The sequence below is a fragment of the Ruegeria sp. HKCCA4008 genome (genome assembly GCF_013033125.1).
GTDB lineage: Bacteria > Pseudomonadota > Alphaproteobacteria > Rhodobacterales > Rhodobacteraceae > Ruegeria.
Genome location: NZ_WQDM01000007.1, coordinates 1 through 55,102, shown reverse-complemented (window position 1 = coordinate 55,102; position 55,102 = coordinate 1). Strand labels below are relative to the sequence as shown.

Sequence of the window (55,102 nt, the reverse complement as noted above, 5' to 3'; positions counted from 1 at the left end):
GGTCGACACGATCCATTCGCGGTTCGGCGATCTGCCTTCGACCCTGCCGGCGCCGCAGCTGCCCGATCTGTCGCTGTCGCGCTTTGTCGAGCTGTTCCCCTCGGCCGTCACCATCGCCTTTCTGGCGGGGGTTGAATCGCTGCTGTCGGCCATGGTTGCTGACCGCATGATCGGCGGACAGCACCGGCCCAACGCAGAACTGACGGCGCAGGGCGCGGCCAACATCGCCTCGGCCCTGTTCGGAGGGCTGCCGGCCACCGGCGCCATCGCGCGCACGGCGACGAACATCAAGGCGGGCGGCAAGACGCCGGTGGCCGGCATCATCCACGCGCTGGCCATCCTGCTGATCATGCTTGTTGCGGCCCCGGCGGCGGGCTATCTGGCCATGCCGGCATTGGCCGCACTGCTGATGATCACCGCCTGGAACATGAGCGAGCCGCACAAATGGGGCGAATACGCCCGCGCGCGACCCAGCGACCGGGCGCTGCTGGTGCTGACCATGCTGCTGACCGTTTTCATCGACCTGACCGTTGCCATCGGTGTGGGCGTTGCCATCGGGCTGGCCTTGCGGCTCAGCCTTCGCGAGTCGGTTCAGACGGACTGGACCCCGCCCGACCGGTGAGTAACAGGCGTGCCGTCGGGCTCATAGCCGATGACCCCCGGTTCCCACCACCAGATCGGGTTTGCCTTGAAACTGTCGCGCGCATCCAGCCGGTCGAGCAGCGCCGAAACCTTGCCGAATTGGTCCAGTTTCAGGTCGACACCAAGCGGCCTTGCCTGCACGAAACGCACATGGGCGGCCAGAAAGATATCCTGCATTGACAGGTAGCCCGGCACGAAGCCACCCTCGCCGGTCAGCAGGTCCTCCAGCCAGCCCAAGATGTGCGCCAGCTTCTCGGCCGACCGCTGAAGATGCGTGTTCTGGCCCACGCTCACGCCGGACCATCTCATTTGCGAGATGGTCGTGGCCGCGTTTCCGAAGGTCTGGATGGTCGAGAACACCAGCTTGTCCTGCCACTGCGCGTCCCCGGGCCGAAAGGCAAAGGGCGCCAGCTTGGGCGCGGCCTGCGGCCTGTCCGGATAGGTCGACAGCAGGTATTCGACGATGGTGCCGCTTTCCCACAGCACAAGATCGCCGTCCCAGAATGTAGGCACCTGCAATGTTGGAGTAGCCTGCGCGCGTTGCTCGGCGCTGGGCGTGGTGATTTCCTCTCGCCTTTCGTAATCCAGCGAAAGTTCGTCCAGAACGATCCTGACCGACCTTGCAAATGGCGATCCAGTCGTGAACAGCAGTGCTCTCATGACAGCCCCCCTTTTTGATGCGAAAAGCATAACGCTGTCAGAGCCAGCCTTGCCAGCAAAAACGGGGGTGTTGCGGCCCGGTGTTCAGGCCGCGCTCGCAGGGTCAAGCCGCATTTTTTTCCGAAGAATGACGCGGGAAACCCGCGTCCTCAAACCAACCCTTCTTCCCTCAGCAGCTCCAGCATGTTCGCCTCGGGGCGGGGGCCGATATGGCTGATCACCTCGCGGGCGCAGACATTGCCGATACGGGCGCAGGTCTCGTAATCGCGGCCCGTTGCCATGCCGAACAGGAACCCGGCGGCAAACTGGTCGCCGGCACCTGTTGCGTCAACGGGGACGACCTTCTCGACCGGTACGTCAATGCGAGCATCGCCGTTCATAACCGTCACCCCGTCACCCGAACGGGTGCAGACCACCAGCGGGCAGATCGCCGACGTGCGCCGCAGCGCCTCTTCCAGGTCGTCGGTCTCGAACAGGGATTTGATCTCGGCCTCGTTGCCGATCACGAAATCCAGCTCGTTTTCAATCAGCAGCAGGAAATCCACACGATGCCGTTCCACGCAGAACGGGTCGGAAATGGCAATCCCGGCCTTGCCGCCGCCCTTGTGACAGGCACGTGCGGCCTCAAGGAATGCCGCCTTGCCTTTTTCCTTGTCGAACAGATACCCCTCGAGAAACATGATCTGGCTGTTTCCTGCTACCTCATCCGGAACGTCCTGAGACGACAGTTCCGAGGAAATGCCCAGATAGGTGTTCATCGACCGCTCGCCATCAGGCGACACAAAGATCATCGAGCGTGACGTGGGCAATTCGCCACCCGGAACAGGCGGGTTCACGAAGTCGACGCCATCTTCGTTCATCGCATCTGCATAGAACCGGCCCAGAGCGTCATCGTGTACCCGGCCGATAAACGCTGCATCCAGACCAAGCGCGCCTGCGCCCGCAATGGTATTGGCCACCGAGCCACCCGGCGTTTGAACGCGGCTTTCCATCGAGGCGTACAGCACCTCGCCGCGTTCCTGTTCGATCAACTGCATGATGCCTTTTTCGATGCCCATCAGCTCCAGAAAGCTGTCATCGGCCTGGGAAATCACGTCCACAACGGCATTTCCGATGCCGGTCAGTTGATAAGTCTTCATAGGGTTTTGTCCTCGAATTGGCAGAGATCACGGATGATGCAGGTCGGGCATTGCGGCTTGCGCGCCTTGCAGTGGTACCGGCCATGCAGGATCAGCCAGTGATGCGCATGAAGTTGAAAGTCAGCGGGAATATTGTCTTCGATGGCGCGTTCGACCGTGTCCACATCCTTGCCGGGGCAAATACCGGTGCGGTTGCCGACGCGAAAGATATGGGTGTCCACCGCCTGCGCCGGTTGCCGCCACCACATGTTCAGAACCACGTTGGCCGTCTTGCGGCCCACACCCGGAAGGGATTGCAGGGCAGCCCGGGAATTGGGAACCTCGCCACCATATTCGTCAACCAGGATACGGCTCAGCTTGATGACGTTCTTGGCCTTCTGGCGGAACAAGCCAATGGTCTTGATGTGCTCGATCAGGCCGTCCTCGCCCAGATCCAGCATCTTTTGCGGCGTGTCGGCGATCTTGAACAGGTCGCGCGTCGCTTTGTTGACACCCGCATCCGTGGCCTGCGCCGAAAGGGCCACGGCGACGACCAGAGTATAGACGTTCACATGCTCCAGCTCGCCCTTGGGTTCCGGGTCGGCCTCTTGAAAGCGCGTGAAAATCTCGCGGATCGTATGATAGTCGAGTTGCTTTGCCATCCGGGCCTTAATGCCGTCCACCGCGCCCTGACACAAGCACAAAGCCAATGCGCAAGTTCCGGGTCGCGACAGCGTGGCCGGCGCGCTATGGTTTTGTCAGATGATGAGGTGGAACCATGAACGTCCAGACCCCAGAAAGCGGTTATCATTACAACGTCATGCGCCGGGCAATCGAGTTGATCGATCAGGGCGGTGAAGGCCTGAGCCTTGATGAACTGGCGCGCCAGATGGATATGAGCCCGGCCCATTTCCAGCGTTTGTTCTCGCGTTGGACCGGAGTGTCACCGAAACGGTATCAACAATACCTGACGCTGGGCCATGCGAAGGCATTGTTGCGTGAACGGTTCACGACATTGGAAACGGCCCACAATGTGGGCCTGTCCGGCAGCGGGCGTCTGCATGATCTGTTCCTGAAGTGGGAATCCATGAGCCCTGGCGAATATGCCCGCAAGGGCGAAGGCCTGACGATCTATTGGGGGTGGTTCGAATGCCCCTTTGGCCCTGCGTTGGTCATGGGGACCGACAAGGGTATCTGCGGCATCGCCTTCGGTGCCGAGACCGGCGAAGAGGCCGCGATGGAAGACATGATCTCGCGCTGGCCCAAGGCAACGTTTGTCGAAGATCCGATGCGCCTGCGTCCTTGGGCGCTGAGTGCTTTTGGCGCTGCCAGCGACCGGTTGGAGCCGACACCGGTTTTCCTGATCGGATCACCTTTGCAAATCAAGGTGTGGGAAGCGCTGATGCATATCCCGTCCGGGCAGGTCACGACCTATTCCGAGATCGCCCAGCGAATCGGCTCGCCGCAAGCCGTTCGCGCCGTGGGAACGGCAGTTGGCCGCAACCCGGTCAGTTGGTTGATCCCCTGCCATCGGGCATTGCGCAAATCAGGTGGTCTGGGGGGCTATCACTGGGGCTTGCCTGTCAAGCGTGCCATGCTGGCCTATGAGGCGGCGCAGGCAGACGCCTGATTGACATACGGCCCGGCCGCTGCCAAAAGGCACCTCAGGTTCGGGTCCCCTGCCGTTCGCGGCCATTGGCTTTGGTGAAACCCGGTTTGAAAAGCATCTGTTGCCCTTTCCCGGCGCGCGGATGGAAATGCGAGCCCCGTCCTGACTTCGCGCCCGTTCAAGGACACGAGGCACATGATGACACGACCCCGAACCGTTGCTCCGGTTGAAGAGCTGAAAGCGCAGGCGAAACGCCTGCGGGAAGAACTGAAAACGAAGAGCGTTTCGCTGTCGCACAGTGCGGCATTGGAACTGCTGGCCCATCAGCATGGCGTTCGAGACTGGAACACCTTGCACGCAATGGCCGGAAACCGGATGCATCTGCGCGTGGGTGATCGGGTCGAAGGGCGCTATCTGGGTCAGGCGTTCACGGCCGAAATTCGCGGTCTGACCATGCTTGGCGATGGCGCGCGTCGCCGAGTGACCCTGCATTTCGATACGCCGGTCGATGTGGTGCGCTTTGACAGCTTTTCCGCATTTCGACAGCGCGTCACCGGCGAGATTGGGTGGGACGGTCGATCCCGGCGCCGCACGTCCGATGGCGTACCCCAGCTTGTAGTGCGGCCGCTATAGGGGGTTACGGGCGGGGCCAACCGCGTTGCCCCGCCCGATCTGTCTGCTTTGCAGGTATAGTTACTCTGCCGCCCAACCACCGACAGCTTTGATCTCGAGGAAGTCCTCAAGCCCAAAGACGCCGCCTTCACGCCCGTTGCCGGATTGCTTCATGCCGCCGAACGGTGAGCCCGCGCTGCGCGATTGTCCGTTCATTTCGACCATGCCCGACCGCAGCGCCCGCGCCATGCGATTGGCACGCGCGCCGTCCTGCGTCTGAACATAGTTGGTCAGGCCATAGGGTGTATCATTGGCGATTTCGACAGCCTCTTTTTCGGTGTCGAAGGGGATCATGGTCAGAACCGGGCCAAAGATTTCTTCGCGTGCGATGGTCATCTGGTTGTTTGCATCGACAAAGACCGTGGGGCGGACATAGTAGCCCTTGTTCAGCCCCTCTGGCCGTCCGGTGCCACCTGCGACCAGCCGCGCCCCTTCATCGATGCCCTTCTGGATCAGGTCCTGAATCTTGGTCCACTGAACTTCATTCACCACCGGTCCGATATGGCGGCCTTCCTCTGAGGCAGGGCCAACCTTGACCATATCTGCGACCTCGGCCGCGGTTTCCACAGCCTTGTCATAGATCGGGCGTTGCACCAGCATCCGGCTGGGGGCGTTGCAGCTTTGGCCGGTGTTTTGCATCATGTGCAGCACCCCACGCTTGACCGCCTTATCGTCTGCGTCCTCAAAGATGACGTTGGCCCCTTTGCCTCCAAGCTCAAGATGCACTTTCTTGAGGGTATCTGCCGCATTTTTGGAAATCGCGGTGCCTGCGCGGGTCGAGCCGGTGAAGCTGACCATGTCCACATCCGGATGGCCCGAAAGTTGCGAACCAACACCCGCGCCGTCGCCGTTGACCAGATTGAACACACCGGGCGGGAAGCCTGCCTCGTCCATCATCTCGGCAAAGATCATCGCGTTCAGCGGGCTTTGTTCCGACGGTTTCAGCACCATCGTGCAGCCCGCAATCGCAGCAGCCCCAACCTTGAGCGTGATCTGGTTCATCGGCCAGTTCCACGGCGTGATCAAAGCGGCAACGCCAACCGCCTCGTAAATGATGCGATCATTCGGTGCATGATCCCCCAGTGGGCGCTCGAATTCAAACGACCTGGCGGCGCGGATGAAGTTCTTCAGGTGATAGATGCCGGCACCCGCCTGCGCCGAGCGCGCCAGATCAATCGGGGCGCCCATTTCCAGCGACATCGCCTGCGCCAGATCCTCTGCCCGGGCTGCATAGAGTTCGACCAGTTTTTCCACCAGCGCGACGCGGGTTTCCACTGGCGTGGCCATCCAGCCCGGCAGGGCGGCCTTGGCCGCGGCAACGGCCGCATTCGTGTCGGCTTCGGCGCCAAGCGAGATCACGGCGCAGGGGTCTTCGGTTGACGGGTTGATGACCTCGAAGTCATCGGGCTGCGATGGGGCCACCCACTGACCATTAATATAGAAATCCCGCTTTTCGATCATCCTGAGCCCTCCTGAAGGTCTGCCTGAAACCGGCTGTTCGGGGCCACTCTGTCACCCATGTACAGGCTGAGCAATAGTGAATTTGATCAAATTATTTTCTGGCAATGCCCACGAATTCCGTATCCCCAAGCGTGATGGACGGTTTAACCTGCACACAAAGTGATTAGGTTCCAAACAACCGATTCAGGTTTTTCACAGAGAAGGAGATGCCCCATGGGTTTGCGTATCAACGACACCGTTCCGAATTTCACGGCAGAAACGGATCAGGGCACCATTCAGTTTCACGACTGGATTGGCGACAGCTGGGCCATTCTGTTCTCGCACCCAAAGGATTTCACGCCTGTTTGCACCACCGAGTTTTCGGCCGTTGCGCAGTTGAATGACGAATGGGCCGCGCGCAACACCAAGGTGATCGGCGTATCGGTCGATGGCGTCGAAGACCACAAGAAGTGGAAGAAGGACATCGAGGAATACGGCAAGGCCAACCCCGGCTTTCCGATCATCGCCGATGACGGTCTGGCTGTGTCCAAGGCTTTCGACATGCTGCCCGCCGAAGCATATCTGCCCGATGGCCGCACACCGGCTGACAGTGCCACGGTGCGTTCGGTCTTTATCATCGGACCGGACAAGCAGCTGAAGCTGTCGATGACCTACCCGATGACCGTGGGCCGGAACTTTGCCGAAATTCTGCGCGCGCTTGACGGTTTGCAGATGTCGGCCAAGGGTGTTGCAACACCTGCCAACTGGGTGCCGGGTGAAGACGTGATCATCCCGCCAACCGTGTCGAACGAAGACGCCAAGGCCAAGTTTGGCGAGTTCGAAACGATCTTCCCCTATCTGCGCAAGACCAAAGCGCCGTCGTAAGCCGGTTGCCGGGTCAGGGGGGCTGTCTGCCCCCCATCGTGCCCGCAGGCACGATTCCCCCCGAGGATATTTTCGGCCAGATGAAGCAGGCGGTTGTTGCTGGTCGGGCGACCACCGGCATATCCAGCGCGTACTGCATTTTTCGGGGTTTTCCGGGTGCTCCCGCGCCTGAGGCGCGAGGGCAAAGAGGTGCAGGAAACCGGAGAGAAACCTGACACCCGAAGCAATCAGAAATTATGGCGAAGTCCGAAATTGATGCTGAAAGTATCCAGATCGTCCTCTACGTTGCCGGTCAAAGCTCCGTTGGGGGCCAGGCGCTGCGACGAAACATCAAAGGCGCGGGCGTAACGGGCGTCAATCGTGAACGCTGTCGACGCGTTGATGTCATATGCCACACCGGCGATCAGCTGGGCGGCCAAGGTGGTGTCGGTGTCGTTCAGCGCCAAACCCGGCCCGTAAGAGAATTCCAGATCCGAATAGGTGGCCCCCAGACCAAACCCGGCAAACGGTGTCAGCGCGCCGGCCTGTTTGAAATCGAACAGCAGATTGGCAAATAACGAGGTCTGCGTGACGTCGCCCGAGATATTGCCCTCGGGACCCGGACCATTGCCGGTAAAGTTCACACCATCCACGTCGCTGTCGCGATAAGACAGTTCCAGCTCGATCCGCGTTCCGATGATATCGTTGGACCATTGCGGGATTTCCTTGCCTATCGCGAGGCCCAGTCCGAAACCTGCGTCGAATTCGGTATCGACCGATTGCGTCGCGCCACCGATTGTCCCGGTGAAATCGCTGTCCTGTAGCTGGCTGTAGCCGATGAAGCCGTGAATATAGGTGCCGTCGCCCAGGCTCTGCGCGGCAAGCGCCGTTGCGCTGATCGCCAGAGCCGAAGAGGCGAGAATGAGGCGCGTGAACATAACCATCTCCAGTGTTCCAAAGTCCGCATGCCATGGATGTGGACGAGGCTGGCCCAAAAAGAAAGGCGCCGGGCCTTCACTTCGTTTCACAGGTTTTTAGGAATGTGTGAGTGAATAGACATGAGGTTCTGCCACTGTTTCAGGGCACATCCCTGATCAACGGTTCTGACAGGAGTTCGTCGACAAAAAAACTGAGCAACTGCACCCTGCTGGAAACGCCCGCCTTTCGATAGACCGCGGCGCTTTGGGCCTTGATCGTCCCTTCTTTCGTCTGTCGCATTCCGGCGATTTCCGCGATGGAAAGACCCTTGATCGTCAGCATGGCGACGTCACGCTCAGCATCACTGAGCTGCCACTCGCTGAACTGGGTTTCGATGACCTGGGCAAAAGCCCCTTGCGCCACTTGCAGTTGCCGCTGCATGTCGCGCACCCGTCTGGACTGGGAGCGGATCAGGGCGATCGTGGCGCTCAGGCCGCCGACAAGCGCCAGCGACAGAAACAGTTCGAACGAATGAAGGTGACGAAACCCTGCGTCGTCGCCGCCTGTCCAATCCAGCACCGCATCCGTCATGAAAAAGGCGGCGCAGAGGGCCTGCACCACCAGAAGGAGCCAGAGCAAAGACGTTTGAGGTACTTTCATGCGGCCCCTTGGACATTGCAGGTTCAGTCGTCGTCCTCTTCGAGCTCGATGGCCGTCACCACCCCGTCCGTGTCAGACAGAACCAGTTCAGTTTCCACGCCATCCTTGGTGAGTTCAACCTCGATCTTCCCACCTTCGAATTCGATCTCTTCGATCTGGTACCCCTGGGCTTCAAGCGCCGTGCGGATATCGGCTTCGCTTGTGCCCAGTTTGTCGCCCAGTCCGACATTGGCCAAAGCAAGAACCGGTGCGGTTGCGATCAATCCCGTCAGTGTCAGCAGTTTCAAGGTTTCCATATCGCATCTCCTTTTTTCGTTGTGGCGATGCGGTCGAACTGGGGATGGCAGCGGACACCTGCGATTGGTTTTTGGTTGAAACAGGGCGAATGGAACCAAGGTTTATGCCATTTGCGGCCGTTTGCGCGCGTCAGGTTCAGATTGCAATCAAGTTGTGATAGTTTGTTTTGCGGAAACATACGGGCATGTGACCAACGATGTCGGGCTTTCTGACTGTCCTGAACAGGAGAAAACCATGGCTTTTACAGATTGGTACGTCGAGGGAGAAAGCTTCGGAAACTGCAACTGCGGCTATGCCTGCCCCTGCCAGTTCGAGGAATTGCCGACGCATGGCGATTGCCGCGGCTTCGAGGTGCTTGAAATATCCTCCGGATATTTTGGCGAAACGGATCTGAGTGGAACCAAGGCTGCGTTGATCTATGCATGGCCCGGGCCAATATTCGAAGGTGGCGGCGAAATGCAGGTGATCGTCGACCCCGCGGCCTCACCGGCGCAGCGCGATGCGTTGGAAAAAGTCTTTCACGGCGAAGAAACCGAAGAGATGGCAACCCATTGGTACGTGTTCCGGGCCATGTGTGAGACGGTGCACGACACGCTGTACCTGCCGATCGAGCTTGAGATGGATATCGAAGGACGAACGGCCAGTGTTACTGTTGGCGACGTTCTAAAGTCGACCGGGCGCCCGATTCAGGCCCCGCATGGTGGCGGCGAACACCGTGTACGTATCGATATTCCCGGTGGGATCGAATTCACCATTGCCGAGATCGGCAGCGCCTCGACCCGAGCCGATGCGGCGATCAAACTGGATCTGAAAGACAGCTACGGCCAGTGGCACCTGTTGAAACATGGCCCCGGTGGTGTCGCGCACTGACCTGCGGTCAGGCGGCTTTCGCGGATTCATTGGGGCGGACTTTCCAGCCCGGAACCGCCAGATCCGCCGACAGCACCCGGACTTCGAAAGGTTTGAGGACCGGCAATGCGGTCGAACCGTAACTGCCTTCACCATTGGCAAGTTCCGGGAACAGTTCGAACAGCTCGCTTCGGGTGGCGGGTGCCATTGCCCCAAGGCTGGTGTCGCCGGGGTAAAAGGACTCGGACCAGAGTCCTTCGACATTCACCAACTCATGCTGATCAAAGAGGATATGAATGTACTCCACCCCATGTGCGGGCGTTTCCTGAACGATGGAATGCCCATTGATCAGCCCCTTTGCGGGGGCCAGCATCGCCGCTTCGCAATGCATAAGCTCCATCATGGTCGAGGTCACGGCAATCCGGTGCTGTGGGGAAATGACGAGATCGCGGCTTGGGCTGTTCGACCCGAAACTGCCCGCCTTGATCCGTACAGGGGACAGGTGCGTGTTTCGCCGCAACTCAGCCGCGGACAACCGGCGCTTGCCGATCCAGCGGACCGGGCGGGCATGGCCGCCGGCGGTGATGACCGGGTCGCCGGGCTCCAGCGCCTCGACCCGGCGCAGCCCAGTTGGTGTCTGGATCAGAGATCCTGAGGTGAAACACACGAAAGAAGGCAAAGTGTCATACGCGGATGGCGGCGCGGTGCCGGCAAAACTGGTATCTGAAATCGTGTCATTCAGTTCGGCCTGACCCGAAGTGACTATGATGTAACGCGGGTTTGAAAACTGGATCAGGATGAACGTGACCGGCGCGCCATCGACCGTTCCTGTGTAGTTTTCGAAAGTACTGAAATTCTGGGTCGAGCCGGAAAAGCCGGGAAGAGACCCTAGGTCAAGTTGCGAGCTGCCATCCGGGTCGGGATCTTGCAGCAGAGCGTCATTATCCGTGACGTCGACCGAATACGCAGCAGTAATATCAACACTGCGGTTGCTGAACGGGTCTGCGCTGATTTCGTAAACAGTAATCGATGCCACGGTCGAACAGCTTCCTTGAAAACGGCAATATCCCCCTTAAGGTTGAGCCAATACACGCAATAAGTGTTAATAATTGATTTACCAAAGTTGCGACGCAGTTAACCGTCCTGCTGCCGCGCAAACAAAAAGACCCCGGATGAAACCGGGGCCTTCCGCTGTCTGTCAGAGGGGCAGATTACTCTGCGTTTTCCTCTTTCTTTTCTTTCTTCTCGGGAACGATCTCTTCGCCAGTTTCCTGATCGACCACTTTCATCGACAGGCGGACCTTGCCGCGGTCGTCAAAGCCCAGCAGTTTGACCTTTACTTCCTGACCTTCCTTCAGAACATCCGACGGATGGTTCAGGCGGCGGTTTTCGATCTGCGACACGTGGACCAGACCGTCACGCTTGCCGAAGAAGTTCACGAAGGCGCCGAAATCGACGATCTTGACGACTTTGCCGGTATAGATCTGACCTTCTTCAGGCTCTGCCACGATCGAATGGATCATGTCATAGGCCTTCTTGATCGACTCACCATCGGGCGAGGCGATCTTGATCACGCCATCATCGTTGATGTCGACCTTGGCGCCCGAAACCTCGACGATCTCGCGGATGACCTTGCCGCCCGAGCCGATCACTTCGCGGATCTTGTCGGTCGGGATGTTCATGGTCTCGATGCGCGGGGCGTGGACCGAGAAATCGTTGGTCTCGGACAGGGCTTTGCCCATCTCGCCCAGAATGTGCATCCGGCCTTCCTTGGCCTGTGCCAGGGCGGTTTCCATGATCTGCGGCGTGATGCCGGCAACCTTGATGTCCATCTGGAGCGAGGTGATGCCGTTTTCGGTGCCCGCAACCTTGAAGTCCATGTCGCCCAGGTGGTCTTCGTCACCCAGGATGTCGGTCAGAACAGCGTATTCACCGTCATCTTCCAGGATCAGACCCATGGCCACACCGGCAACCGGTGCTTTCAGCGGAACACCCGCATCCATCATCGACAGCGAACCGCCGCAGACAGAGGCCATCGAGCTTGATCCGTTGGATTCTGTGATCTCCGACACCACGCGGATGGTGTAGGGGAAATCGGTCGGCGCAGGCAGAACCGCCTGAAGCGCGCGCCATGCCAGTTTGCCGTGGCCGATCTCGCGACGGCCGGGCGAACCAACGCGGCCAACTTCACCCACCGAATACGGGGGGAAGTTGTAGTGCAGCAGGAAGTTCGATTTGAAATTGCCGTGCAGCGCGTCGATGAATTGCTCATCGTCGCCGGTGCCCAGCGTGGTCACGGCCAGCGCCTGTGTTTCACCGCGGGTGAACAGGGCAGAACCGTGGGTCCGGGGCAGAATCGAGGTTTCCGCAACGATCGAGCGGACATCGGTGGTCGAACGACCGTCGATCCGCTTGCCGCCCCTGACGACGTCGCCGCGCAGAATGCCGGCTTCCAGCTTTTTCATCGCGGAACCGAGGTTGCCGTCTTCCAGCTGCTCTTCGGTCAGCGCCTCTTTGATCGCTTCGCGGGCGGCGGCAACAGCGGCGGTGCGCTCTTGCTTGTCGGTGATCGCGAAGGCGGCGCGCATCTGTTCTTCACCGGCGGCTTTAACTGCGGCATAAAGCTCGGAATAATCCGGCGCCTGGAAGTCAAACGGCTCTTTCGCGGCTTCTTCCGCCAGCGAGATGATCAGGTCGATGACCGGTTGGATCTGCTCATGCGCAAAGTTCACCGCACCCAGCATTTCCGCTTCGGACAGTTCGTACGCTTCCGATTCCACCATCATCACGGCGTCTTTGGTGCCGGCCACAACCAGGTCCAGACGCTGTTCGGGGTTCAGGCGCAGGTCCTGCATGTCGTCCACGGTTGGGTTCAGGACATATTCACCGTCGGTGTATCCCACGCGGCAGCCCGCGATCGGGCCCATGAACGGCGCGCCCGAGATGGTCAGAGCAGCCGAAGCAGCAATCATCGCAACGATGTCGGGATCGTTGACCAGATCGTGGCTCAGCACGGTACACATCACCAGGACTTCGTTTTTGAAGCCGTCAACAAACAACGGACGGATCGGACGGTCGATCAGACGCGCGGTCAGCGTCTCTTTCTCGGTCGGGCGCGCTTCGCGCTTGAAGAAGCCACCCGGAACCTTGCCGGCGGCATAGTATTTCTCTTGGTAATGCACGGTCAGCGGGAAAAAGTCCTGACCGGGCTTCTGTTCCTTGGCGAAGGTCACGTTGGCCATGACGCTGGTTTCGCCCAGGGTGGCGATCACGCTGCCGTCAGCCTGACGGGCAACCTTGCCGGTTTCCAGTGTAAGCGTTTCCTCGCCCCACTGCATCGATTTCTTCGTTACATCAAACATATGCGTATCCTAGATGGGAGCACTCCCGCCCCTGCGGGTCTCCCGTTTTGCGTGGCGGCCCCATTGCCGCCGACCCCAATTTATCTTCCATTCGAGTGCCGGGGTCAGGGCACAACGTCTCAGATACCGCGCGCATACATGAGAATGCGTTGGAAGGAAAGCGAAACTGCATCGGATGGCCGTTTCATGCCGGGACTGGCTAATGCTGCCACCGGGTGCAAAAGTTTCAAGCCCGAACAACGTTCAACTTATCAAGTCGCTGTTGGTTCTTCAGGTCCGGGGTTACGGGAACCCGGAACAGCATGTAGCGCTAACATATCCGCAATCGAATGCATTTTGTAAAAATATGAAGGCAGTATAAGCTCTTATCACTAAGCCTGCGGTCGAAATGACGGAAACGCGCCAAGGGGGTTAACTAACTCATTCCCGTCCGCCGACCGAATACCTTGGCGTTTGCAGACAGCGAACAGAAGGGCAATCGAATGGCACAAACAAAGAAGATGCTGGATCCGGACCCCCGGATTTACGACTTCGAAACGGAATATGAACTGGGGCAGGATAACGTCCGGCCGTTTGGCTTGGACATTCACAACCCGGTCTTTCTGATCTCGAGTATCATGATCTTTGCGTTCGTTCTGATCGCATTGGCCAACCAAGAGGCCGCAGCTACGTTTTTCGGCTGGCTCCGGCCTTGGCTGACCAGCACGTTCGATTGGTTTCTGGTCCTTTCGGTAGATGCAATCACCCTGTTTTGCCTCGTTCTGATCATCCTGCCCGTCGGCAGTGTGCGGATCGGCGGCAAGGACGCCAAGCCTGATTATTCCTACGCCGGATGGATCGCGATGATGTTCGCCGCCGGTATTGGTATCGGTCTTTTGTTTTTCGGTGTGATGGAGCCGGTCTACTACAACTTTGCCGAAGACGGGAATGCGCGCCCACTGGGTATCGATATCGCTGTTCCGGGCAATGAGTATATCGGCGTTGTTGGAACCATTCACCATTGGGGGCTGGAAGGCTGGGCGGTTTACGCCGCAGTCGGCCTGAGCCTGGCGATTTTCAGCTACAATCTGAACCTGCCCCTGACTTTGCGTTCGGCCTTCTATCCAATTCTGGGTGAACGGGTCTGGGGCTGGTGGGGCCATATCATCGACACGTTGGCGGTTTTTGCCACGTTGTTCGGATTGACCACATCGCTTGGCCTGGGTGCTCAGCAGGTTGCCGCTGGCCTTTACGAGGTTTTTGGCATCGAACCCAGCCCCACCGTCGTGGTTCTGCTGATCATTGGCATTACGTTGATCGCGCTGGGCTCGGTTTTGCTGGGCATGGATGCGGGCGTCAAACGGCTGAGTGAGATCAATATGATCATGGCCGTGGGGCTGTTCCTTTTCGTCATCGCTGTGACAGGAATAGGCACCGCCATCGCGCGGTATTTTAACGTGATGACTGATTACGTGCTGCACCTGCCCGCGCTGTCGAACCCGTTCGGACGAGAAGACACCAGCTATTTCCACGGTTGGACGACCTTCTACTGGGCATGGTGGATCGCATGGTCACCGTTTGTTGGCATGTTCATTGCCCGCATTTCAAAGGGCCGTACGGTGCGCGAGTTCGTAATCTGTGCGCTGCTGGCGCCAACAGCCGTCTGTGCCCTGTGGATGTCGACCTTCGGTGGCGCGGCCATCGACATGTTGAACGCAGGCGGAGCAGAAGGTGTGCGCGCGACCGTGATCGACAGCTACGCCCCCGAGGGAGCGCTGTTCGGTTTCCTGAAGGAGCTGCCGCTTTACGGCATCGTAGCCCCGATCGCCTTAGTCCTGATCGTGATCTTCTTCGTCACTTCGTCTGATTCCGGATCTTTGGTGATCGACACGATCACCGCAGGCGGCAAGATGGACGCACCCGTGGTTCAGCGCGTGTTCTGGTGCACTTTGGAAGGCTTGGTTGCCATCGCATTGCTGTTGGGAGGCGGTCTTTCCGCATTGCAAGGCGCGGCGGTTTCAACCGGCATCCCCTTTACGCTTGTGGTTCTGATAATGTGCTACTGCCTGTGGCTGGCCTTGAAATCAGAAAAGGCGAAAATGTAGAGCCGAAGATTTTCCATCAACGAGACGCCCGCCGATTGGTGGGCGTCTTCGGTTTTGTGGAGCCTGCGTATGGTGAATTGATCTGCGCGGTGTCTGGACCGGAGTCATACACCCGCCAGCGCGAAGAAAACCGCAAGGGCCGGGCGCTGCGTTTGATGCCGGATGCCGAACACCCGGGGGCAGGATGTAAGCAAAGCAGGGAAGCTGCCAACTTTACGCTGGCCGGGAAACTTGCCCGCTTTGCCGCATGTTCCGGAATATTGCTATTGCGTTGACATTGAATCCTCAGAATAGGACGTTCACGCGAAGAAAACCGCTTTGGACCACCCTTCGGAGGAATGATTGTCAATTGTTGATGTCCTGGCTGCGCGCCTGATCGAAGATGTCAAATCCAATGACCTGTCAGGTAGCTTTCTGATGCTTGGGCGGCAGGATTGGATCGGTGCGCGCCGATCTACGTCCGCCGCATTGTTCAGGGAAACCTTGCAGAAATACCTGCCCGGAGTGGCCGAAGCTGACCTTTGCAACCCGGATGATGGATATTCGGAAACGTTCTTTCGGAAACTTGGGTTCTCGGAAGTGGATTCGCTGGATTTTTCGGATTTCGAAGGTGCGAGCATCGTTCAGGATCTCGCGGGAGATTTGCCTGAAAACCTGGTTGGTCGGTTTGACGTTATCTATGATGGTGGAACATGCGAGCACGTGTTCGACTTGCCGACCGCCTACCGGAACATCGACAAGATGCTGAAGCCCGGCGGTGTGTTCATCGCACATTCGCCATCGAACAACTGGATCAATCACGGCTTCTATCAGATTTGCCCAGAGATCGTGTACGGCTTTTGGGTCAACGCCATGAACTATGAGGCTCTGAAATGTGTGTGGCAGCCATTGAGGCCATATGCCGCCCGTGACGTGGTGAAGATGACGGATCCCAACAAGACAAAGAAACGTCCGCGACCGCTGGGAACTTTTGGTCCGGGATTGCCTGTTCTTCTGGATTATGTGGTTCGAAAACCTGTTGCCGGCACCAAGACAAGTGCAAGTGTGTCGCAAAGTGACTATGCCACGCGCTGGGAAAACACGCAGAGAGCCTAAAACAAAGTGCCGCAACGGGCATTCCCTGACGGCCACGGAATGTTCAGCTGCTCTGGCAAGTTAAGGGGGATGTATCGCTTGCGGTGGGTCCAACGGAAAACGCCCGCCGGTTGGCGGGCGTTGAACCGGAAAACCCGGTTTCAGGTCATTTGCAAAAAGCGCTTAGCGGCGGATGCCCAGCTTTTTGATCAGGTCCTGATAACGTGCTTCTTCTTTGCCTTTCAGATAGTCCAGCAGCTTGCGGCGCTGGGCAACCATCTTCAGCAGACCGCGACGACCGTGGTTGTCTTTCTTGTGGGTCTTGAAGTGCTCGGTCAAAGTGGTGATGCGCGAGGTCAGGATGGCAACCTGTACTTCAGGCGAACCGGTGTCGCCCTCTTTGGTTGCGAATTCTTTCATGACGCGTGCTTTTTCTTCAGCAGTGATCGACATCGGGGTCTCCTTCAAAGGTTAGAGTTGATGGCGCAGGCCGGGATGTCGTCCAGCACAGGCCCATGGAGAAAACCGCACCGATTCCGATGCGGATGGGCGCGTATAAGCGCATTTTCACCAAATGGCAAAGGGAATTTGCGGGCTCAGACCATCTGCCCGTACTGGGCCAGTTGCGCTTCGGTGATCAATTGAATGTCGGCCACCGTCATGCCTTGGGCCCCGTATACCTGCGCCACTTCCTGACCGTTGATCATGACCCGGGTCAGGTTGGCGTTTTCAGCGTCGGGTTCCACCTCGATCTCCGGGTCGGCCTCATCCTCCCAGGTGACAAGCAGCTTGTCCTCACCGGGTTGGAATCCCATGAGGGTCACGTCTTCGTCACCCGGGCTCAGCACGATGTCATCGGCGCCCTGCCCACCGTCAACCACATCCCCGCCGCCTGCCACAATGGTGTCGTCACCGGCGCCGCCATTCAGGAAGTCCTTTTCGGCTGCGCCCTCTTCGATGCCAAAGACAAAGTCATCGCCGTCGCCGCCAAAGACCGTATCTTCACCTGCGCCACCGTTCAGGGAATCGTCTCCGAACCCGCCCTGCAACGCGTCATCATCGGCCCCGCCCGTCAGTGTATCGTCGCCCTGACCGCCATAAAGTTCGTCTTCGCCTTCGCCGCCATCCAGGGTGTCGTCCCCGAAATGGCCGAACAGGGCGTCGTCCCCCTCATTGCCGAACTGAAAGTCGTCATCCGCCTCTCCGTGCAGAGCATCATCACCGTGACCGCCCGAAATCGTGTCCGTACCTTCGCCCCCATGCAGAACGTCATCGCCCTTGCCGCCGTCGATGGTATCATCGCCGCCAAACCCGTTGATCTGGTCGACACCGTCCTGCCCGGTGATCTGGTCGGGGCCATCGCTGCCGGCAATCACGAGGTCTCCTTCGAATTCAGAGATTACGGTGCCAGTGGATTGGGTTTCGATGTCGGGATTCACCGGGTCCTCGACGTTTTCGCCAATCTCAAGAAACTCTCCGGTGTCGGGTTCCGTTTCCGGGTCCTCGTTGGGCCCGTCCTCTGAAACGTCCTCGTCTTCGATCAGCATGTCGCTCATCGCGTATGCGGCACCGCCGATGGCGGCGAGTCCGATCAATCCGGCCAGAAACATGACACCTCTCCGATCGCAGAATGCTCCGAGGGTGAACATCCCATGCAATCGGCAATCGGGTCAAAGCCAAGTTATTGAAATGGTTAATACTTTATCACCATTGCTTGGGCTGTTGGCTGTAGGCGGTATAAAGCGGGTGCTTGGGGTGACCGTCTTTGGTCAAGCCCAGATGGAACAGTGGCTGGCCGGTGTTGCGCAGCAGGGTTTCCACCGCCGGGCCCCGGTCCAGATGCGCACCATGGGTGCCCCAGGCGGCGATGACCTGATCGGCCCACCGAACACCTTCCAGAATGGCGGCGTCATTTTCCGGGCCTACCGGATCGGCAGCAGCGCGCATCTTGCGCGGATCGGTGTCGCGCCAGGCAAAGATGTTGGTCACCTGAAACGCGCCGAACCCCAGCGCCCGGGCACGACGTTCGCAGCGTTCAACCGTCGGGTCGTTCTGCACTTCGGTCGCGGTTGACGGGTTCAACATGACAAACAGCGCCTTGCGCCCTGCCGGGTCCCACACGCGGGTCAGGCTATAGCGGTATTTCTCGCAGTCGGAATAGATGGCGGTCGAGGGCGCATCGCCCTTGGTGTGCGTTCGGGTGATCATGCCTTTCGCCTAACACGTGGTTCAGGCGGCGAACACCCGGCTGGGATGCAATTCGCCCGATTTGTAAACCCCCACGGCCACGGCCTTGCCATCCAGCGAGGCCCATGCCTCGTCGCCGTATTCAACATCCGAGGCCAACACCATGCCCGGGTTGCCATTGCGCAGGCGGGTTGCGCCTTCGGGGGTGCATTTAAGCTCGGGCAGGTCGGACAGGCCGGCTTCCAGCGGGTGCAGATAGTCGTCCAGCGCCGTGGTCTTTGCCATTTCGTCGATCTGTTCGATGCTCAACAAGTCTTCGGCCTCGAACGGTCCGGACCAGATCCGGCGCAGTTCCCGGACGTGGCCGTGGCATCCCAGCGCTTCACCCAGATCGCGGGCGATCGAGCGGACATAACCGCCCTTGCCGCAGGTCATCTCCAACACCACGTGATCCGGGTCGGGGCGGTCGACAAGGATCAGTTCCTCGACCCAAAGAGGCCGGGCTGTCAGTTCCACGTCTTCGCCGTCGCGGGCCAGTTTATAGGCGCGCTGGCCGTCGATTTTCACGGCGGAAAACTTGGGCGGAACCTGCATGATGTCGCCCAGAAACGGGGTCAACGCCCGCTTGATGTCTTCGTCTGACGGGCGGGCATCGCTTTCGGCAATCACTTCGCCCTCGGCATCGTCAGTGTTGGTGGCCTGGCCCAGACGGACAGTGAAGGTGTAGGCTTTCAAAGCATCCGTGATGTAGGGAACGGTTTTGGTCGCCTCACCCAGAGCCACGGCCAGAACGCCGGTCGCTTCGGGGTCAAGCGTGCCCGCATGGCCCGCCTTTTTGGCATCCATCGCCCAGCGCACCTTGTTGACCACGGCGGTCGACGTCATGCCCGCGGGCTTGTCCACCACCAGCCAGCCGGAAATGTCGCGACCCTTGCGTTTGCGTCCCATATAGCACCTTCAATCTTGCTGAGGCGCGCGACCTAGCGGATCGCCATCGTCCTGTCAATTTCAAGGTGCATCTTCGACCACACCCACGATCGGCCCCAGCGAAAACCCGACATCGGACCGATTGTTCGCACGGTCATACATGCGAGAGATATTGCCATCGAAGAACAGCGCATTCGGAGTTTCCAGCACGTCCCGGAACAGACGGCCGAATTCGTGGAATGTGACGTAATCTTCGGAAATCGCGAACACCGCACGGGTGCCATCGGCGCTGGTACCGACCCCGTTGCGCACATAGAGCGAGGTCGAATCGGGCAGGAACCGGGGGTGCAGTTCACCATCGATCACCAGCATCGGGCCGGATTGGCTGGCAAACCGGCAGTCAGGGGACTGGTCGATGAAATCCAGCGTCTCGAACACGTCAGCGCGGCCCTCGCGGATGCAGAATACGCCGTTGGGCAGCAGGCCGAAATTGCCGGGGCCGGGGTTGGAGATCACCCGCATGACCTCTTTGCCGTTCTCGACATAATGGCCGACGGGCGACCGGTCATCGTGGTACATGCCCGCGTTCATGGCAAAGGCCAGACGCTTGCCGCCGGGGGCCAGCGCCTCGTTCACCGACGAGAAATGCCCCAGCAGATCCCCGTTTTCGTCGTTGAGAAACAGGCGCAGGTCTTCGTTTGCCGCGTCGACTTCGCAGACGGTATAGCGCTTGTCGTCATGGGTCAGCTTTTCACAAGTGACCGCAGAGGCTTGCGCGGCCCAGACAACCGCGCCCAATGTGACGAATGCCCGGATCACTCGTCCAGATCGCGGCGCACCGCGTCCTGTTCGAACATGCGGCGGGTGTCGTCCAGACGATCGAACGTGTCATCAAGGCGGAACCGAAGATCGGGCGAGAATTTCAGGCCGACCTTTTTGCCAACCATGCGCCGCAGTTCACTTTTGTTGCGGGCAAGCAGATCGATCACGTCCTCCTGCCCTTTGCCGCCCAGCGGCAGCACATAGGCGGTGGCGATTTTCAGATCAGGCGAGGTGCGCACCTCACCTACGGTGATCGACATGCGGTTCAGGTCGGGGTCGTGGACATCTCCGCGCGCCAGAACCTCGGACAGGGTGCGGCGGATCAGTTCGCCGACGCGCAGCTGTCGTTGGGACGGGCCGGGGCCATCGTGGAATTTGTTCTTTGCCATAATCCCCGATCTAAGCGCAAACCGGGGCTTTGCCAAGCGGGCGCGAACGGGGTAGGAGGCTTTGAGCAGTTTGCAGCAAGGGAATACCGCCATGACCCATATTCCGGGTATCGTCATCACAGGGGCTTCGGGCCGCATGGGGCAGATGCTGATCAAGACCGTAACCGACAGCGATCAGGCGCGACTGGTCGGCGTGGTCGAGCGCACGGGGCATGACTGGGTCGGTCAGGATGTGGGCGAAGCCATGGGTGGCCAGGCGCTGGGCGCCAAAGTTACCGATGACCCGCTGGAAGCCTTCGCGCAGGCACAGGCGGTGATCGACTTTACCGCGCCCGAGGCGACGCTGGACTTTGCCGCTTTGGCCGCGCAGGCGCGTTGCGTGCATGTGATCGGCACAACCGGCATGACGGATGAGCAGATCGCCGCGCTGGAACCGGCCTCGCGCCACGCGGTGATCGTGCGGGCAGGGAACATGAGCCTTGGCGTCAATCTGCTGGTGCAACTGACCAAGAAAGTCGCGGCTGCGCTGGATGAGGATTTTGATATCGAAATCATCGAAGGGCATCACCATCACAAGGTGGACGCACCATCCGGCACCGCGCTGATGTTGGGCGAGGCCGCTGCCAAGGGGCGTGGCGTCAAACTGTCGGATGTGGCCGATCGGGGGCGGGATGGCATCACCGGTGCGCGCAAGCGTGGTGACATTGGCTTCCACGCCATTCGCGGCGGCGACATCGTTGGTGAACATGACGTCCTGTTTGCCGCACCCGGAGAGCGCATCGTCCTGCGCCATCTGGCCAGCGACCGCGCGATTTTTGCCCGTGGTGCGCTGAAGGCGGCGCTGTGGGGGCAGGGCAAGGCGCCCGGTCAGTATGACATGGTGGATGTGCTGGGGTTGTGAGCCATAGACGAAGCGGTCGCCGACGCTAAGCTTTGATTCATGAGGATTCGGCGCTCTGGACTGGCAACCGGCATTTTGCTTGCGGTGTTTTACCTGACACTGTTGCCATTCGTTGCGCATGGCGTTGGAATGATCGGCAAAGGCCTGTCGCAGGACGCCGCCCGGCACAGCTATTTGTTCGCTGATGGTAAGAATGTCGGTAATGCCGCGATGTTGGTGCACATTCTGGCAGGTACTTTTCTGGTTGCACTCGTTCCCCTTCAACTGTTGAAGGGGCTGCGGCTCAGGTACAATCGATTTCACCGCATGATGGGAGCCTGTCTGGTGGCGCTGGCATGGATCACCGGGCTGGCGGGCATGATCTATATTCCCCTGCGCGGAACCATCGGAGGGCCGCTGATGTCTGCCTCCTTTTTGCTGTACGGGCTGTGTCTTTTCACGGCTGCGCTGATGGTGGCGCGCAGGGCTTTGGAAGGGGATCGCGCAGGCCATTGGGCATGGGGATTGCGGCTGTTCTGGCTGGCGTTGGGGTCGTGGCTTTACCGCGTGCATTACACACTTTGGTATCTGCTGACCGGCGGGTGGGGGTCAGAGCCCGATTTCTCGGGCCCTTTTGATCTGGTGCAGAATTTCGCGTTCTTTGTGCCTTATCTGCTGGCCGTGCAGATCTGGATTGCACGCCGGCGCCCGAGGCATCAGGGGGGGCGTTGGTCACAAATCCCTGACTTTGTCCGCCCGCAGCGGGCAGGCCAGATAAACGCCGAACTCTTTGCCGATATCGGCGCTGACCCGCGCGTGGACCCGGCCCTGACGATCCAGAAAACGCTGGTTGTCCTCGACCGGGAAAATCCCCTCGTGCCAGATGCCGGGATGGATATAGAGCCCCTTTGACCCGTCACACCAGAATGCCACCACCTTGTCCGGGGTCAGATTGTCGCCAGGCAGGGCCGCGGGCACGATGAAGGGCTTGTTGTCCAGCGGCCAGAACATCTGCCCGCCATCGGGGTGATAGTTCATATGCCACAGCAACACTTGATCCCGCGGCGCTGTTTGTCGGTCGGTTTGCGCTTGCTGAGGGTCGGCGGACCAACCCAGCACGTAATGGCCTTTGACTGCCTCGTTCTCACCGTAAAGCACGTCACCCTGCCAATCGCATTTGAACGTGCCTTCAACCCAGCCGCCTTCGTCACCCGTGCCGTCGTCAATCGGTCGCCAGCCCTGCTGCGGCCAGCGTACGATCTCGATTTCAAAGGTCTCGGGGTCGTCGACCAAACAGCCGTACCCCCTAACCGTGTTGTCCGTCGCCCGGATCAGGGGAACCTCGTGCCACGGCAGGGATGGCTTGGAACTGGCCTCGAAGATGTACTCGGGTGCGGTCATGATGCCCCCAGGTGCTTGTCGACCATGCGCTGCACCATCGGTGCGAAATGGGCGAAATCCGGTGTCTCCATGTCCGCCCGTTTGCCGGCCTCATCCAGGTACCGGACCTGAATGATCTCTTTCAGGTTCGGATTGGATTCGAAGGCGGCGACTTCTTCGGCGCTCATCGGGCCGCCTTGCAGTTCCAGGGTATGGACCGAGGCGGCAGAGAGGCGGTTGAAATATTCGGGCTTGGTGGCGCAGAGATACCGTTTGGCGGCCACGTGATATCGACAGCAATCTGTGATGACCAAAGGGAAGAACTGCTCCAGCACCTCAGCACCCGCATCCTCATGGTGGCGATCTTCGGTATCATCGGGGTGGTAGGTCCCGAACTCGGATGTGAAATGGCCGATATCATGCAACAAGGCGCCGACGATGATCTCTTCAGGCTGGCCGTTCTGTTCGGCGATGGTGGCGCCTTGCAGCATGTGCTGGGCCATGGTGACGGGTTCGCCAAGATATTCCTCACCGCCGCGGCGTTCGAAGATATCCCCGATGAAGGCGACGATATTGTCCCGGTTCAGGGTCGAGAAATCAGGCTTCATTCCGCTGCCTCCGGCTGCGTCATCTCCATCGCCGCCAGTGTGGACAGCAACCCGTCCTTGTCGGCATAGCATCCCTGCAACCAGCGCGAACCGGCACCGGAATAGCCCAACCGTGCATGCAGGACACGGGTGTTGTCGACGATGAAGCTTTCGCCCGGCTCCAGTTTGAACGACACGCCCATGGCCGGGTCGTCGATGATCTCGCCCAGTTGGCGGTAAGCCGCGTAATAGGCTTCCATCCTGTCGAAAGGCACGTCCACGAATGGCGCTGAGGAACGGTTGTTGAAGCGGATGCCAACCAGTTCGCCATCCGGCGACAATTCGATCATCGGACGGCGAGACCGCAGGCAGACACCGTCTGACCCCTTGTATTCAAACCGCGCCGGGTAGCCTGCCAGCAGCGCAAAACCTTCAGGGTTCTGCGCACGCAGCTTTTCGGCAGCGCGAAAGCCGTCGACTACGATCGAGTCGCCCCCTTCGGTGCTGTTTTCCAGACAATAGAGGATTTGCAGCGTCGGCACAGGGTCGCGATAGGGGTTGTCGGTGTGGGCCTGCAAGCCAAGCCCGGTATAGGCGAGGTTGGTCGGGTTCACTTCCGTCCGAACCTCGAAATAAGGGCCATAATTGGTTTCGCGGACATAGCCGAACAGGTCGGCCACTTTCAAAAGCGATTCTGGTTCGGTTGGACCGCCCGTCAGCTTGGCAAAGCCGTAACTTGCTACAGACGCCAGCCAGTTGCGTTTGGCCGCAGGGCTGGCATGAACCTCGTTCCAGTCGCCACTGGGTGCGGCGATCCCGCCTTCCCAGGTGATGATGCCGGGGCCGGTGCGGCCCAGCGTGTCGTCCCGTTCGCAGTCATAGTTGTGTTCGGCCAGCCATTCGGCCGGGAAGGTAACGGTTTTGTCTTCGGGCTGGAACGTGACCTGAAGGCCGCCCGCGACAACCTCGGCGGAACTGACCGAGATGTCAGCAGGGATATCGCCGATGGTGATCAGCCGCTGGCCGTTGCCCGGGGCGCGGGTTTCCGGGTCCAGCGCGTTGTCGCGCAACCAGACGGCGTGAAAGCGGGCTTGCGTTCCTGTGTCGAACGCGACGGTGACGACCGAAGTGTCATGGGTGGCGGTGCGCAGCATTTGGGGTCTCCTGTTCGGCGCGAGCTTTGGTTGAGCAGATACGCTGTTAATGGCATTACGACAATTAATCCTTATTTCGGCTGAGGCTTGGAAAATCTAATGGCTAAGAAAAAGATCGGGCTACCGCCACTGGACTGGCTGCGCGTGTTCGAGGCCGCGGGGCGCCTTGGTGGGTTCTCGGCAGCAGCCAAGGAGTTCGGGCTGACGCAGGCCGCTGTCAGCCAGCGGATCGGCAACCTCGAAGCCTGGCTGGGCCGATCCTTGTTCGTGCGCGAGGCGCGGGGCGTGTCACTGACGGTCGAAGGCGAAAGCTATCTGCCTTTGGTGCAGGACAGCCTTCGCGCGCTGGAGCGCAATACCGAGGACCTGTTTGGCAAATCCCCGCGTGAGCTGCGCGTGGCCGGCTTGTCGTCGAACATCCACGCACTGGTTCTGCCTGCGCTGACCCGGTTTCACGAGATGCAGCCAGAGGTTCGGGTGATGACCGACTCGGTCGCGCGCCGGTCGTCTTTGGACGAAGAACGAACCTGGCTGCAAATCCGATATGGTCGGGGCATCTGGGCCGGGCGTGATGCCGACCTGATCGCGCCTGAGGTCCTTGCCCCCATGGCGCCGCCGGGTGTCGACTGGGGCGCTCCATTGATTGACCTGCGCGGAGAACGCCCCGGCTGGAGAGAATGGAGCCAGAAAAACGGCCAGCTGGACCTGCCGCAATCAAAAATCAGCTTTGATTCGATGGAACATGCGATTTCGGCTGCGCGGCGCGGCATGGGTGTGGTTTTGGGATCTGTTCCCTTGGCCCTTGCCGACCTGCAAGAGGGGCGGTTGCGGCGGCTGGACTTACCCGAATTGCACACCAAAGACGGGTACTGGCTGACCTGGCCTGAAGACCGGGCGAAGTCCAGAAAACAGCGTGCCCTGATCGAGGATTTCCTGAATGCGCTGCGTGGTTGACCGTTCAGAAATCGATGGCGATGCCCTTCTTTTCCCAGTCACCATAGCGGGCCGGATCCGGTCCGTCTCGGCCACCCAGCTCTTTCGGCAATTCCCGGGCCTCGGCTTTGGCTTTGCGGCGGCGTTCTTCCGCTTCGGCCAGGGCGCGCTGGGCGGCGGGGGGCAAGTCTTTGCGGTCGTCACTCATGACATCGGGTTCCTTTCCTTGCGCAGTCTTGATATACGCCCGCGTCCGCCATTGGCAATGCGGACGCAGGTCACATGAAGGCGGTACCATGTCTAACAGCGCGACAGCAGCACGGCGCAGCGCAATCTATCTTCTGGATCAGGTTCTGGGCGAAGGTCGCCTGCTGGCCGAGTGTCTGGCGGCGGGCGCAGTGGATCGCTTGGAACCCGAGGATCGCGCGCGTGCCCAGCGACTGGCGTTGGAAACACTGCGTGGGCTGGAACGGGCCGACCGTCTGCTGGCCAACCACCTGAACCGAACACCCGCTCTGACGGTCCACAACGCGCTGAGACTGGGTGCGGTCGAACTTTGCAACGGCGAAGCCGCCCATGGCGTCGTCAATTCCATGGTCGAGATCGTCAGCCGTTCGCGCAAGCATGGCCGCCTCAAGGGGTTGGTGAATGCCGTTCTGCGCAAGGTTGCGGTAGAAGGCCCCGAGGCGTGGCCGAAGATGCGCGTTCCGCGTTTGCCGGACTGGTTGCGTGAACCGCTGATCGCAGCGTGGGGCACGGATGCCGTAACCGGAATCGAGCAGGCACATTTCGCGGGTGCGCCACTGGACCTTACCTTGAAACCCGGGGCGGAAGGCCCTTCAGGCGAGATCCTTCCGACCGGGTCGGTGCGGTTGCACGATGCGGGTCAGGTCTCGACCCTGCCGGGGTACAAGGCCGGAGACTGGTGGGTGCAGGATGCGGCAGCCGCATTGCCGGTTCGCATTCTGGCCCCGAAGGCGGGCCAGAAAGTTCTGGATCTGTGTGCGGCGCCGGGTGGGAAAACGATGCAGCTTGCGGCCGCAGGGGCTGATGTCACGGCACTAGACGTGTCGGACTCACGGATGGAACGGGTGCGCGAGAACCTTGCAAGGACCGGCCTTAGGGCGAAGGTCATCGTGGGCGATGCGCTGGAACACGAAGACCGGTACGACGCGATCCTGCTGGACGCGCCGTGCTCGGCCACGGGTACGATTCGCAGACATCCTGACTTGCCGTTTGCCAAGGACGGTTCGGAATTCGGCGGCCTGATCGAGCTCCAGTCGCGCATGTTGTCCCATGCGTGGGGCTTGCTCAAACCCGGTGGGCGTCTGGTCTATTGCACGTGTTCCCTGCTGCCGGACGAGGGGGAAGTTCAGGTGGAAGAGGCGCTGGACATGTATTCGGACATGAGCGTGGATCGCGACGCGCTGAACTTACCCGGTGTCGAAACGGATTGGATCACCGAGGAAGGCGGCTTGCGATTGCGACCGGATTATTGGCCGGATCGGGGTGGTATGGACGGGTTCTATATCGCGTGTCTGACCAAATCCGTCTGAACGCACGCTTTTCGATGACTTGACGATCGGCGCGGTCTATCGTTGGGTCTCAAGCGCCAGCAGAGCGCAAGGGGCAGAGTAACACGCGTCATGTCGAAATCAGACACCATGGCCAGTCGGTGGATGCGGTTTCAGAACCGTTTCTATGCGCGCCTGAGCCAGCGGCAAAAGGCGGTCACAGGGTTTGTTGCGCAACCGGATCCGCGCTCGGTGGGTTCGTTCGCACGTGGCCGGCAACTGGTTGCCGGAAATCTGTTGTTCGCCGGCTATCTGGTCGAGGCCGAAGATACCGGGCTTTGGGACGTCACTGCCCCCAGCGCCGGCTTTGACGAAGAACGTCACGGCTTTGCGTGGCTGGATGATCTGGCCGCGGTCGGAGACATGCGTGCGCGGGAAAAGGCGCAGCGCTGGGTCTGGGGATGGATCGAATCTCATGGCCGCGGGCAAGGGCCCGGCTGGGCGCCTGATCTGACCGGACGTCGGGTGATGCGCTGGATCAACCACGCGCTTTTTCTGCTGCGGGGGGCGGATGAAAAACAAAGCAAACTGTTTTTCCGCTCGCTGGCCCAGCAAACATGGTTTCTGTCCAAACGCTGGCATGCCGCGACCCCGGGTCTGCCCCGGTTCGAGGCGCTGGCCGGACTGGTGCAGGCCGGGCTGGCGCTGGAGGGGCTGGAGCGGATGGCCGACCCGGCCCTGCGCGCCCTGGCCGGAGAATGTGACCGTCAGGTGGATGCGCAGGGCGGAATTCCGACCCGCAACCCGGAAGAATTGCTCGAGGTGTTCACGCTGCTCAGCTGGACTTCGGCGGCGTTGAATGATCTTGGGCGAGGGACGCCTGCCGCCCAGGCCAATGCGATCAAACGGATCGCGCCGACCCTGCGCAGCCTGCGCCATGCGGATGGGGCATTGGCGCGGTTCCATGGTGGCGGGCGCGGCGTCGAGGGGCGACTGGAACAGGCCCTTGCGCAAAGCGGCGTCAAACACAAGGCGGCCACCGAATTGCCGATGGGCTATGCCCGTCTGTCGGCCGCGCGCACCACGGTGATCGTGGATGCCAGCATACCGCCGTCGGGGGCGGCCTCGTACAATGCGCATGCCTCTACTCTGGCGTTCGAGCTGACCTCGGGGCGGCGGCCGCTGATCGTGAATTGCGGGTCGGGGGCCAGTTTCGGTCTGGAATGGCGCCGCGCAGGACGGGCGACGCCGTCGCACTCGACGCTTTGTCTGGATGGGTTCTCAAGCGCCCGGTTGGCCAACCCGGTGCCGGGGCGTGAAGCGCAGGCGCTGGTGGACGCACCACAGGAGGTGCCCGTTGATTTCGAGGATGCGTTCGAGGGCATCCGCTTCATGGCGGGGCATGATGGGTATGCCAAGGTCTTTGGTCTGACCCATGCGCGGACCTTTGAGTTGCGATTTGACGGGCGCGAGCTGACGGTCGAGGATATTCTGCTGACGGCGACCGACAAGGCAAAGCGTCAATTTGACAAGGCGATGGACGCTTCGGGCCTCAAAGGCATTGGCTATGACATCCGGTTTCACCTGCATCCGGATGTCGATGCGGCGCTGGATTTGGGCGGTGCGGCGGTGTCGATGGCGCTCAAAAGCGGTGAAATCTGGGTTTTCCGCCATGACGGCGTTGGAAAATTGTCCGTCGAGCCAAGCGTTTACCTTGAAAAAGGGCGTTTGAAGCCACGCGCGACAAAACAGATCGTTCTATCCGGGCGCGCAATGGAGTATGCGACGCGCACCCGGTGGACTCTGAGCAAGGCACAGGACACAGCCTATGCCGTGCGCGATACGCATCGGGACGAGCCCGAGTTAGACTGACGCCAAAAGGACCTTTGGACCCATGACCGATCTTCACCCCGTGCGCCGCGCGTTGCTTTCCGTATCCGACAAAACCGGGCTGATCGAGCTGGGCAAGGCGCTGGCCGAGCGCGGGGTCGAACTGCTGTCGACCGGCGGCACGGCCAAGGCGCTGCGCGATGCAGGGCTTGTGGTGAAGGATGTCAGCGAGATCACCGGCTTCCCCGAGATGATGGATGGCCGGGTCAAGACCCTGCACCCGATGGTGCATGGCGGGCTGCTGGCCCTGCGCGACAACGATACCCATGTTGCAGCCATGAACGAACACGGCATCAGTGCAATCGATCTGTTGGTTGTGAACCTGTATCCGTTTGAAGCAACCGTGGCCAAAGGCGCAGGTTACGATGAGTGCGTCGAGAATATCGACATCGGCGGTCCGGCGATGATCCGCGCGGCGGCCAAGAACCATGCGTTCGTAAACGTGGTCGTGGACGTTGAAGACTACGAAAAACTGCTGGGCGATATGGATCAGCACGAAGGCGCGACCTGTCCGAAATTCCGCCGCAAGCTGGCGCAGAAAGCCTATGCCCGTACGGCTGCCTATGACACGGCAGTGTCCAACTGGCTGGCCGATGCGCTGGAGCTTGAAGCCCCCAAGCGCCGCGCCTTTGCCGGTGAATTGAAACAAACCTTGCGCTATGGCGAGAACAGCCATCAGCAGGCTGCGTTCTACACCGACGGCACCAATCGGCCCGGTGTAGCGACCGCGATCCAGCATCAGGGCAAGGAACTGAGCTACAACAACATCAATGACACGGATGCGGCCTTTGAATTGGTGGCCGAGTTTGACCCCCAGCAGGGCGCCGCCTGCGCCATCATTAAACATGCCAACCCCTGTGGCGTGGCCAGGGGTGCAACCCTGCTTGAGGCCTACAAGGCTGCCTTCGACTGCGACCGCACCTCTGCCTTCGGCGGTATCGTGGCGTTGAATCAGCCTCTGGACGCCGAGACCGCGCAAGAGATCACCGGGATTTTCACCGAGGTCGTGATCGCTCCGGGCGCATCGGATGAGGCCAAGGCAATCTTTGCCGCCAAGAAAAACCTGCGCCTGCTGACAACCGAAGCGCTGCCGGATGTGACCGCCGGTGGGAAAACCGTGCGTCAGGTGGCCGGTGGGTTGCTGGTGCAGGACAAGGATAACGGCTTTGTCGGCATGGATGATCTGAAAGTTGTGACCAAGAAGGCCCCGACCGACGAACAGATGCGTGACCTTTTGTTTGCCTGGAAAGTGGCAAAGCACGTTAAGTCCAACGCCATCGTCTATGTCAAAGACGGCGCCACCGTAGGCGTCGGCGCGGGCCAGATGAGCCGTGTGGACTCGGCCCTGATTGCCGCCAAGAAAGCCGAACGTATGGCTGACGTGCTGGGCTTGGCCCAACCGCTGACCATCGGCTCGGCCGTTGCGTCGGACGCGTTTTTCCCCTTCCCTGACGGCCTGATGGAAGCGGCCGAGGCAGGCGCAACCTGTGTGATCCAACCAGGTGGGTCCATGCGGGATGACGAAGTCATCGCCGCTGCGGATGAGGCCGGCCTGGCCATGGTCTTTACCGGCATGCGCCATTTCCGTCACTGATGCGGTCACGCCTGCTTCTCTGGGCGGCGCTGGCCGCCTTTGCGATCGACCAGATCAGCAAATACCTGGTCGTTCACGTCATGCGCGTGGCCGATCAGCCCGGCGGCATCGATGTTGTGCCGCCGCTGCTGGTGTTCAAATACGGCGAGAACCGGGGCATCAATTTCGGCCTTTTCCAAGGAAACTCGGAGGCCGCGCGCTGGATTCTGATCGGCGTTTCCGTGGCGATCTGTGTTGGCGTGCTTGTCTGGCTCAGCCGTGCAGCCCATTCAAGGCTGATGCTGTTTTGTGGCGGCCTGCTGATCGGCGGTGCGCTGGCGAATGTGGTGGATCGGGTTCTTTACGGCTTTGTTCTGGATTTCCTGAACATGTCCTGTTGCGGCATCAACAATCCGTTTGTTTTCAACCTCGCAGATGTCTTCATATTTGCAGGAGCCATCGGGCTGGTGCTGTTTGACGGCAAAAAGGCCTCGTGACGCGCGGAATGATATGCGATAAAAGCGCCTGAAACAGGCTGGAGACACCAATGCGGATGCCGCGCGCCCTTTTTGTTTTGACTGTTGCCGCTGCGGTTGCGGCGTGTTCGAATCCCGGCCTGCGGGATCTGGAGGCTCCGGGCCCGGGGCCGGATGAGTTTTCGGTGCTGCCGGTCAAGCCGCTGACCCAACCTCAAGACTATGCCTTCTTGCCTGCACCCACGCCGGGTGGCGCGAATCTGACGGATCCGAACCCAAATGCCGATGCGGTGGCTGCGCTGGGCGGAAATGCTGCTGCGCTGAACCCGAACGCGGCTGTGCCATCCTCGGATGCAGCGCTTGTCACGGCCTCCAGCCGCTATGGTGTTTCCCCCGATGCGCGGCAGGTGGTCGAGGCTGATGACGCCGCGTTCCGCAAACGCCGGGGGCGCTGGACCGGCCTGCGTCTGTTCCCGGTCGACCGCTATGGGCAAGTTTACGAAAAACAATCGATCGATCCGTTCGCGGAAACAGAAGCCGCCCGTCGGGCCGGCATCGAAACTCCTTCTTCGCCGCCGGGTGAATAATTCTTAACTTTCCGTCATCGGGCTTGAACCCGGGCCGCGTCACCGTAGTTAGAATACCAGAAACGAAACGGAGGATGCCCTATGGTTCGGGCCCTGGCCTTGTCGGCTGCCATGATCGCGGCCGCCCCGGTATTTGCCGAGGACGGGAAAGAAGCGGTCACCACATTCACATTGGACAACGGCATGGATGTCGTCGTGGTCGAAGACCACCGTGCCCCGGTCGTGCAGCATATGGTCTGGTACCGGGCCGGATCCGCTGATGAGCCGATCGGATCATCCGGCGTGGCGCATTTCCTGGAACACCTGCTGTTCAAAGGCACCGACACGCTGGCCCCGGGAGAGTTCTCTGCCACCGTCGCTGCCAATGGAGGTAACGACAACGCCTTCACCTCGTATGACTACACCGCCTATTTTCAGCGTGTCGCCGCCGACAGGCTAGAGCTGATGATGCGGATGGAATCCGACCGGATGCGGAACCTTCGGCTGAGCGAAGAGGACATTCTGACCGAACGGGACGTGATTCTCGAGGAACGCAACCAGCGCACCGAAAACAATCCGCGTGCCCTGTTCGGCGAACAGATGAGTGCGGCCCAGTATCTGAACCACCGCTACGGCGTGCCGATCATCGGCTGGATGCACGAGATGGAGGATCTGGACATGGAGGACGCGCTGTCGTTCTACCAGACCCATTATGCGCCCAACAACGCCATTCTGGTGGTCACAGGTGACGTTGACCCCGACGAAGTCCGCGCGCTTGCCGATCAGTATTACGGTGTGATTCCCGCCAACCCGGACCTGCCCGAGCGGGTTCGGTCCCAAGAGCCGCCGCAAACGGCCGAGCGTCGCCTGACCTTCAAGGACCCGCGCGTGGCCCAGCCTTACGTTCAGCGCAGCTATCTGGCCCCGGAACGCGATCCGGGCGAACAGGAAAAAGCGGCGGCTCTGTTTCTGCTGGCCGAGTTGCTGGGCGGCAGCACGACGTCTTACCTGAACGAAAAGTTGCAGTTTGATCAGCGAAAGGCCGTCTATGCCGGTGCGTTCTATCGCGGTGTTTCACTGGATGACACGACCTTTGATCTGATCGTCGTTCCGGCCGAGGGTGTTTCCCTGCAAGAGGCCGAAGACGCCATGGACCAGGCCGTGGCCGACTTCATCGCTGAAGGTGTGAACGAAGAGGATCTTGAGCGCATCAAGATGCAGCTGCGCGCCGCCCAGACCTATGCGCGCGACAACGTGGACGGCATCGGCAACCGCTATGGCCGGGCCCTGACCAGCGGCCTGACGGTCGACGATGTTCAGGCCTGGCCCGAGATCCTTCAGGCCGCGACCGGGGATGAGATCATCGCCGCGGCCCGCGAAGTTCTGCAACCCGAGGCGTCGGTCACCGGCTGGCTGATGCGCGATGACGAGGTGACGCAATGAAACGGTTTGTTGCAACGCTGATTGCCTGCCTGGTCGCCTTGCCAGCTTTGGCCGAGATCCAGATCGAAGAAGTGACCTCGCCCGGCGGCATCAAAGCCTGGCTGGTCGAGGACCATTCCATCCCATTCACCGCGCTGGAGTTGCGGTTCCGTGGTGGTACGTCGCTGGACGACCCTGACAAACGCGGCGCGGTCAACCTGATGAGCGGGCTGATCGAAGAAGGTGCGGGCGACATGGATGCGCGGACCTATGCCCGCGAGCTGGAAGCTCTGGCGGCTTCGTTCCGATACAAGGCCGGCGACGATTCAGTTTCGATTTCCGCGCGTTTTCTGTCCGAAAACCGGGATGAAGTGGTCGATTTGCTGCGCACGACGATCCACGAACCGCGTTTTGATCAGGATGCGGTTGACCGAGTGCGCGCGCAGGTTCTGTCGGGCCTGCGCTCGGACCAGACTGACCCGAACGAAATCGCAGGCCTCACCTTTGCGCAGATGGCCTACGGCGATCACCCCTATGGATCCGAAGGGAAAGGCACCATCGAAAGTGTCTCGGCCCTGACCCGCGATGACGTGGTCGCGGCTTACGAAGGCGTGTTCGCCAAGGATCGTCTGTACGTGGGGGCCGTCGGCGATATCACGGCAGAGGAACTGGGTACCCTGCTTGATACCCTGCTTGGCGACTTGCCGGACACCGGCAAGCCCATCCCGGGCAAGGCCGAGGTGAACATTCCCGGCGGCGTCAGTGTTGTCGAATTCGACACGCCTCAGTCCGTGGCCTTGTTCGGTCAGGCCGGGATTGATCGGGATGACCCGGATTTCTTTGCGGCCTTCGTTCTGAACCACATTCTTGGCGGCGGCGGGTTTGAAAGCCGGCTGATGCAGGAGGTGCGCGAAAAGCGCGGCCTGACCTATGGGGTCGGGACCTATCTGGTGCCCAAGGATCTGGCTTCGGTCTATCTTGGGTCCGTGTCCTCGGCCAATGACCGTATCGCCGAAGCCATCGACGTAATTCGCGATGAATGGGCACGCGCGGCCACCGAGGGTGTGACGCAAGAGGAACTTGACGACGCCAAGACCTATCTGACCGGCGCCTATCCGCTGCGGTTCGATGGCAATGGTCAGATTGCCTCGATCATGGTCGGAATGCAGATGGAAGGCCTGCCGATCGACTATATCGCCACCCGCAATGACAAGGTGAACGCGGTGACATTGGAAGATGTGAACCGCGTTGCTGCCGAACTGCTTGACCCGGACGGTCTGCACTTTGTCGTCGTTGGCAAGCCGGTGGGCCTGGAAACAACGAACTGAACCTTTATGGGGTAAGCTGCGGCTTACCCCTTTTTCATGCTGCGCAGCATGTCTCCCATCATCTGGCCGAACTGGCCCGAGCCGCGCTGATACAACGCCCCGTCCACCGCCAGAACCGTACCGCTGATATAGCTGGCCATGTCCGAGGCCAGAAACAGGCAGGCATTGGCCACGTCTTGCGGGGTGCCCCAGCGGCTCAAAGGTACGTCCCGGCGCAGCTGCTCGCCCGCGTCGGGGGTAGGGGCCAGCCGTTTCGCGCCCTCGGTGCCCTCGATGAAGCCCGGCACCACCGAGTTCACCCGGATGCCTTCCACACCCCATTCCATCGACAGGGTACGGGTGATCTGATCGACGCCCGCCTTGGCGGCACAGACATGGGCCTGGCCCTCGTAGGGCAGATAGGATTGCGGGGCCGAGATGTTGATGATGTTGCCGCCGGGCCGTTTCAGATAGGGATAGGCGCCTTTCAGAACATGCACGGTGCCCATCAGGTCGATCTCGACCACGGTGCGGAAGGCGTTGGCCGACATCTCCGCCATCAGCGCCGGGAAGTTGCCCGCCGCCCCCGAAACCAGCACGTCGAAATCGCCGAGCGCCGCGTGGAACTGTTTCAGCCCCGCCGCGACCGCTTCGGCATCGCGCACGTCAAAGGCCGCGCCGATGGCCTCGGCCGCGCCTGCCGCCTTCAGCGCAGCGACGGTGTCATCCACCTTCTCCTGCGAGCGGCTGGCCACGGCCAGTTTCGCACCCGAGGCCGCGAAGGCCTCGGCGATGCCGCGATTGATGCCACTGGTGCCACCGATGACGATGACGGTTTTTCCCGAAAAATCCATGTAGGCCTCCCTTGGCGGGAGCCCTACTCGCCGTAGGGCACCCAGATGTTTTTCACTTCGGTCGAAGCCTGAAGGAAGCGGCGGGAATGGTCCATGCCCCAATCGAGTGCCGTGGCGTTATTCACCCAGGTCCGTTTCAGGTTCCCGGCAGAAACGACCTCGACCTCCTTCGACAGGTCCGTCGATGAGAACGACCAGACCGCATCCACGTTCAGATGCGAGGCAAGTGGTTTCGCCAGTTCAGCGTGGCTGCCGGTCAGGATGTTGACCACGCCTGCGGGTACGTCCGAGGTGCCCAGCACCTGGTAGAAATCGGTGGCCGCCAGCGGATAGGGCTCGGACGCCACCAGGACCACCCGGTTGCCCATCGCGATCGCCGGCGCCATGGCCGAGACCAGACCCAGCAGCGGTGCCTCGTCCGCACAGAGCGCGCCGATCACGCCCACCGGTTCCTTCATCGCAATCGCCACGCCCCGGATCGGAACGCCATGCACCTGGCCGTCATACTTGTCGGCCCAGGCGGCGGCGGTGAACAGGCGCTGGATTGCGGCGTCGACCTCTTTCGCGCCGTCCTTGCGGCCGGTCATCGCGTCGATGCGATGCGCGAACTCGTTGGAACGGGCCGAGAGGTTCTCGCCGATATAGTACAGGATCTGCGCCCGCAGATGGCCGGTGGTCTTGGACCAGCCCTTGGCCCCCGCCGCAGCCTCGACCGCGTTGCGCACATCCTTGCGGTTGGCCTGACCTACAAGGCCCAGCAGCCCCGCCTTGCCCCAGACCGCGCGGGAATAGCCGCCATCGGGCCGCGCCTGCTTGCCACCGACATACAGTTTGGCGGTGCGGTCGATCGGGTCGACCGGGCCGCCTTCGCCCACGACGGGTTCGATCTTGGCCAGCGGCTTGGCCTTGCCCTTGGGCTTGGTATAGGCGCTCAGCCCTTCCCAGCCGCCTTCGCGGCCAAAACCGCTTTCGCGCAGGCCGCCAAAGCCCGCGGCCGCGTCGAACAGGTTGGTGGCATTGACCCAGACCACTCCCGCGACCAGCTTGGGCGCGATGTCCAGCGCAAGGTTGACGTTTTCGGTCCAGACCGTGGCCGCCAGCCCATAGCGGGTGTTGTTGGCCAGTTCGACGGCCTCGGCCGGGGTGCGGAAGGTCGACGAGACCAGAACCGGGCCGAATATCTCCTCCTGCATCAACGGGTCCGAGGTTTCGAGCCCGGTGATCAGCGTCGGGGGGTAGTAGCAGCCATTTGCGGGCAATTCGCAGGCAGCCTGATGCACATGACCCACCGTATTGCTGTCGACCATGGAAGTGATCGTCTGCAACTGAACCGGATCCACCACGGCACCCACGTCGATGCATTTGTCCAGCGGGTTGCCGATGCGCAGCGTGTCCATGCGGGCGCGCAGCTTGGCATAGAACCGTTCGGCGATGCCTTCCTGCACCAACAGGCGCGAGCCCGCGCAGCAGACCTGGCCCTGGTTGAACCAGATCGCATCGACCAGACCTTCAATGGCTGAATCGATGTCGGCGTCATCAAAGACGATATAGGGCGACTTGCCGCCCAGCTCGAGCGTCAGGGCCTTGCCAGACCCGGCGGTGGCCTCGCGGATGCGGCGGCCCACTACGGTCGAGCCGGTAAAGGCGATCTTGTCCACGTCTGCGGCCACGATCATCTCGCCCACCGCACCGTCGCCGGTGACGATGTTGACCACGCCCTTGGGCAGGCCGGCCTGCATGCAGATATCGGCAAACAGCAGCGCCGTCAGCGAGGTGTATTCGGCGGGCTTCAGAACCACTGTGTTGCCCATGGCCAGCGCCGGGGCCACCTTCCACGCCAGCATCAGCAGCGGGAAGTTCCACGGGATGATCTGGCCGCAGACCCCCAGCGCCTGTGCGTCGGGCAGCTCGGTTTCCATCAGCTGGGCCATGCCCGCGTGATAGTAGAAATGCCGCTGCACCAGCGGAATGTCGATGTCGCGCGATTCCCGGATCGGCTTGCCGTTGTCCAGCGTCTCGAGCACCGCGAACAGGCGGGCGTGTTTCTGGATCAGCCGCGCGATGGCATAGAGGTATCGGGCGCGGGCGGGGCCGCCCAGCTTTTCCCATTTGGGCTGGGCCTTGCGGGCGGCGGCAACGGCGGCGTCCACATCGGCCCGTGTGGCCTGGGTCAGCTTGGCCAGAACCTCGCCCGTGGCCGGGTTGCGGCTTTCAAACCCTTTGCCGGGCTTGGTGAAGGCGCCGTCGATGAAATGGCCGAACTTGTCGCCCTGATCGACCAGCCATGCCAAGGCCTCGGCGGCGCTTTCCGGGGCGGGTCCGTATTCCATGGTCTCGAAAATCTCTTTGACTGTCATTGTTCCTGTCCTCAGCCCATCGGGTGCCGGTAGCCGGCCGAGTATGCCCCGGTGACGAAATGTTCCAACTGCCGCTCGATATCGCCCAGCAGGGACGAAGCGCCAAAGCGGAACAGGTCGGGTTGCAGCCAGCGGTCGCCCAGCTCGTCCTTGATCAGCGACAGGTAGACCAGCGCGTCCTTGGCCTTGGAAATCCCGCCCGCGGGCTTGTAGCCCACGCGATGGTCGGTGTGGTCATAATAGTCGCGGATGGCGCGGATCATCACCAGCGACACGGGCAGGGTGGCGTTGACGCTTTCCTTGCCGGTCGAGGTCTTGATGAAATCGGCCCCCGCCATCATGCAGACCAGCGAGGCACGCGCCACGTTGCGCAGGCTGCCCAGCTCACCCGTGGCCAGGATGGCCTTTACATGCGCCTCGCCGCAGGCTGCGCGGAACGCCTTCATCTCGTCATACAGCGCCTGCCAGTCGCCTTTCAGCACATGGCGCCGCGAGATCACGATGTCGATCTCCTCGGCTCCGGCCTTCACGCTTTCCTCGATCTCGGCCACGCGCAGGTGAAAGGGCGACAGGCCCGCCGGAAAGCCGGTGGAGACGGCCGCGACCGGAATGCCGGTGCCTGTCAGCGCATCCACCGCCGTTTCGATCATGTCGTGATAGACACAGACCGCGCCGGTGGTGATCGGCGGCATGTCCAGCGTTTTCAGCAGGTCAGGCGACACCGGCTGCCGTGCCTTGGCGCACAGGCGGCGTACGCGGCCCTCGGTGTCATCGCCCGACAGGGTGGTCAGGTCGATCATGGTGATCGCCTTCAGCAGCCAGGCGGCCTGATGTTCCTTTTTCACCGACCGGCGCCCGGGCAGGGTCGCAGCCCGGCGCTCGATGGCCGAGGTGTTGGCCTGCACGGCGCGTACCCAGTCCAGGTCCAGATCCATGCCGGGATTCCGGGTTTCGGTCACTTGCGGCAGATGCGCGGTGCGCACGGGGCTTTCTGAGCTCTGCGTATCCATTGTCACGTCCTTTGGGAGGTTTGCGACAAAATCGCACGGGAGACCGGGGAATGGAAGATGCAGGCGGGCAATGTTTGGACAATTTTTGACCAAATGGACAAAATGTAACCGCTTTCTTGCGAATAATTCGCATTAGCGTTGACTTACTTGCGAATGGTTCTCATATTCAGTTCGAACGAGAAGCAAAAACTGAGGTAGAAGATGATTCGTCGGAATTTTCTTGCGGTATTGGCGCTGGCCTTTTCCCTGCCGGTCGCGGCCTGGGCCGATGCACCCCTCAAGGTTGTGGCCACGACGGGCATGATTGCTGACGCGGCCCGTCAGGTCGGTGGTGATCAGGTAGACGTCAAAGGGCTGATGGGGCCGGGCGTTGACCCGCATGCCTATCGTCAGACCCGCAGCGATATCGTGGCGATGACGCGCGCCGACCTGATCCTGTGGCATGGTTTGTACCTCGAAGCGCAGATGGAAGATTTCTTCCATGACCTTGAGCGCAAGCGGACCGTGGTTGCAGTTGCCGAAGGTATCGACACGTCGAAGCTGCGCGCGCATGACGATTACGCCGACAAATATGATCCGCATGTTTGGATGACGCCCGAGTTGTGGCGGGACGTGGTGCTTGAAGTGCAGGCGGCCCTCACCGAGGTGCGTCCTGAAGCGGCCGAGGTTTTTGCAGCGAATGCGCAGGCCCACCTGGCAGATATCGATCGCCTGACAGCCTATGCAGATCAAGTTCTGGCGTCCGTTCCGGACAACAACAAGGTTCTTGTAACCGCCCATGATGCCTTTGGTTACTTTGGTGAAAGTTTCGGGTTCGAGGTTCTGGGAATTCAGGGCATCTCGACCCAGTCCGAGGCGGGACTGAACCGGATAGGCGAATTGGTCGATCTGCTGGTTGACCGGAAGATCACGGCTGTTTTCGTCGAAAGCTCGGTTTCGGATCGTTCGATCCGCGCGCTGATCGAGGGCGCGGCCGCCAAGGGTCATGAGGTGCACGTGGGGGGCGAGTTGTTCTCGGACGCCATGGGTGAAGAGGGAACCTATGAAGGCACCTATCTTGGCATGCTGGACCATAACATCACGGTCATTGCCAGTGCTCTGGGTGGTGATGTGCCAGATCGTGGCATGGACGGAAAACTGTCGGCGGGGTTTTGATCGATGCTGGGCCTGATCAGCAATGAAGGCGTGACCGTCGGTGACACGGGGTTGGCCGACAGCCCCCTTGCCCTGCGCGGCCTGACGGTTTCATACGGGCAGAAACCAGCGGTGTTTTCAGTCGACATGACCATACAGCCCGGGGCGATGACCGCGATCATCGGGCCGAACGGGGCCGGGAAATCCACATTGCTCAAGGCGGCGCTTGGCATCGTTTCCCCTCTGTCAGGTCAAGTGACCGTGTTTGGCCAGCCATTGGACACGCAGCGCGCGCGCATTGCCTATGTTCCTCAGCGTGCCAGCGTGGATTGGGATTTTCCAACGCGTGTCATCGACGTGGTTCTGATGGGCCTGTCGCGCGAACTTGGCTTGCTGGGCCGTGTGCGTGCCCGCCACAAGGCGTGCGCGATGGATTGTTTGCACCGTGTGGGAATGCGGGATTTCGCGGATCGCCAGATCGGGCAGCTGTCCGGCGGGCAGCAGCAACGTGTCTTTCTGGCGCGCGCGCTGGCGCAGGGCGCGGATCTGTATCTTCTGGACGAACCTTTTGCAGGCGTCGATGCCGCCACCGAGAAAGCCATCATCTCGGTGCTGAAATCCCTGAAAGAGGCGGGCAAGACGGTTGTCGTGGTGCATCACGACCTTGCGACCGTGACCGATTATTTCGACCATGTCTTCCTGATCAACACCCGCAAGGTGGCCGAAGGACCAGTGGCCGAGGCCTTCACGGCGGAAACCTTGCAATCAGCATATGGCGGTCGACTGGCAACCGCGCAGATCGATCAGATATCGCGCGCGCTGGGGTAACGCATGCTTTGGGATGCTCTGACCCTGCAACTTGGCTACAACGCCACGCTGGTTGCTATCGGTGCAACCTTGCTGGGTGTGTCTGCCGGTGTGACGGGGACGTTTCTGTTTCTGCGTAAGCGCGCCTTGGTCAGTGACGCAATCAGCCACGCAACCCTGCCGGGCGTCTGTCTGGCTTTCATGGTATTGGTCGCGCTCGGAGGAGACGGGCGCAACCTGCTGGGCCTGTTGGCAGGATCGGCCATCTCGGCCTGGATCGGCCTTCTCTGCATGAACTGGCTGACGCGTCACACGCGTTTGGCCGAAGACGCCGCCATCGGAGCAGTCCTGTCGGTCTTCTTCGGCTTTGGCATCGTGTTGCTGACGGTCATTCAGACGATGGGCGTAGGCCGTCAGGCCGGGCTGGAAGGCTTCCTTTTGGGGTCCACTGCCGGGATGCTCTGGGCTGATGCGATGATCATTGCGGTCGGCGGCGCCGCGACGCTGCTGCTGGTCATGATCATTCGTCGCCCGATGATTCTTGTGGCCTTCGATCCTGAATATGCCGCAGCCTGCGGGTTGCCGGTGCACAGGATCGATCTGGCCATGATGGGTTTGGTCATGGCCGTGACCGTGATCGGCCTGAAAATCGTGGGTCTGATTCTGATCGTGGCTTTGTTGATCATTCCCGCCGTGACCGCGCGGTTCTGGTCCGAACGCTCGGACCATGTGGTTCTGCTTGCGGGAATGGCCGGCGGGTTGGCGGGGTACATTGGCGCGGCCATTTCGGCCTCGGCGCCAAACCTTCCGACGGGGCCGATTATCGTTCTGGTCAGCTTTGCCTTCTTTGTCGTGTCTTTGTTTCTGGCGCCGATACGTGGCGTTTTGGCGGCGGTGCTGCGCCATTTGCGCTTTCAGCGTCGGGTGCATATTCGTCAGGGTCTCTTGGCCTTGGCGCAGGGGCAAAAGATCTATGAGCCCCTGACCCTGCGCTTGCTGCGCCGCGCTGGGCTGGTGCGCGCGGACGGCGTCGCGACCGATATCGGCAAAGCCCGCGCGGCCAAGGCGTTGCGGGACGAAAAGCGCTGGGAAATCGTGCGCGCAGATCAGGCGCATGAGGCAACAGCCGCGCTTTATGACGGGTTGCGGGACATCGAAACCGTCCTGACCCGCGACCAGATCGCCGAGATAGACCGCCGCATCGGCGGGCCAATGGGGGTGCCGGTATGAGTGGTGAAGAATTTGTCCCCCTGTCTCTGACACCGTTGCTGATCGGTACGTTCGCGGCCATTGCCTGCGCGTTGCCCGGCAATTTTCTGGTGTTGCGCAAACAGGCATTGATCGGAGACGCGATCAGCCATGTGGTGCTGCCGGGAATCGTCGTGGCGTTTCTGATCACAGGGGCGATATCGACCTGGCCGATGATGCTGGGCGCGGCGGGCGCTGCCGTTGTGGCCGTGGTGCTGATCGAAGCCATTCGGCGATTGGGTCAGATCGAGCCCGGGGCCGCCATGGGCGTGGTCTTTACCACCATGTTCGCCGCGGGGGTCCTGCTGCTCGAGCAGACGGATACGTCGACGGTGCATCTGGATGTGGAACATGCGCTTTACGGCAATCTCGAAAGCCTGATTTGGCTGGACGCCACCGGATGGTCGTCCTTGCTGGACACAGAGGCGCTGTCCGGGCTGCCCCCGGAATTACCCCGCATTGCGCTGACACTGGCCGGTGTGTCTTTGTTCACCTGGCTGTTCTGGCGGCCGCTGAAGATCTCTACCTTCGACGAAGGCTTTGCCCGGACCATTGGCATTCGCACCGGCGTTCTGGGCATGGCACTGGTCATCACCGCGGCAATTGCGGCGGTGGCGGCCTTCGACGCGGTGGGCTCGATCATCGTGATCGCCATGTTCATCTGCCCGCCCGCTGCAGCGCGGATGTTGACCAACCGGCTGGAAGCGCAGATTGCCTGGAGCGTTGTGTTCGCCATTGCCTCGGCGGTGTCGGGCTATGTGCTGGCAGGTTATGGGCCGCTGTGGCTGGGCGGCGCGGATGCCGTCAGCGCGGCGGGTATGATCGCCACGATGTCGGGCCTGATTCTTGCGGCGGCCGCGATGTTCGGACCCTGCCGGGGCAGGATCGGCGCGCGCATATCTGCCTGATCAGGCATTTTCCCGCCACACATGCCCACACGTCATCGGCCAATCTCTGCCAAGAAACTGAGCATGAGAATCTTAAGCAGATTTTCCGACAGGTGCGTGATACACGCGGTCTCATAAATTAGCTGAAACACACCACTCACTTGGCACGTCCGGGTGATCCTGAATGAGTTCTCATTCGCGGATACCCGGGCGCCCCCTCTCTTTGAAATCTGCGGTTCAAACCGGTGGCAGAATCGTGCGCGACTATGCTAGGTGTAGGGGTATGGCGCAGGCAAACCCCAATATCGGCGAAAAACGCCCCGTAATTCGGCAGCTCGACGATGCCGCAATCAACCGTATCGCGGCGGGTGAGGTGGTGGAACGACCGGCCTCGGCGGTCAAGGAACTGGTCGAGAATGCAATCGATGCCGGGGCCACGCGGATCGCCATCGATATCGCGGATGGCGGCAAGACCCTGATCCGGGTCACGGATGATGGCTGCGGTATCGCGGCGGAAGATCTGCCGCTGGCCCTGTCCCGCCATGCCACGTCAAAGATTGACGGTTCGGACCTGCTGAACATCCACACTTTCGGCTTTCGGGGCGAGGCGCTGCCGTCCTTGGGTGCTGTTGGGCGTCTGACCATAACCAGCCGCGTTCCCGGCGCGGATGCGGCGCAGGTGCACGTCGCGGGTGGCAAGATGGATGCGGTCAAACCCGCCGCCCTGCGCGCAGGCACTGTGGTCGAGCTGCGCGATCTGTTCTACGCCACACCGGCCCGCCTGAAATTCATGCGCACGGATCGGGCCGAGGGGCAGGCGATCACCGATATTGTGAAACGGCTGGCCATGGCCGAACCTTCCGTGACATTCGCCCTGCGGGATGTATCCGGCGGCGGAGAGGGTCGCGTGACCTTCCGTGCGGATCGCGAGAACGGAGATCTGTTTGATGCGCTCCACGCCCGACTGGCCCGCGTGATCGGGCGCGAATTCGCAGAAAACGCTTTGCAGATTGATGCCTCGCGTGATGGCATCCGGCTGTACGGCTATGCCGCCCTGCCAACCTACTCGCGGGGGGCTGCCGTGGCACAGTATCTTTTCGTCAATGGACGCCCCGTGCGCGACAAGATGCTGACCGGCGCGCTGCGAGCGGCCTATTTCGATTTCCTGAGCCGCGACCGCCACCCGGCTGCAGCGTTGTTCGTCGACTGCGACCCCACGCTGGTTGACGTGAACGTCCACCCCGCGAAATCCGAGGTTCGGTTCCGGGATCCCGGTGTCGCGCGGGGGCTGATCGTGTCCAGTCTGCGCCATGCATTGGCGGAAGCCGGGCACAGGGCATCCTCGACCGTGGCGAATGCGACGCTGGGCGCGATGCGGCCGGAACCCGCACAGCCTGCTCCGGCGCGGGTTTACCAGATGGATCGCCCGTCACCTGCCGCGTGCACGGCGGCGTATCGCGCGCAGGCTCCGGGTTTTGCCGAGCTGGCCAATGACTACAGCGGCAGCATTGTCGAGCCGACTCCGGTTGCGCAGGTCGCCGAGGTGCAGGAGCAGCCTCAGGCGCAGGATCTGCCGCTGGGTGCAGCCCGCGGACAGGTGCACGAGAATTACATCATTGCCCAGACCGCCGATGGCATGGTGATCGTAGATCAACATGCTGCACATGAACGGCTGGTTTATGAGAAGCTGAAAACGCAGATGTCCGAGAACGGCGTCGCGGCGCAGGCCCTGCTAATTCCGGAAATCGTGGAATTGTCCGACGGGGATTGCGCCCGCCTGATGGCCGTCGCAGATGACTTGACGCGCCTTGGCCTGACGATCGAGCCCTTCGGCGGAAGCGCCATTGCCGTACGCGAAACCCCCGCCATTCTGGGTGAAGTCGATGCACGCGCCATGATCCTCGACATCCTGGATGAACTTGCCGATCAGGGTGAAAGCCAGATGGTGCAGGCAAGGATCGAAGCGATCCTCAGCCGGGTGGCCTGCCATGGGTCGATCCGATCCGGTCGTCGGATGCGCGCCGAAGAGATGAATGCCCTGCTGCGCGAGATGGAGGCGACACCGCATTCCGGCCAGTGCAACCATGGGCGGCCCACCTATGTGGAACTGAAACTCAGCGACATCGAACGCCTGTTCGGGCGCAGTTGATCCTGCGGCCCGGCGGGGCTATGAAGAATAAAACAAGAACACGCGAGTTGTGATGATCGAGATTGCAGGCACCCAATATACATTGAATGACCCTGTCATACTGGTCGGGGGTGGCGTGGTGGCGTTGATTCTGCTGTTGCTGTTCCTGTCGTTGCGGGCGGCCAACCGCTCGGCCCGGATGGCGGAACCTTTGGCGCGGCAGATGGCGCATCTGGGTCAGCATGTTCAGCAACTGGGCCAGGGGCAGGAACAGTTGCGCGGCGGTCTTCAGCATGTCTCGGACACTCAGGCCAACGCGCAGATGCAGGTGATTCAGACGGTCGAGGCGCGTTTGGCTTCGGTCCAGCAACAGATGAATGACCGGCTAGCGGATAATGCGATGAAATCGGCGCGTGCGCTGGCCGAGATGCAGGAACGGATGAAAGAGACGTTGCATGGCTCGTCGAAACAGACGGCGACCTCGCTGACCCAATTGCAGGAACGTCTGGCCGCCATCGACAAGGCGCAGGACAATATCACCAAACTGTCAGGCGATGTGCTGTCTTTGCAGGATATCCTGTCAAACAAGCAAAGGCGCGGGATGTTCGGTGAAATCCAGCTGAACGATATCGTGTCCAAGGCGCTGCCCGCTGACAGTTATTCGTTGCAGGCCACGTTGTCGAACGGCAGGCGGGCGGACTGCCTGATTCACTTGCCGAACCCGCCGGGACCGATCGTGATCGACGCAAAGTTCCCGTTGGAGGATTTCGAGGCGCTGGCCGCTGCGCAGACAAAGGCGGATGTCGATAGATGCCTGCGGGCCTTTGGCGCTGCGGTGAAAGTGCATATCAAGGCGATTTCCGAAAAGTACATCCTGGACGGGGAAACTGCGGACGGCGCCTTGATGTTCGTGCCTTCCGAGGCGATTTATGCCGAGCTGCACGCGCGTCTGCCCGATGTCGTGCGTGAAGGGTTCGCCGCGCGGGTCTGGATCGTGTCCCCGACGACGTGCATGGCCACGCTGAATACCATGCGGGCGATCCTGAAAGACGCGCGTATGCGCGAACAGGCCGGAGCGATCCGCAAAGAGTTGGGGTTGCTGCACAAGGATGTGGACCGCCTGGGTGATCGCGTCTCGAACCTGGACCGTCATTTCGGGCAGGCGGCCAAGGATATCTCGGAAATCAAGATCAGCGCCGAAAAGGCTGGCCGACGTGCGCAGCGTTTGGACAATTTCGACTTTGAAGAAATCGAGACCAAGGCCGAAAACGGCGTTGTACCCCTTGCTCGACACGAAGGTTGAAATCTACTGGATGGACAGATCCAGGTTGTACCCCACGGTTTTTCCGGTATCCCTGTCATTGCCCATCAGATAGACGCGGATCGTATAGTCTCCATCGTCGGGCAAGGTGATCCGGGCCGTATTGCCGTCAATCGACCCGTTATAGATCGCCACACCGTCGCTGCCCGGCGGCAGGATGTTGAAATAGATCACGCCGTTACCATTGGTGTCGCTGACCTGAAGATCGGCAAACATCTCCTGTCCGGCTTTGGCGCCCAGCGAATAGTCGAAGTACTCATCTCCTGAGATGGTTCCGCTGACCATGGTGCCAAAATTGCCGGGCTGAAACTGAACCTCGGCCGACATTTGGGCCGATGCGACGGGCGCGATTGCAACGAGAAGGACGCACACAGCAAGTCTTGCGAACATAATCATTCCTTTCAAAACACGCCGTACGCGGCCCTCGCGGGCAAATTCAGATGCGCAGGAAGGGTTGGAACAGGCGTGGCATCAACTTGGTGAATTTCAACGGTGCATCCGTAACCGCCAGACAAATACAATCTTCCGAAATGTCCGCCACAGGCGTGTGTTCCAAATCCTCGTCCGCGATCTCGACGTCGCCACGGGCGAAGCGATCCACTTCGTCCGAGAATGCGCCCTGAAGCACCATCGTCAATTCTATACCGTTGTGGCTATGATCTGGTACAGCCGTTCCGGCTGGAATGAACAGCAACCGGGCCGAGGCCTCGCTTGTGGTCGGAAGAATGGCCTGTTTCACACCCATGCCGATCGGTTTCCATCGGATATCTGAAACCGTACCGCCGACATAATCCTGCAACGGGGCCGGCAATACCGAGCAGTTCGGACGCGCTGGTTTGGCTGCTGGCGCACCTTTGGAGATCAACGCCATAGTCGCGGCCAGAGATGTATCACTCATGGCAATGGATTCAGTCTGTTCCTCCAGAACATGCCCACCCACGGCGTCGTAACTTTCCGCCCGCGCACGGCAATGGTCACACAGCGACAGATGCGTCGCGACCATCAGGTCGAATGCCTCGGGCAGACTGCCTGCGGCATATGCCATCAGCAGGTCATCTGTCAGGTGATGTTTGATCGATTTACTCATCGTACTCATCTCAGTTCATCGCATGACGCAAGCGGTCCAGCGCCAGCCTGATTCGTGATTTGATCGTTCCCAGGGGCAACCCGGTCTGAGACGCAATTTCCCGATGACTCAGATCACCGAAATACGCCTTTTCGATCAGCTCTCTCTGCGCGTCTGGCAACGCTGTCAAAGCGGTGCGAAGCTGCGCGGTTTCTTGTTGTAGCGCGATAACATCGTCCTGCTCAGGCTCGGCCTCGGGACCCCACCACAACTCTTCGGGTTCGGGGCGGCGTTGCTTTCGCAGAACGTCAATGCGCTTGTTCCGAGCAATCGTGAATACCCAAGTAGCCACTGTTGCCCGCGTCGGGTCGAACAGATGGGCTTTGTGCCACAAGGTCGCCATCACCTCCTGCGCACACTCCTCGGCCATCGTGGCGTCTGATCCTGACTTCATCAGGAACGCCTTGATTCGTGGCGCGAAGTGCTGGAACAGCTCGGCAAATGCCGCCTGATCCTGCGCGTCGCGGATGCGCCTGACGTGATCCACCCATTCGGTTCTGGTCTCGCGCCTGCCGTTACTTCCGTTCACCCGTCTACCCTTGATGCGTTTCTTTTCGCGCCGAGGCTGAAGGGCGGCCGGTTCAGCCGCAGGTTCGTCCAAGGTCACGGTATCGATCTCGGTAAACATAACCTCATTACGGCGCGTTCCCCAAGCCGGATCACTTTATCGGGACATTATGATCCAAATTGTGCAAATTGCCGTATCAGGATTACCAGCATCTGAAGGAAATCAGTGTAGTTCAAAGCATTTACGTGAAGGCCAGAAAGCAGCGGATGACGCAGAAAATAGACCATATCGCGGGTCATACCTATCACGGGCGCAAGGGTGCGATTGAAAACGCATTCCGATACTCGGTCGATTACATCCTGCTGGACCCGGAAGAAGAGCTGGACACCCCTTTGCTGTTTTCGGTTGATCGCGCGAATGTCACGAACTGGCGCACCGCCGACCATGGGGGAGAGCCGGGTCACGGGGAAGGGTCCCAATGGCTCCGCGCGCGATTTGATGAAATGTCGGTGCAACAACCGGCGCGTTTCAAGTTGCTGACGCAACCGCGCGTTTTGGGGCACGTTTTCAATCCCGTCAGTTTTTGGTTCTGTTTTGACGACAGCGATCACCTTTATGCCGTGGTGGCCGAGGTCACCAATACCTATGGCACCCGTCACAGTTACCTGTGTCACAAACCCGATTTCTCGGTCATCGAACCGACTGACAGGGTGGTGGCGGACAAGCTGATGCATGTTTCACCGTTTCAGAAAATCGAAGGCAGCTATACGTTCCGCTTCGACTATCGCGCGGATCGCGTCGGTGTCTGGATTGATTACGGCCGCGCTGATGGTGGGCTGATCGCGACGCTGACCGGTCCTCGGCAACCCCTGACCAACCGCGTGATCCTGTGGTCCTTGCTGCGGCGGCCATTCGGCGCCCGGCGAACCTTTGCACTGATCGTCTGGCAGGCGTTCAGGCTGTGGCTGAAAAAAGCCACCTTTCGCCCGTTTCGCAGGCAACCGGTACCGGACCAGCCGATTTCGCGTGCGCGGAACTAGGGCCGTTGTTTGCGTAAGATCAAAGACTCGGCCCTTGTTCGGTGATTGTGATGGCACGACAACCGCGAACACGAGGAGCTGATGCATGTTGGAAATATCGGCAAGAAAGGTCGCTCAGATTGCCATGATGGGGCGCGAGCTGAACCGGGCAGAAGGTGAAATGCGCGCCTTCATCGAACGTATGAGCGAAGACGAGCAAGCCGAACTGGTTGCCATCATGTGGATCGGCCGCGAAAGCTTTTTCCCCGAGGATCTAGCCGAAGCGATTGCCACTGCCAAGGCCGAGGCCTCGACCCCCTGCGCCGACTACCTGATCGGCACTCCGCACATGTCAGACCACCTCGAGAACGGTCTGGACGCGCTGGGGATATCGGCCGAGGACGTTGAAAACGATCTGATGTGACTTGCCTGCAAAGGGGTGGTTTCTGCGACGGATCGACATTCGCGTTATCTTGATCCGCCACGGAAAAGACATGTCGCGGGCCTGGATCGAAATCTGCAATCAACGCGCCGGTCCAGCCCGAACTTTCCCTCCAATACAGTCTTAACAAACCTTAATGAACCGGTTTGGCAACGTTAAGGCAGCCTTCCCAAATTTGATGTCAGGAAGACAAAGACATTGAGTTCAGGAGGAGAAAGACATGTCACATACACAAACATTCGAAGGCCGGGGTGGTCTGCTTGACGGTCTGTTTTCAAACTATGCAGAAGCAAAGGTCGAGCATTTCCGCCGCCGAATTTTTTCGAAAACCGTGCGGGATCTGGAAAAGCTTGATGACGTACAACTGGCCGACATCGGCATCCAGCGGGATCAGATCAAAAGACGCGCATATGAAAGTGTGTATCACAACAAGCCATACCGGCAGTGATCAAGCATTCAGCGTGCACTGAAACCAATCCCCGAAAGCATGTTAGCGAGGTTACCAGAATGTTCGACGTCACACCGCCCACCAATCAACCGGCTCCGGCCGCCAGCGCGCTTTTGCTGTTCGATCGTGCCATGCGGATCCGTTCGATCAGCCCTGATATTGTCCGCGCAGCCCAGCATCTGAATGCTCTGACCGATCATCAGTTGTCCGAGCTGGGCATCAACCGCAGTGATATCGAAGATACCATCCAGCGGTATATCTGAAGGCCGGGTGAGGGAAACCCGAACGAGGACAACATGCGCAAAGTAAGAAAATGAAAGCCATTCCAGATAGTCTGGAATGCCTTTTTTGCATTCAGGCCGTGTGATCGACGATTTGCAGATGCTGGGCCAGCTTGTCGATTTCACCCATCCATCCCTGCACCAGCTTGGGATCGCTGGGGGCCGCGTGAACACCGGCCGGGATGGCGCGGTTCAATACGGCCTCGACCGCAAGTGAGACCGGAATCGACACCAGACGCGCCATCGCCGTGCCACGCTCGTCGCCCCAGGCATCCATCACATAGGTCTTGTGCCAGACTTCGACGCCTTCTTTCTCGGCCTTCAATCCCACGCACAACACAACACGATCAGGCTCGCCTTCGTCATAGGCGTTTTCCTCCCAGAACTGGTCCGACATCTCTTTCAGACGCGCATCCCCTTCCGGGCCGGACAGGGTTTCGATCTCGGTGAACACATCCGACCACGCATCGGCCCAGCCGTTCAGACGCAAAGTGCCGCGGACGAATTCCTTGACCGGCCAGTGATCCTCGAAATGATACTGCGCCATGAAGGGGATTGAATCGCGGTTCGGGTAGACCTCGAAGCTTTCCGGTGTCGGCAGTGGGGCGATGTAGCTGCTGATCGCATCCCAGGGGCGGGCAACGTCCAGCGGCGCGTAATTGCGGATCGATTTCGACGGCGACCGCAGCGCTTTCAACACGCCCAGCGGCGACCAGCTGAATTTATAGCGGAACGGGTTGGGGTTCTTGGGAATGCCGCCGCAATAGGAAATGAAGCTCAGGTGGTTTTCCGGGTCGAAGGCATCGGAGCCGCGGTAGTCGTCGATCAGGGCGTGTGCCATCAGGTGATCGATGCCCGGGTCCAGCCCGACCTCGTTGACCAGTGCGACACCGGCCTCGCGTGCCTTGTCATCCAGCGCGCGCATCTCGGGCGCGATATACGAAGACGAGACGAAATTGGCCTGTTTCGAAATCGCCAGGTCCGCAAGCGGCACATGCCAGTCGCCCGGCAGCATCGAGACGATCACATCGCCCTTCTCCAGTACGGCGCCAAGCGCGTCGATGTCGAAGGCCCGGATGTCGTCGGTCAGGTCTCCGACCTCGGTCCTGGCCTTGTCGACGGTCCGGTTCCACACGGTGACCTTGTGGCCGCCTTCGATCAGGCGACGCAGGCCGGGAATGGCCGAGAGGCCGGTGCCACACCAATGAATGGTCATCGTTCAGAGTCCTTCAATATGCGTTTTGTAAGTTGCTTCTGCCCGCCCCCAGACACCGCTGTCCAGATCGGCCAGAGTCAGCAAGGACGGCAGCAGTTGCGCGGCATAGTCTTCCGAGCTTTCGACCGGCAGCATCGACGGCAGGTTGTCGATCGCCATCACGTCCATCACCGGGTCGGTGGCCACGCGCAGGGCGGGTTCTTGCCAAGTGGTGGCGCGGTCATAGACGGGCACCGGGTTGTAGTCGCTGTCCGGGTCGCAGGCCACGTCACCGATGGCGGTCAGCTTGCGCGAGGCGGTCAATGCCTCGCGCGGGACGAAGACAGGCGTTCCGGGGCGCGCGAAGATGCAGTTCAGGAACAGATCATGGTCGAGGATTTCCGGGAAAGGCCCACCGCTGGCGGTTTCTGCCATGTCCCACTTGGTGACCGCGACGCCCATCGCCTCACACAGGTCTGCGGCGCCGGTGCCTACACGGCCCAAAGCTCCGATGACGATGGCGCGGGGGCGGGGCGCGCCGGTGGCGTCCAATTCTGCCAGAAGTTCGGCGTTCAGCGCGTCCTTGCCGGGATAGACGCCGACGGGGCCGCAGATCCCGCCCCGTTGCTGCGCCGCCCAGGTCTTGAGCGTTACTGCCGCGCCCGCGTAGCCTGCCCAATAGCCGAATGCGGCGACCCGGCGACCATCCTCATCCACGAGGTATTCCAGATCATAAAGCGTGCCGCCGCCCGCCTTGAACCGTTCCAGCAGAGCCCGGCCCGAATGCTGGCCCTTGAAGGCATGGCCGAACATGATGTGGCGATGCGGCAGGGGTGTACCGTCTTCGGGCAGTTCCTTGAGGCCGAAGATGATCGCGTCCAGCGGGGCCTCGGGCCAGGAATTCTCGGGCGCGATCTCGCAACCTGCTTCCTTGTAGCCGTCCAGTGGAATGGCACGGGCATGGCTTTCCTCGACCGTCACGCGGATGCCGGCCGCGATCAGCGCCGCGGCACCTTCCGGCGTCAGCCCAACCCGTTCTTCGTTCGGGCGCTGTTCTGCCCGGACCCAGAGATGTGTCATCATATTTCCTTTTGTCAGAGCATTCCGGCAGCACGCACTGCCTGAACCGAAGGGCGTGCCTCCATCGCCTCACGGAAGGCGACGATTTTTGGAAAGGCCGAAACGTCCACGCCATCGCCTTCCAGCCAGCTGCACACCACATACAGATAGGCATCGGCCAGCGAAAACGCCTCGCCCAGCACAAATGGACCACGCAGGCCGTTCGACGAGATATAATCGCAGGACGCGGTCATCGTCTGCGCGACCTTGTCTTTCATGTCTTTCCAGCTGGATTTCTTGTCGGCCCAGCGGTGCCCGCGCATCTTGTGCGCGTGGTTCACATGCATGGTCGAGGCAAGGTAGAACATCACTTCGCGCATCCGGGCAGCCATCACCGGATCAGCCGGCACCAGCCCGGCCTCGGGGGCCTTGGCTGCAACGAATTCCAGCAGGGCTCCGGTTTCGGTCAGGATGCCGCCATCCACCACCAGCGCCGGAACGCGGCCTTTGGGGTTTATTTGCTTGTAAGCTGGTTTCGTCTGTTCGCCCCTGGCGAAGTCGAGCTTGACCGCTTCGTATTCCAGCCCGGCCTCTTCCAGTGCGATCGCGACAGCGACCGAGATGGTTCGGGGTGCATAGTAGAGCTGCATCAGGCGTCTCCGATCTGGTTACAGGTGGGTCTGTGCGAACTGCCGATCAGGGGCTTCCAGATGCGGAACGGCATTGAAAAGAACCGGGCTCAGCTGAGCGCCAATCGGATGCAGACGATGCATCGACGTGTTCATGATGGCAAGGGCCACCCGTGCCATTGACGGGATATCCAACCCCATCGCCTGCCGCACCACCATCGAAATCAACCCGCCCGAGGTCACGACGATTGCCGGTCCGCCCTCGGTCCCGATCTCGTGCAGCGCGTCGCGCACGCGCGTCTCGAATTCTTCGAAGGTTTCCGGTGCGTTCTTGATTTCGCCATTGGCCCAGGCCGCAAATGTTCTGGGCAGGTGTTCGACGAAACCTTCGCGGTCGGTGGGGATCGCGACGCCGTGTTGGTCCTCGAACAGTTGCGCCAGCGTGAAATACTCGATCTCGTTCAGTCGCGCGTCACGGATTGGATCGTGCAATCCCATGCTGTCCGCTGTCTCGGCGTGGCGGGTCAGGGTGCCGCAATAGACCCGGGCATAGTGGCTGCGGGTGTCACGCAGATGCGCCCCCAGCCAGCGCGCCTGCTGATGCCCCAAGTCGCTGAGCCTGTCATAGCTTGCCTCGTCCCGCGCCGTTGTGTTCGCCTGCCCGTGACGCACCAATGTGATATGTGACATGTCGGTCCCTCTTGCGCCGAAGTCTTAGGGCAGGTTCCCCTCCGGTGCCAGAGGGGTTTCACGCCTGTCGAAAAAAACCTCGCTCCTTTTCTGTTTCTGGCTATGGTTCGCCTCGAACAAACCTTCGGAGGGGTTTATGACCGTCGATCACACGCGTTTTCTGACCGACCTGCATAAGTTGCGTGAATTCGGTGCCGCGGGAGTGGGCAAGGGGGTTGTCCGCCCTGCCTATTCCGACGCGGATATCGCTGCGCGCCAGTGGCTTGCCGGACGTATGTGCGAAGCGGGCCTGACCCCGCAGTTTGACCCGGTGGGAAACCTGTTCGGATTGGCGTCCGGTCCTTCGCTGCTGATGGGATCACATTCCGACAGTCAGCCCGAAGGCGGCTGGCTGGACGGCGCCCTTGGCGTCATCGCCGCGCTGGAAGTCGCACGTTCCGTCGACCGTCCCATTTCAGTTGTCAGCTTTCAGGACGAAGAGGGGCGTTTTGGCGTGACCACAGGTTCTGCTGTCTGGTCAGGCGGGTTGTCTCTGGAAAAAGCTGATGTGTTGACCGATGGGGCGGGCGTCAGCTTTGGCCAGGCCCGATCGTCCATGGCAGATCTGTCCCAGGGATTCGTGGACCCGTCCCGTTTCGATGGCTTTATAGAGATGCATATCGAACAGGGCCCCTCGCTGGACGCGTCCGGAGACCAGATCGGAGTCGTCACCGATATCGTTGGCATCCGCGATATGTCGATCACCTTCGAAGGTCAGCAGAACCACGCCGGCACCACCCCCATGCACCTGCGCCGCGACGCATTTCAGGCCCTGTCCCTGTTCAACACCCGGCTCAATGAGGGGTTTCGCAATGTCGTCACGCCGCAGACGGTCTGGACCGTCGGGCGGGTCAACCTGCATCCAAACGCTTCGTCCATCGTGCCGGGGAGGGTTCGGTTCTCGATGCAATGGCGCGATGCTGATGCAGACCGTTTGGCCCGGATGGAGGAGATCATTCGGGCGACAGCTCAAGAAACCGCTGAGCAACTGGGGATGAGTTTGGATTACGGCCCCATGCTGGGGCTGGATCCCGTTGCCATGGATCCGACCTTGCGCCGCGCTCTTGAACGCGGTGCGGAACAGGTCGCACCGCGTCGGTGGCGCAGAATGCCCTCGGGGGCCTTGCATGATGCCACCAACGTGTCTCGCCTGATGCCGGTCGCGATGCTGTTCACGCCCTCGATCGACGGAATCAGCCATGATTTTGCAGAAGATACGGCAGAGGTCGATTTGATTGCGGGGCTGGAAACTCTAGTGCGTGCCGTACGGTCTCTCTCTGTCTAAACGCCACTTTGCAACGAAAAATCCCGAAGAAGGTGGTGCATCGACGGTGAAATCCTCCCCCCGGCATTCGGTCGGGCGCCGGGGATTTCATGCGATGGAAACGAGGGTTGTTGCCTAACGGAAATTAGTTTCCTATAGGAACATTCATGATGCATGCGTCTGTATACCGCCTCTTCTTCGGATCGGTGTTTCACTAGAAACCGGGTGGAATCATTGCATTCTATGCGGCTTGGGGCAGACTGACGGTTATGCATTTTGACCTTTGGATAATCGGAAGTTGACCGGATCATGACCACACCGAAGCGCACGCCTCTCCACTCTTTGCACGTCGAGCTTGGCGGCAAGATGGTTGATTTTGCGGGTTGGGAGATGCCTGTTC

The 55,102-nt window shown here is 60.5% G+C and carries 56 protein-coding genes and 2 pseudogenes (1 of these 58 cut by a window edge); 29 read left to right on the top strand and 29 right to left on the bottom strand.

Translation table 11 applies throughout. The features are described 5' to 3' along the window. Window positions 1-622, top strand: the 3' portion of a protein-coding gene (locus GOW60_RS15235; protein WP_171229931.1) for a SulP family inorganic anion transporter. Its footprint begins 644 nt before the window's first position; only the last 622 of its 1,266 coding nucleotides appear in the window; its start codon lies beyond the left edge, outside the window; the stop codon is at window positions 620-622. Here the strand turns inward: GOW60_RS15235 and GOW60_RS15230 are convergent. From GOW60_RS15230 to nth, 3 genes are all read right to left on the bottom strand, one after another. After that, entirely contained in the window at window positions 592-1,302 is a 711-nt protein-coding gene (locus tag GOW60_RS15230; protein WP_171229930.1) for a glutathione S-transferase family protein, read from the bottom strand. The two genes, GOW60_RS15235 and GOW60_RS15230, sit on opposite strands and share 31 nt — an antisense overlap. A gap of 149 nt (window positions 1,303-1,451) precedes the next feature. Further along, window positions 1,452-2,441 (bottom strand): adenosine kinase, encoded by a 990-nt coding sequence (locus GOW60_RS15225; RefSeq protein WP_152459395.1) that lies wholly within the window; start codon window positions 2,439-2,441, stop codon window positions 1,452-1,454. Further along, window positions 2,438-3,082 carry an endonuclease III gene (gene nth, locus GOW60_RS15220; protein WP_171229929.1) on the bottom strand — a complete coding sequence of 215 codons (645 nt, stop codon included), beginning with the start codon at window positions 3,080-3,082 and terminating at the stop codon, window positions 2,438-2,440. Before nth ends, GOW60_RS15225 begins: the two co-directional genes overlap by 4 nt. Before the next feature lie 116 nt (window positions 3,083-3,198). Here nth and GOW60_RS15215 point away from each other — a divergent pair, with 116 nt between their 5' ends. Both GOW60_RS15215 and GOW60_RS15210 read left to right on the top strand, forming a co-directional pair. Then, window positions 3,199-4,050 (top strand): bifunctional helix-turn-helix domain-containing protein/methylated-DNA--[protein]-cysteine S-methyltransferase, encoded by an 852-nt coding sequence (locus GOW60_RS15215; protein ID WP_152459393.1) that lies wholly within the window; start codon window positions 3,199-3,201, stop codon window positions 4,048-4,050. A 177-nt stretch (window positions 4,051-4,227) separates the two neighbouring features. Continuing rightward, on the top strand, window positions 4,228-4,662 hold the full coding sequence (locus tag GOW60_RS15210; protein WP_171229928.1) for a glyoxalase superfamily protein: 435 nt from the start codon (window positions 4,228-4,230) through the stop codon (window positions 4,660-4,662). Window positions 4,663-4,722: 60 nt separating this feature from the next. On the opposite strand, the gene GOW60_RS15205 is transcribed toward GOW60_RS15210, so the two are convergent. Next, window positions 4,723-6,162 carry an aldehyde dehydrogenase family protein gene (locus GOW60_RS15205; RefSeq protein ID WP_171229927.1) on the bottom strand — a complete coding sequence of 480 codons (1,440 nt, stop codon included), beginning with the start codon at window positions 6,160-6,162 and terminating at the stop codon, window positions 4,723-4,725. A 213-nt stretch (window positions 6,163-6,375) separates the two neighbouring features. Between GOW60_RS15205 and GOW60_RS15200 the strand changes: the two genes are divergently transcribed. Then, complete coding sequence (locus GOW60_RS15200) at window positions 6,376-7,026, top strand: peroxiredoxin (RefSeq protein WP_152459391.1); 651 nt, start codon at window positions 6,376-6,378, stop codon at window positions 7,024-7,026. Between the two features lie 227 nt (window positions 7,027-7,253). Here the strand turns inward: GOW60_RS15200 and GOW60_RS15195 are convergent, their stop codons facing one another. The 3 genes from GOW60_RS15195 to GOW60_RS15185 all read right to left on the bottom strand — a co-directional run bounded on the left by GOW60_RS15195 (window position 7,254) and on the right by GOW60_RS15185 (window position 8,879). Next, window positions 7,254-7,943 (bottom strand): outer membrane protein, encoded by a 690-nt coding sequence (locus GOW60_RS15195; protein ID WP_171229926.1) that lies wholly within the window; start codon window positions 7,941-7,943, stop codon window positions 7,254-7,256. Between the two features lie 139 nt (window positions 7,944-8,082). After that, window positions 8,083-8,583 (bottom strand): helix-turn-helix transcriptional regulator, encoded by a 501-nt coding sequence (locus tag GOW60_RS15190; RefSeq protein ID WP_171229925.1) that lies wholly within the window; start codon window positions 8,581-8,583, stop codon window positions 8,083-8,085. 23 nt (window positions 8,584-8,606) lie between these two features. Continuing rightward, window positions 8,607-8,879 (bottom strand): PepSY domain-containing protein, encoded by a 273-nt coding sequence (locus GOW60_RS15185; protein WP_171172001.1) that lies wholly within the window; start codon window positions 8,877-8,879, stop codon window positions 8,607-8,609. A gap of 235 nt (window positions 8,880-9,114) precedes the next feature. On the opposite strand from GOW60_RS15185, the gene GOW60_RS15180 reads away from it, so the two are divergent. Next, on the top strand, window positions 9,115-9,750 hold the full coding sequence (locus GOW60_RS15180; protein ID WP_171206719.1) for a DUF1326 domain-containing protein: 636 nt from the start codon (window positions 9,115-9,117) through the stop codon (window positions 9,748-9,750). A gap of 214 nt (window positions 9,751-9,964) precedes the next feature. Here the strand turns inward: GOW60_RS15180 and GOW60_RS21175 are convergent. Both GOW60_RS21175 and pnp read right to left on the bottom strand, forming a co-directional pair. Then, window positions 9,965-10,396, bottom strand: a pseudogene (locus tag GOW60_RS21175) (Hint domain-containing protein); the annotation flags it as partial. A 544-nt stretch (window positions 10,397-10,940) separates the two neighbouring features. Further along, window positions 10,941-13,091 carry a polyribonucleotide nucleotidyltransferase gene (gene pnp / locus GOW60_RS15170; protein WP_152459385.1) on the bottom strand — a complete coding sequence of 717 codons (2,151 nt, stop codon included), beginning with the start codon at window positions 13,089-13,091 and terminating at the stop codon, window positions 10,941-10,943. A 482-nt stretch (window positions 13,092-13,573) separates the two neighbouring features. Here pnp and GOW60_RS15165 point away from each other — a divergent pair, with 482 nt between their 5' ends. From GOW60_RS15165 to GOW60_RS15155, 3 genes are all read left to right on the top strand, one after another. Continuing rightward, the gene (locus GOW60_RS15165) at window positions 13,574-15,175 is read left to right on the top strand and encodes a BCCT family transporter (RefSeq protein ID WP_152459384.1); all 1,602 of its coding nucleotides are present in this window, start codon (window positions 13,574-13,576) and stop codon (window positions 15,173-15,175) included. Further along, window positions 15,139-15,450 (top strand): hypothetical protein, encoded by a 312-nt coding sequence (locus tag GOW60_RS15160; protein ID WP_171229924.1) that lies wholly within the window; start codon window positions 15,139-15,141, stop codon window positions 15,448-15,450. The genes GOW60_RS15165 and GOW60_RS15160 overlap by 37 nt, the downstream gene beginning before the upstream one ends. A gap of 67 nt (window positions 15,451-15,517) precedes the next feature. After that, window positions 15,518-16,270: a class I SAM-dependent methyltransferase gene (locus GOW60_RS15155; protein ID WP_171229923.1), complete on the top strand. Its 753-nt coding sequence runs from the start codon at window positions 15,518-15,520 to the stop codon at window positions 16,268-16,270. Between the two features lie 162 nt (window positions 16,271-16,432). On the opposite strand, the gene rpsO is transcribed toward GOW60_RS15155, so the two are convergent. The 6 genes from rpsO to rbfA all read right to left on the bottom strand — a co-directional run bounded on the left by rpsO (window position 16,433) and on the right by rbfA (window position 20,574). After that, window positions 16,433-16,702 (bottom strand): 30S ribosomal protein S15, encoded by a 270-nt coding sequence (gene rpsO / locus GOW60_RS15150; RefSeq protein ID WP_152459381.1) that lies wholly within the window; start codon window positions 16,700-16,702, stop codon window positions 16,433-16,435. A 143-nt stretch (window positions 16,703-16,845) separates the two neighbouring features. After that, a complete protein-coding gene (locus GOW60_RS15145; RefSeq protein WP_171229922.1) occupies window positions 16,846-17,859 on the bottom strand; it encodes a calcium-binding protein in 1,014 nt (337 codons plus the stop codon). 94 nt (window positions 17,860-17,953) lie between these two features. Continuing rightward, window positions 17,954-18,457 (bottom strand): DUF1643 domain-containing protein, encoded by a 504-nt coding sequence (locus tag GOW60_RS15140; RefSeq protein ID WP_171229921.1) that lies wholly within the window; start codon window positions 18,455-18,457, stop codon window positions 17,954-17,956. A gap of 21 nt (window positions 18,458-18,478) precedes the next feature. Then, window positions 18,479-19,384, bottom strand: a complete 906-nt coding sequence (truB, locus tag GOW60_RS15135) for a tRNA pseudouridine(55) synthase TruB (RefSeq protein WP_171229920.1) — start codon at window positions 19,382-19,384, stop codon at window positions 18,479-18,481. Window positions 19,385-19,444: 60 nt separating this feature from the next. Next, complete coding sequence (locus tag GOW60_RS15130) at window positions 19,445-20,182, bottom strand: phosphodiester glycosidase family protein (protein ID WP_171229919.1); 738 nt, start codon at window positions 20,180-20,182, stop codon at window positions 19,445-19,447. Continuing rightward, the gene (gene rbfA / locus GOW60_RS15125) at window positions 20,179-20,574 is read right to left on the bottom strand and encodes a 30S ribosome-binding factor RbfA (protein WP_152459376.1); all 396 of its coding nucleotides are present in this window, start codon (window positions 20,572-20,574) and stop codon (window positions 20,179-20,181) included. Before rbfA ends, GOW60_RS15130 begins: the two co-directional genes overlap by 4 nt. A 91-nt stretch (window positions 20,575-20,665) precedes the next feature. On the opposite strand from rbfA, the gene dapB reads away from it, so the two are divergent. Continuing rightward, window positions 20,666-21,475 (top strand): 4-hydroxy-tetrahydrodipicolinate reductase, encoded by an 810-nt coding sequence (dapB, locus tag GOW60_RS15120; protein WP_171229918.1) that lies wholly within the window; start codon window positions 20,666-20,668, stop codon window positions 21,473-21,475. Between the two features lie 39 nt (window positions 21,476-21,514). After that, window positions 21,515-22,099: pseudogene (locus GOW60_RS21170) on the top strand (DUF2306 domain-containing protein); the annotation flags it as partial. Between the two features lie 87 nt (window positions 22,100-22,186). On the opposite strand, the gene GOW60_RS15115 reads toward GOW60_RS21170, so the two are convergent. The 3 genes from GOW60_RS15115 to GOW60_RS15105 are packed head-to-tail and all read right to left on the bottom strand — an operon-like array spanning window position 22,187 to window position 24,575. Beyond that, window positions 22,187-22,855 carry an ureidoglycolate lyase gene (locus tag GOW60_RS15115; RefSeq protein ID WP_171229917.1) on the bottom strand — a complete coding sequence of 223 codons (669 nt, stop codon included), beginning with the start codon at window positions 22,853-22,855 and terminating at the stop codon, window positions 22,187-22,189. Beyond that, a complete protein-coding gene (locus GOW60_RS15110) occupies window positions 22,852-23,442 on the bottom strand; it encodes an HD domain-containing protein (RefSeq protein WP_171229916.1) in 591 nt (196 codons plus the stop codon). The genes GOW60_RS15115 and GOW60_RS15110 overlap by 4 nt, the downstream gene beginning before the upstream one ends. Next, window positions 23,439-24,575, bottom strand: coding sequence for a TauD/TfdA family dioxygenase (locus tag GOW60_RS15105; RefSeq protein ID WP_171229915.1), 1,137 nt, complete (start codon window positions 24,573-24,575; stop codon window positions 23,439-23,441). The genes GOW60_RS15110 and GOW60_RS15105 overlap by 4 nt, the downstream gene beginning before the upstream one ends. Window positions 24,576-24,674: 99 nt before the next feature. Here GOW60_RS15105 and GOW60_RS15100 point away from each other — a divergent pair, with 99 nt between their 5' ends. Continuing rightward, window positions 24,675-25,529, top strand: a complete 855-nt coding sequence (locus GOW60_RS15100; protein WP_171229914.1) for a LysR family transcriptional regulator — start codon at window positions 24,675-24,677, stop codon at window positions 25,527-25,529. Window positions 25,530-25,533: 4 nt separating this feature from the next. Here GOW60_RS15100 and GOW60_RS15095 read toward each other — a convergent pair whose 3' ends face one another. After that, a complete protein-coding gene (locus tag GOW60_RS15095; RefSeq protein WP_152459369.1) occupies window positions 25,534-25,716 on the bottom strand; it encodes a DUF1674 domain-containing protein in 183 nt (60 codons plus the stop codon). Window positions 25,717-25,804: 88 nt separating this feature from the next. On the opposite strand from GOW60_RS15095, the gene GOW60_RS15090 reads away from it, so the two are divergent. The 7 genes from GOW60_RS15090 (at window position 25,805) to GOW60_RS15060 (ending at window position 34,277) form a co-directional block, all read left to right on the top strand. Further along, complete coding sequence (locus GOW60_RS15090; RefSeq protein WP_171229913.1) at window positions 25,805-27,064, top strand: RsmB/NOP family class I SAM-dependent RNA methyltransferase; 1,260 nt, start codon at window positions 25,805-25,807, stop codon at window positions 27,062-27,064. A 90-nt stretch (window positions 27,065-27,154) separates the two neighbouring features. Then, a complete protein-coding gene (locus tag GOW60_RS15085; protein ID WP_152459367.1) occupies window positions 27,155-28,894 on the top strand; it encodes a heparinase II/III family protein in 1,740 nt (579 codons plus the stop codon). 22 nt (window positions 28,895-28,916) lie between these two features. Continuing rightward, window positions 28,917-30,506, top strand: coding sequence for a bifunctional phosphoribosylaminoimidazolecarboxamide formyltransferase/IMP cyclohydrolase (gene purH / locus GOW60_RS15080; RefSeq protein ID WP_171229912.1), 1,590 nt, complete (start codon window positions 28,917-28,919; stop codon window positions 30,504-30,506). Next, window positions 30,506-30,982, top strand: coding sequence for a signal peptidase II (gene lspA, locus GOW60_RS15075; protein ID WP_170346676.1), 477 nt, complete (start codon window positions 30,506-30,508; stop codon window positions 30,980-30,982). Before purH ends, lspA begins: the two co-directional genes overlap by 1 nt. Window positions 30,983-31,032: 50 nt before the next feature. Then, entirely contained in the window at window positions 31,033-31,548 is a 516-nt protein-coding gene (locus GOW60_RS15070) for a DUF3035 domain-containing protein (RefSeq protein WP_152459364.1), read from the top strand. 81 nt (window positions 31,549-31,629) lie between these two features. Then, complete coding sequence (locus GOW60_RS15065) at window positions 31,630-32,970, top strand: pitrilysin family protein (protein ID WP_171229911.1); 1,341 nt, start codon at window positions 31,630-31,632, stop codon at window positions 32,968-32,970. Beyond that, on the top strand, window positions 32,967-34,277 hold the full coding sequence (locus GOW60_RS15060) for a pitrilysin family protein (protein ID WP_171229910.1): 1,311 nt from the start codon (window positions 32,967-32,969) through the stop codon (window positions 34,275-34,277). The genes GOW60_RS15065 and GOW60_RS15060 overlap by 4 nt, the downstream gene beginning before the upstream one ends. A 23-nt stretch (window positions 34,278-34,300) precedes the next feature. Here GOW60_RS15060 and GOW60_RS15055 read toward each other — a convergent pair whose 3' ends face one another. From GOW60_RS15055 to deoC, 3 genes are read right to left on the bottom strand one after another with little or no spacing between them, the layout of a single operon-like run. Beyond that, window positions 34,301-35,110: an SDR family oxidoreductase gene (locus GOW60_RS15055; RefSeq protein WP_171229909.1), complete on the bottom strand. Its 810-nt coding sequence runs from the start codon at window positions 35,108-35,110 to the stop codon at window positions 34,301-34,303. Between the two features lie 23 nt (window positions 35,111-35,133). Continuing rightward, window positions 35,134-37,467 (bottom strand): aldehyde dehydrogenase family protein, encoded by a 2,334-nt coding sequence (locus tag GOW60_RS15050; RefSeq protein WP_171229908.1) that lies wholly within the window; start codon window positions 37,465-37,467, stop codon window positions 35,134-35,136. A gap of 11 nt (window positions 37,468-37,478) precedes the next feature. Beyond that, complete coding sequence (gene deoC / locus GOW60_RS15045) at window positions 37,479-38,477, bottom strand: deoxyribose-phosphate aldolase (protein ID WP_171229907.1); 999 nt, start codon at window positions 38,475-38,477, stop codon at window positions 37,479-37,481. A gap of 201 nt (window positions 38,478-38,678) precedes the next feature. Here deoC and GOW60_RS15040 point away from each other — a divergent pair, with 201 nt between their 5' ends. The 6 genes from GOW60_RS15040 (at window position 38,679) to GOW60_RS15015 (ending at window position 45,984) form a co-directional block, all read left to right on the top strand. Beyond that, the gene (locus GOW60_RS15040) at window positions 38,679-39,632 is read left to right on the top strand and encodes a metal ABC transporter solute-binding protein, Zn/Mn family (protein WP_171229906.1); all 954 of its coding nucleotides are present in this window, start codon (window positions 38,679-38,681) and stop codon (window positions 39,630-39,632) included. Between the two features lie 3 nt (window positions 39,633-39,635). Beyond that, window positions 39,636-40,439, top strand: a complete 804-nt coding sequence (locus GOW60_RS15035) for a metal ABC transporter ATP-binding protein (protein WP_171229905.1) — start codon at window positions 39,636-39,638, stop codon at window positions 40,437-40,439. Between the two features lie 3 nt (window positions 40,440-40,442). After that, window positions 40,443-41,648 carry a metal ABC transporter permease gene (locus GOW60_RS15030; protein WP_171229904.1) on the top strand — a complete coding sequence of 402 codons (1,206 nt, stop codon included), beginning with the start codon at window positions 40,443-40,445 and terminating at the stop codon, window positions 41,646-41,648. Then, window positions 41,645-42,574 (top strand): metal ABC transporter permease, encoded by a 930-nt coding sequence (locus GOW60_RS15025; protein ID WP_171117227.1) that lies wholly within the window; start codon window positions 41,645-41,647, stop codon window positions 42,572-42,574. Before GOW60_RS15030 ends, GOW60_RS15025 begins: the two co-directional genes overlap by 4 nt. A 262-nt stretch (window positions 42,575-42,836) precedes the next feature. Beyond that, the gene (mutL, locus tag GOW60_RS15020; protein WP_171229903.1) at window positions 42,837-44,702 is read left to right on the top strand and encodes a DNA mismatch repair endonuclease MutL; all 1,866 of its coding nucleotides are present in this window, start codon (window positions 42,837-42,839) and stop codon (window positions 44,700-44,702) included. Between the two features lie 52 nt (window positions 44,703-44,754). Beyond that, window positions 44,755-45,984: a DNA recombination protein RmuC gene (locus tag GOW60_RS15015; protein ID WP_171229902.1), complete on the top strand. Its 1,230-nt coding sequence runs from the start codon at window positions 44,755-44,757 to the stop codon at window positions 45,982-45,984. A 3-nt stretch (window positions 45,985-45,987) separates the two neighbouring features. Here the strand turns inward: GOW60_RS15015 and GOW60_RS15010 are convergent, their stop codons facing one another. Genes GOW60_RS15010 through GOW60_RS15000 form a run of 3 tightly spaced genes read right to left on the bottom strand, consistent with a single transcriptional unit; the run spans window position 45,988 to window position 47,756 of the window. Beyond that, entirely contained in the window at window positions 45,988-46,392 is a 405-nt protein-coding gene (locus tag GOW60_RS15010; RefSeq protein ID WP_152459930.1) for a hypothetical protein, read from the bottom strand. A gap of 46 nt (window positions 46,393-46,438) precedes the next feature. Continuing rightward, window positions 46,439-47,089, bottom strand: coding sequence for a ChrR family anti-sigma-E factor (locus tag GOW60_RS15005; RefSeq protein WP_171229901.1), 651 nt, complete (start codon window positions 47,087-47,089; stop codon window positions 46,439-46,441). A gap of 10 nt (window positions 47,090-47,099) precedes the next feature. Continuing rightward, window positions 47,100-47,756: a sigma-70 family RNA polymerase sigma factor gene (locus GOW60_RS15000; RefSeq protein WP_152459351.1), complete on the bottom strand. Its 657-nt coding sequence runs from the start codon at window positions 47,754-47,756 to the stop codon at window positions 47,100-47,102. A 146-nt stretch (window positions 47,757-47,902) separates the two neighbouring features. On the opposite strand from GOW60_RS15000, the gene GOW60_RS14995 reads away from it, so the two are divergent. The 4 genes from GOW60_RS14995 to GOW60_RS14980 all read left to right on the top strand — a co-directional run bounded on the left by GOW60_RS14995 (window position 47,903) and on the right by GOW60_RS14980 (window position 49,808). Next, complete coding sequence (locus GOW60_RS14995) at window positions 47,903-48,676, top strand: DUF1365 domain-containing protein (protein ID WP_171229900.1); 774 nt, start codon at window positions 47,903-47,905, stop codon at window positions 48,674-48,676. An 85-nt stretch (window positions 48,677-48,761) separates the two neighbouring features. After that, window positions 48,762-49,079, top strand: a complete 318-nt coding sequence (locus tag GOW60_RS14990; protein ID WP_152459349.1) for a DUF3775 domain-containing protein — start codon at window positions 48,762-48,764, stop codon at window positions 49,077-49,079. A gap of 238 nt (window positions 49,080-49,317) precedes the next feature. Next, a complete protein-coding gene (locus tag GOW60_RS14985) occupies window positions 49,318-49,545 on the top strand; it encodes a DUF1127 domain-containing protein (protein ID WP_152459348.1) in 228 nt (75 codons plus the stop codon). Between the two features lie 59 nt (window positions 49,546-49,604). Next, the gene (locus GOW60_RS14980; protein ID WP_171229899.1) at window positions 49,605-49,808 is read left to right on the top strand and encodes a DUF1127 domain-containing protein; all 204 of its coding nucleotides are present in this window, start codon (window positions 49,605-49,607) and stop codon (window positions 49,806-49,808) included. 91 nt (window positions 49,809-49,899) lie between these two features. Here GOW60_RS14980 and GOW60_RS14975 read toward each other — a convergent pair whose 3' ends face one another. Genes GOW60_RS14975 through GOW60_RS14960 form a run of 4 tightly spaced genes read right to left on the bottom strand, consistent with a single transcriptional unit; the run spans window position 49,900 to window position 53,399 of the window. Then, the gene (locus tag GOW60_RS14975) at window positions 49,900-51,042 is read right to left on the bottom strand and encodes a saccharopine dehydrogenase family protein (protein WP_171229898.1); all 1,143 of its coding nucleotides are present in this window, start codon (window positions 51,040-51,042) and stop codon (window positions 49,900-49,902) included. Window positions 51,043-51,045: 3 nt separating this feature from the next. After that, window positions 51,046-52,101, bottom strand: coding sequence for a saccharopine dehydrogenase (locus GOW60_RS14970; RefSeq protein WP_171229897.1), 1,056 nt, complete (start codon window positions 52,099-52,101; stop codon window positions 51,046-51,048). Between the two features lie 14 nt (window positions 52,102-52,115). Further along, the gene (locus GOW60_RS14965; RefSeq protein ID WP_171229896.1) at window positions 52,116-52,730 is read right to left on the bottom strand and encodes a glutathione S-transferase family protein; all 615 of its coding nucleotides are present in this window, start codon (window positions 52,728-52,730) and stop codon (window positions 52,116-52,118) included. A gap of 18 nt (window positions 52,731-52,748) precedes the next feature. Then, window positions 52,749-53,399 (bottom strand): histidine phosphatase family protein, encoded by a 651-nt coding sequence (locus GOW60_RS14960; protein WP_171229895.1) that lies wholly within the window; start codon window positions 53,397-53,399, stop codon window positions 52,749-52,751. 136 nt (window positions 53,400-53,535) lie between these two features. On the opposite strand from GOW60_RS14960, the gene GOW60_RS14955 reads away from it, so the two are divergent. Next, complete coding sequence (locus GOW60_RS14955; RefSeq protein ID WP_171229894.1) at window positions 53,536-54,723, top strand: Zn-dependent hydrolase; 1,188 nt, start codon at window positions 53,536-53,538, stop codon at window positions 54,721-54,723. Window positions 54,724-55,102: the final 379 nt, after the last annotated feature.

Excerpts from the sequence above, each read along its gene's own strand:
- GOW60_RS15095 (WP_152459369.1), bottom strand. The coding sequence starts at position 25,716 with ATGAGTGACGACCGCAAAGACTTGCCCCCCGCCGCCCAGCGCGCCCTG.
- lspA (WP_170346676.1), top strand. The coding sequence starts at position 30,506 with ATGCGGTCACGCCTGCTTCTCTGGGCGGCGCTGGCCGCCTTTGCGATC.
- GOW60_RS15100 (WP_171229914.1), top strand. The coding sequence starts at position 24,675 with ATGGCTAAGAAAAAGATCGGGCTACCGCCACTGGACTGGCTGCGCGTG.
- GOW60_RS14980 (WP_171229899.1), top strand. The coding sequence starts at position 49,605 with ATGTTCGACGTCACACCGCCCACCAATCAACCGGCTCCGGCCGCCAGC.
- dapB (WP_171229918.1), top strand. The coding sequence starts at position 20,666 with ATGACCCATATTCCGGGTATCGTCATCACAGGGGCTTCGGGCCGCATG.
- GOW60_RS15090 (WP_171229913.1), top strand. The coding sequence starts at position 25,805 with ATGTCTAACAGCGCGACAGCAGCACGGCGCAGCGCAATCTATCTTCTG.
- GOW60_RS15105 (WP_171229915.1), bottom strand. The coding sequence starts at position 24,575 with ATGCTGCGCACCGCCACCCATGACACTTCGGTCGTCACCGTCGCGTTC.
- GOW60_RS15035 (WP_171229905.1), top strand. The coding sequence starts at position 39,636 with ATGCTGGGCCTGATCAGCAATGAAGGCGTGACCGTCGGTGACACGGGG.
- GOW60_RS15225 (WP_152459395.1), bottom strand. The coding sequence starts at position 2,441 with ATGAAGACTTATCAACTGACCGGCATCGGAAATGCCGTTGTGGACGTG.
- GOW60_RS15110 (WP_171229916.1), bottom strand. The coding sequence starts at position 23,442 with ATGAAGCCTGATTTCTCGACCCTGAACCGGGACAATATCGTCGCCTTC.
- GOW60_RS15215 (WP_152459393.1), top strand. The coding sequence starts at position 3,199 with ATGAACGTCCAGACCCCAGAAAGCGGTTATCATTACAACGTCATGCGC.
- GOW60_RS14995 (WP_171229900.1), top strand. The coding sequence starts at position 47,903 with ATGACGCAGAAAATAGACCATATCGCGGGTCATACCTATCACGGGCGC.
- GOW60_RS15055 (WP_171229909.1), bottom strand. The coding sequence starts at position 35,110 with ATGGATTTTTCGGGAAAAACCGTCATCGTCATCGGTGGCACCAGTGGC.
- GOW60_RS15190 (WP_171229925.1), bottom strand. The coding sequence starts at position 8,583 with ATGAAAGTACCTCAAACGTCTTTGCTCTGGCTCCTTCTGGTGGTGCAG.
- rbfA (WP_152459376.1), bottom strand. The coding sequence starts at position 20,574 with ATGGCAAAGAACAAATTCCACGATGGCCCCGGCCCGTCCCAACGACAG.
- GOW60_RS14965 (WP_171229896.1), bottom strand. The coding sequence starts at position 52,730 with ATGCAGCTCTACTATGCACCCCGAACCATCTCGGTCGCTGTCGCGATC.
- GOW60_RS15230 (WP_171229930.1), bottom strand. The coding sequence starts at position 1,302 with ATGAGAGCACTGCTGTTCACGACTGGATCGCCATTTGCAAGGTCGGTC.
- GOW60_RS14955 (WP_171229894.1), top strand. The coding sequence starts at position 53,536 with ATGACCGTCGATCACACGCGTTTTCTGACCGACCTGCATAAGTTGCGT.
- GOW60_RS15085 (WP_152459367.1), top strand. The coding sequence starts at position 27,155 with ATGTCGAAATCAGACACCATGGCCAGTCGGTGGATGCGGTTTCAGAAC.
- GOW60_RS15070 (WP_152459364.1), top strand. The coding sequence starts at position 31,033 with ATGCGGATGCCGCGCGCCCTTTTTGTTTTGACTGTTGCCGCTGCGGTT.
- GOW60_RS15210 (WP_171229928.1), top strand. The coding sequence starts at position 4,228 with ATGACACGACCCCGAACCGTTGCTCCGGTTGAAGAGCTGAAAGCGCAG.
- GOW60_RS15015 (WP_171229902.1), top strand. The coding sequence starts at position 44,755 with ATGATCGAGATTGCAGGCACCCAATATACATTGAATGACCCTGTCATA.
- GOW60_RS14990 (WP_152459349.1), top strand. The coding sequence starts at position 48,762 with ATGTTGGAAATATCGGCAAGAAAGGTCGCTCAGATTGCCATGATGGGG.
- GOW60_RS15185 (WP_171172001.1), bottom strand. The coding sequence starts at position 8,879 with ATGGAAACCTTGAAACTGCTGACACTGACGGGATTGATCGCAACCGCA.
- GOW60_RS15205 (WP_171229927.1), bottom strand. The coding sequence starts at position 6,162 with ATGATCGAAAAGCGGGATTTCTATATTAATGGTCAGTGGGTGGCCCCA.
- GOW60_RS15005 (WP_171229901.1), bottom strand. The coding sequence starts at position 47,089 with ATGAGTAAATCGATCAAACATCACCTGACAGATGACCTGCTGATGGCA.
- GOW60_RS15145 (WP_171229922.1), bottom strand. The coding sequence starts at position 17,859 with ATGTTTCTGGCCGGATTGATCGGACTCGCCGCCATCGGCGGTGCCGCA.
- purH (WP_171229912.1), top strand. The coding sequence starts at position 28,917 with ATGACCGATCTTCACCCCGTGCGCCGCGCGTTGCTTTCCGTATCCGAC.
- GOW60_RS14960 (WP_171229895.1), bottom strand. The coding sequence starts at position 53,399 with ATGTCACATATCACATTGGTGCGTCACGGGCAGGCGAACACAACGGCG.
- GOW60_RS15000 (WP_152459351.1), bottom strand. The coding sequence starts at position 47,756 with ATGTTTACCGAGATCGATACCGTGACCTTGGACGAACCTGCGGCTGAA.
- GOW60_RS15050 (WP_171229908.1), bottom strand. The coding sequence starts at position 37,467 with ATGACAGTCAAAGAGATTTTCGAGACCATGGAATACGGACCCGCCCCG.
- GOW60_RS15200 (WP_152459391.1), top strand. The coding sequence starts at position 6,376 with ATGGGTTTGCGTATCAACGACACCGTTCCGAATTTCACGGCAGAAACG.
- GOW60_RS15115 (WP_171229917.1), bottom strand. The coding sequence starts at position 22,855 with ATGACCGCACCCGAGTACATCTTCGAGGCCAGTTCCAAGCCATCCCTG.
- GOW60_RS15180 (WP_171206719.1), top strand. The coding sequence starts at position 9,115 with ATGGCTTTTACAGATTGGTACGTCGAGGGAGAAAGCTTCGGAAACTGC.
- GOW60_RS15010 (WP_152459930.1), bottom strand. The coding sequence starts at position 46,392 with ATGTTCGCAAGACTTGCTGTGTGCGTCCTTCTCGTTGCAATCGCGCCC.
- GOW60_RS15195 (WP_171229926.1), bottom strand. The coding sequence starts at position 7,943 with ATGTTCACGCGCCTCATTCTCGCCTCTTCGGCTCTGGCGATCAGCGCA.
- GOW60_RS15030 (WP_171229904.1), top strand. The coding sequence starts at position 40,443 with ATGCTTTGGGATGCTCTGACCCTGCAACTTGGCTACAACGCCACGCTG.
- GOW60_RS15065 (WP_171229911.1), top strand. The coding sequence starts at position 31,630 with ATGGTTCGGGCCCTGGCCTTGTCGGCTGCCATGATCGCGGCCGCCCCG.
- truB (WP_171229920.1), bottom strand. The coding sequence starts at position 19,384 with ATGGGACGCAAACGCAAGGGTCGCGACATTTCCGGCTGGCTGGTGGTG.
- GOW60_RS14985 (WP_152459348.1), top strand. The coding sequence starts at position 49,318 with ATGTCACATACACAAACATTCGAAGGCCGGGGTGGTCTGCTTGACGGT.
- deoC (WP_171229907.1), bottom strand. The coding sequence starts at position 38,477 with ATGGATACGCAGAGCTCAGAAAGCCCCGTGCGCACCGCGCATCTGCCG.
- GOW60_RS15140 (WP_171229921.1), bottom strand. The coding sequence starts at position 18,457 with ATGATCACCCGAACGCACACCAAGGGCGATGCGCCCTCGACCGCCATC.
- rpsO (WP_152459381.1), bottom strand. The coding sequence starts at position 16,702 with ATGTCGATCACTGCTGAAGAAAAAGCACGCGTCATGAAAGAATTCGCA.
- GOW60_RS15025 (WP_171117227.1), top strand. The coding sequence starts at position 41,645 with ATGAGTGGTGAAGAATTTGTCCCCCTGTCTCTGACACCGTTGCTGATC.
- GOW60_RS15040 (WP_171229906.1), top strand. The coding sequence starts at position 38,679 with ATGATTCGTCGGAATTTTCTTGCGGTATTGGCGCTGGCCTTTTCCCTG.
- mutL (WP_171229903.1), top strand. The coding sequence starts at position 42,837 with ATGGCGCAGGCAAACCCCAATATCGGCGAAAAACGCCCCGTAATTCGG.
- GOW60_RS14970 (WP_171229897.1), bottom strand. The coding sequence starts at position 52,101 with ATGACACATCTCTGGGTCCGGGCAGAACAGCGCCCGAACGAAGAACGG.
- pnp (WP_152459385.1), bottom strand. The coding sequence starts at position 13,091 with ATGTTTGATGTAACGAAGAAATCGATGCAGTGGGGCGAGGAAACGCTT.
- GOW60_RS14975 (WP_171229898.1), bottom strand. The coding sequence starts at position 51,042 with ATGACCATTCATTGGTGTGGCACCGGCCTCTCGGCCATTCCCGGCCTG.
- GOW60_RS15165 (WP_152459384.1), top strand. The coding sequence starts at position 13,574 with ATGGCACAAACAAAGAAGATGCTGGATCCGGACCCCCGGATTTACGAC.
- GOW60_RS15060 (WP_171229910.1), top strand. The coding sequence starts at position 32,967 with ATGAAACGGTTTGTTGCAACGCTGATTGCCTGCCTGGTCGCCTTGCCA.
- nth (WP_171229929.1), bottom strand. The coding sequence starts at position 3,082 with ATGGCAAAGCAACTCGACTATCATACGATCCGCGAGATTTTCACGCGC.